Annotated in this window: 52 protein-coding genes and 1 pseudogene (1 of these 53 only partly in view); 41 read left to right on the top strand and 12 right to left on the bottom strand. The window is 75.0% G+C overall.

The features are described 5' to 3' along the window. From ACFW6A_RS33355 to ACFW6A_RS33330, 6 genes are all read left to right on the top strand, one after another. Positions 1 to 413, top strand: partial view of a sulfite oxidase-like oxidoreductase gene (locus ACFW6A_RS33355; RefSeq protein WP_351842355.1) — the 3' portion only. 193 nt of this gene lie to the left of the window's left edge; the window shows 413 of its 606 coding nt (coding positions 194-606); its start codon lies beyond the left edge, outside the window; its stop codon occupies positions 411 to 413. After that, positions 410 to 1,144, top strand: coding sequence for an FAD-binding oxidoreductase (locus ACFW6A_RS33350; RefSeq protein WP_351842357.1), 735 nt, complete (start codon positions 410 to 412; stop codon positions 1,142 to 1,144). Before ACFW6A_RS33355 ends, ACFW6A_RS33350 begins: the two co-directional genes overlap by 4 nt. Before the next feature lie 58 nt (positions 1,145 to 1,202). Beyond that, a complete protein-coding gene (locus ACFW6A_RS33345; protein ID WP_351842359.1) occupies positions 1,203 to 1,490 on the top strand; it encodes a DUF6510 family protein in 288 nt (95 codons plus the stop codon). A 135-nt stretch (positions 1,491 to 1,625) separates the two neighbouring features. Beyond that, positions 1,626 to 2,921, top strand: coding sequence for an amidohydrolase family protein (locus ACFW6A_RS33340; RefSeq protein ID WP_351842361.1), 1,296 nt, complete (start codon positions 1,626 to 1,628; stop codon positions 2,919 to 2,921). Between the two features lie 116 nt (positions 2,922 to 3,037). Then, positions 3,038 to 3,490: a DUF5709 domain-containing protein gene (locus ACFW6A_RS33335; RefSeq protein WP_386486906.1), complete on the top strand. Its 453-nt coding sequence runs from the start codon at positions 3,038 to 3,040 to the stop codon at positions 3,488 to 3,490. 45 nt (positions 3,491 to 3,535) lie between these two features. Then, positions 3,536 to 3,943 (top strand): four-helix bundle copper-binding protein, encoded by a 408-nt coding sequence (locus ACFW6A_RS33330; protein WP_386645266.1) that lies wholly within the window; start codon positions 3,536 to 3,538, stop codon positions 3,941 to 3,943. A gap of 220 nt (positions 3,944 to 4,163) precedes the next feature. Here the strand turns inward: ACFW6A_RS33330 and ACFW6A_RS33325 are convergent. Next, positions 4,164 to 4,829, bottom strand: a pseudogene (locus tag ACFW6A_RS33325) (hypothetical protein); the annotation flags it as partial. 160 nt (positions 4,830 to 4,989) lie between these two features. After that, positions 4,990 to 5,724, bottom strand: coding sequence for a translation initiation factor IF-2 (locus ACFW6A_RS33320; RefSeq protein WP_386485897.1), 735 nt, complete (start codon positions 5,722 to 5,724; stop codon positions 4,990 to 4,992). Positions 5,725 to 5,832: 108 nt separating this feature from the next. Here ACFW6A_RS33320 and ACFW6A_RS33315 point away from each other — a divergent pair, with 108 nt between their 5' ends. Continuing rightward, complete coding sequence (locus tag ACFW6A_RS33315) at positions 5,833 to 6,669, top strand: NAD-dependent epimerase/dehydratase family protein (RefSeq protein WP_386485894.1); 837 nt, start codon at positions 5,833 to 5,835, stop codon at positions 6,667 to 6,669. A gap of 26 nt (positions 6,670 to 6,695) precedes the next feature. Here the strand turns inward: ACFW6A_RS33315 and ACFW6A_RS33310 are convergent, their stop codons facing one another. After that, positions 6,696 to 7,112 (bottom strand): hypothetical protein, encoded by a 417-nt coding sequence (locus ACFW6A_RS33310; RefSeq protein WP_386645263.1) that lies wholly within the window; start codon positions 7,110 to 7,112, stop codon positions 6,696 to 6,698. A gap of 206 nt (positions 7,113 to 7,318) precedes the next feature. Between ACFW6A_RS33310 and ACFW6A_RS33305 the strand changes: the two genes are divergently transcribed. The 26 genes from ACFW6A_RS33305 to ACFW6A_RS33180 all read left to right on the top strand — a co-directional run bounded on the left by ACFW6A_RS33305 (position 7,319) and on the right by ACFW6A_RS33180 (position 37,890). After that, a complete protein-coding gene (locus tag ACFW6A_RS33305; RefSeq protein ID WP_386645260.1) occupies positions 7,319 to 8,113 on the top strand; it encodes a class I SAM-dependent methyltransferase in 795 nt (264 codons plus the stop codon). 119 nt (positions 8,114 to 8,232) lie between these two features. Continuing rightward, complete coding sequence (locus ACFW6A_RS33300) at positions 8,233 to 8,823, top strand: GNAT family N-acetyltransferase (RefSeq protein WP_386645257.1); 591 nt, start codon at positions 8,233 to 8,235, stop codon at positions 8,821 to 8,823. Then, entirely contained in the window at positions 8,820 to 9,107 is a 288-nt protein-coding gene (locus tag ACFW6A_RS33295; RefSeq protein WP_386645254.1) for a hypothetical protein, read from the top strand. The genes ACFW6A_RS33300 and ACFW6A_RS33295 overlap by 4 nt, the downstream gene beginning before the upstream one ends. A gap of 76 nt (positions 9,108 to 9,183) precedes the next feature. Continuing rightward, positions 9,184 to 9,828 carry a hypothetical protein gene (locus tag ACFW6A_RS33290; RefSeq protein WP_386645252.1) on the top strand — a complete coding sequence of 215 codons (645 nt, stop codon included), beginning with the start codon at positions 9,184 to 9,186 and terminating at the stop codon, positions 9,826 to 9,828. A 14-nt stretch (positions 9,829 to 9,842) separates the two neighbouring features. After that, positions 9,843 to 9,932, top strand: a complete 90-nt coding sequence (locus ACFW6A_RS33285; protein ID WP_351842381.1) for a hypothetical protein — start codon at positions 9,843 to 9,845, stop codon at positions 9,930 to 9,932. 478 nt (positions 9,933 to 10,410) lie between these two features. Continuing rightward, positions 10,411 to 11,889 (top strand): sugar transferase, encoded by a 1,479-nt coding sequence (locus ACFW6A_RS33280; RefSeq protein WP_351842383.1) that lies wholly within the window; start codon positions 10,411 to 10,413, stop codon positions 11,887 to 11,889. Positions 11,890 to 11,962: 73 nt separating this feature from the next. Further along, the gene (locus tag ACFW6A_RS33275) at positions 11,963 to 13,279 is read left to right on the top strand and encodes a nucleotide sugar dehydrogenase (RefSeq protein WP_351842385.1); all 1,317 of its coding nucleotides are present in this window, start codon (positions 11,963 to 11,965) and stop codon (positions 13,277 to 13,279) included. After that, on the top strand, positions 13,269 to 14,516 hold the full coding sequence (locus ACFW6A_RS33270; protein WP_351842387.1) for a glycosyltransferase family 4 protein: 1,248 nt from the start codon (positions 13,269 to 13,271) through the stop codon (positions 14,514 to 14,516). Before ACFW6A_RS33275 ends, ACFW6A_RS33270 begins: the two co-directional genes overlap by 11 nt. Beyond that, positions 14,513 to 15,919, top strand: coding sequence for a Wzz/FepE/Etk N-terminal domain-containing protein (locus ACFW6A_RS33265; protein WP_386645248.1), 1,407 nt, complete (start codon positions 14,513 to 14,515; stop codon positions 15,917 to 15,919). The genes ACFW6A_RS33270 and ACFW6A_RS33265 overlap by 4 nt, the downstream gene beginning before the upstream one ends. Next, complete coding sequence (locus ACFW6A_RS33260) at positions 15,916 to 17,421, top strand: Wzz/FepE/Etk N-terminal domain-containing protein (RefSeq protein ID WP_351842391.1); 1,506 nt, start codon at positions 15,916 to 15,918, stop codon at positions 17,419 to 17,421. Before ACFW6A_RS33265 ends, ACFW6A_RS33260 begins: the two co-directional genes overlap by 4 nt. 2 nt (positions 17,422 to 17,423) lie before the next feature. Continuing rightward, positions 17,424 to 19,358 (top strand): asparagine synthase (glutamine-hydrolyzing), encoded by a 1,935-nt coding sequence (gene asnB / locus ACFW6A_RS33255; protein ID WP_386645246.1) that lies wholly within the window; start codon positions 17,424 to 17,426, stop codon positions 19,356 to 19,358. Positions 19,359 to 19,374: 16 nt separating this feature from the next. After that, positions 19,375 to 21,567: a bi-domain-containing oxidoreductase gene (locus ACFW6A_RS33250; RefSeq protein ID WP_386645243.1), complete on the top strand. Its 2,193-nt coding sequence runs from the start codon at positions 19,375 to 19,377 to the stop codon at positions 21,565 to 21,567. Next, positions 21,564 to 23,534 (top strand): alginate lyase family protein, encoded by a 1,971-nt coding sequence (locus ACFW6A_RS33245; protein ID WP_351842397.1) that lies wholly within the window; start codon positions 21,564 to 21,566, stop codon positions 23,532 to 23,534. Before ACFW6A_RS33250 ends, ACFW6A_RS33245 begins: the two co-directional genes overlap by 4 nt. Next, positions 23,528 to 25,111, top strand: coding sequence for a right-handed parallel beta-helix repeat-containing protein (locus tag ACFW6A_RS33240; protein WP_386645241.1), 1,584 nt, complete (start codon positions 23,528 to 23,530; stop codon positions 25,109 to 25,111). The genes ACFW6A_RS33245 and ACFW6A_RS33240 overlap by 7 nt, the downstream gene beginning before the upstream one ends. Then, a complete protein-coding gene (locus ACFW6A_RS33235; RefSeq protein ID WP_351842401.1) occupies positions 25,108 to 26,370 on the top strand; it encodes an O-antigen ligase domain-containing protein in 1,263 nt (420 codons plus the stop codon). The genes ACFW6A_RS33240 and ACFW6A_RS33235 overlap by 4 nt, the downstream gene beginning before the upstream one ends. 7 nt (positions 26,371 to 26,377) lie before the next feature. Beyond that, positions 26,378 to 27,589 (top strand): glycosyltransferase, encoded by a 1,212-nt coding sequence (locus ACFW6A_RS33230; RefSeq protein WP_351842403.1) that lies wholly within the window; start codon positions 26,378 to 26,380, stop codon positions 27,587 to 27,589. Continuing rightward, entirely contained in the window at positions 27,586 to 28,821 is a 1,236-nt protein-coding gene (locus ACFW6A_RS33225) for a class I SAM-dependent methyltransferase (RefSeq protein WP_386645237.1), read from the top strand. The genes ACFW6A_RS33230 and ACFW6A_RS33225 overlap by 4 nt, the downstream gene beginning before the upstream one ends. Next, a complete protein-coding gene (locus ACFW6A_RS33220) occupies positions 28,818 to 29,612 on the top strand; it encodes a glucose-1-phosphate cytidylyltransferase (RefSeq protein WP_351842406.1) in 795 nt (264 codons plus the stop codon). Before ACFW6A_RS33225 ends, ACFW6A_RS33220 begins: the two co-directional genes overlap by 4 nt. Continuing rightward, the gene (locus tag ACFW6A_RS33215; protein WP_386645235.1) at positions 29,609 to 30,256 is read left to right on the top strand and encodes a PIG-L deacetylase family protein; all 648 of its coding nucleotides are present in this window, start codon (positions 29,609 to 29,611) and stop codon (positions 30,254 to 30,256) included. The genes ACFW6A_RS33220 and ACFW6A_RS33215 overlap by 4 nt, the downstream gene beginning before the upstream one ends. 3 nt (positions 30,257 to 30,259) lie before the next feature. After that, positions 30,260 to 31,285, top strand: coding sequence for an SDR family oxidoreductase (locus tag ACFW6A_RS33210; protein ID WP_351842409.1), 1,026 nt, complete (start codon positions 30,260 to 30,262; stop codon positions 31,283 to 31,285). Beyond that, positions 31,273 to 32,553, top strand: coding sequence for a DUF4910 domain-containing protein (locus tag ACFW6A_RS33205; RefSeq protein WP_351842411.1), 1,281 nt, complete (start codon positions 31,273 to 31,275; stop codon positions 32,551 to 32,553). The genes ACFW6A_RS33210 and ACFW6A_RS33205 overlap by 13 nt, the downstream gene beginning before the upstream one ends. Next, positions 32,550 to 33,851: a hypothetical protein gene (locus tag ACFW6A_RS33200; protein ID WP_386482940.1), complete on the top strand. Its 1,302-nt coding sequence runs from the start codon at positions 32,550 to 32,552 to the stop codon at positions 33,849 to 33,851. Before ACFW6A_RS33205 ends, ACFW6A_RS33200 begins: the two co-directional genes overlap by 4 nt. Next, entirely contained in the window at positions 33,848 to 34,795 is a 948-nt protein-coding gene (locus ACFW6A_RS33195; RefSeq protein WP_386482937.1) for a glycosyltransferase family 2 protein, read from the top strand. The genes ACFW6A_RS33200 and ACFW6A_RS33195 overlap by 4 nt, the downstream gene beginning before the upstream one ends. After that, the gene (locus ACFW6A_RS33190; protein WP_351842417.1) at positions 34,792 to 36,009 is read left to right on the top strand and encodes a polysaccharide pyruvyl transferase family protein; all 1,218 of its coding nucleotides are present in this window, start codon (positions 34,792 to 34,794) and stop codon (positions 36,007 to 36,009) included. The genes ACFW6A_RS33195 and ACFW6A_RS33190 overlap by 4 nt, the downstream gene beginning before the upstream one ends. After that, positions 36,006 to 36,557 carry a dTDP-4-dehydrorhamnose 3,5-epimerase gene (rfbC, locus tag ACFW6A_RS33185; protein ID WP_043225248.1) on the top strand — a complete coding sequence of 184 codons (552 nt, stop codon included), beginning with the start codon at positions 36,006 to 36,008 and terminating at the stop codon, positions 36,555 to 36,557. The genes ACFW6A_RS33190 and rfbC overlap by 4 nt, the downstream gene beginning before the upstream one ends. 7 nt (positions 36,558 to 36,564) lie before the next feature. Then, positions 36,565 to 37,890, top strand: coding sequence for a glutamate-1-semialdehyde 2,1-aminomutase (locus tag ACFW6A_RS33180; RefSeq protein ID WP_386645230.1), 1,326 nt, complete (start codon positions 36,565 to 36,567; stop codon positions 37,888 to 37,890). Positions 37,891 to 37,902: 12 nt separating this feature from the next. On the opposite strand, the gene ACFW6A_RS33175 is transcribed toward ACFW6A_RS33180, so the two are convergent. The 3 genes from ACFW6A_RS33175 to ACFW6A_RS33165 form a co-directional block, all read right to left on the bottom strand. Further along, the gene (locus tag ACFW6A_RS33175; protein ID WP_386645227.1) at positions 37,903 to 38,571 is read right to left on the bottom strand and encodes a phosphatase PAP2 family protein; all 669 of its coding nucleotides are present in this window, start codon (positions 38,569 to 38,571) and stop codon (positions 37,903 to 37,905) included. Positions 38,572 to 38,641: 70 nt separating this feature from the next. After that, positions 38,642 to 39,328 (bottom strand): response regulator transcription factor, encoded by a 687-nt coding sequence (locus ACFW6A_RS33170; protein WP_351842424.1) that lies wholly within the window; start codon positions 39,326 to 39,328, stop codon positions 38,642 to 38,644. Next, entirely contained in the window at positions 39,325 to 40,593 is a 1,269-nt protein-coding gene (locus ACFW6A_RS33165) for a sensor histidine kinase (protein WP_386645279.1), read from the bottom strand. Before ACFW6A_RS33165 ends, ACFW6A_RS33170 begins: the two co-directional genes overlap by 4 nt. Before the next feature lie 240 nt (positions 40,594 to 40,833). Here ACFW6A_RS33165 and ACFW6A_RS33160 point away from each other — a divergent pair, with 240 nt between their 5' ends. The 4 genes from ACFW6A_RS33160 to ACFW6A_RS33145 all read left to right on the top strand — a co-directional run bounded on the left by ACFW6A_RS33160 (position 40,834) and on the right by ACFW6A_RS33145 (position 45,320). Beyond that, positions 40,834 to 41,565: an ABC transporter ATP-binding protein gene (locus ACFW6A_RS33160; protein WP_386645224.1), complete on the top strand. Its 732-nt coding sequence runs from the start codon at positions 40,834 to 40,836 to the stop codon at positions 41,563 to 41,565. Beyond that, on the top strand, positions 41,562 to 43,910 hold the full coding sequence (locus tag ACFW6A_RS33155; RefSeq protein ID WP_351842428.1) for an FtsX-like permease family protein: 2,349 nt from the start codon (positions 41,562 to 41,564) through the stop codon (positions 43,908 to 43,910). Before ACFW6A_RS33160 ends, ACFW6A_RS33155 begins: the two co-directional genes overlap by 4 nt. A 204-nt stretch (positions 43,911 to 44,114) precedes the next feature. Beyond that, positions 44,115 to 44,786 carry an HdeD family acid-resistance protein gene (locus ACFW6A_RS33150; protein WP_386645221.1) on the top strand — a complete coding sequence of 224 codons (672 nt, stop codon included), beginning with the start codon at positions 44,115 to 44,117 and terminating at the stop codon, positions 44,784 to 44,786. Between the two features lie 75 nt (positions 44,787 to 44,861). Then, a complete protein-coding gene (locus ACFW6A_RS33145; RefSeq protein WP_351842432.1) occupies positions 44,862 to 45,320 on the top strand; it encodes an SHOCT domain-containing protein in 459 nt (152 codons plus the stop codon). A gap of 58 nt (positions 45,321 to 45,378) precedes the next feature. Here ACFW6A_RS33145 and ACFW6A_RS33140 read toward each other — a convergent pair whose 3' ends face one another. The 5 genes from ACFW6A_RS33140 to ACFW6A_RS33120 all read right to left on the bottom strand — a co-directional run bounded on the left by ACFW6A_RS33140 (position 45,379) and on the right by ACFW6A_RS33120 (position 51,739). Next, the gene (locus tag ACFW6A_RS33140; protein WP_351842434.1) at positions 45,379 to 46,821 is read right to left on the bottom strand and encodes a cellulose binding domain-containing protein; all 1,443 of its coding nucleotides are present in this window, start codon (positions 46,819 to 46,821) and stop codon (positions 45,379 to 45,381) included. A gap of 92 nt (positions 46,822 to 46,913) precedes the next feature. Continuing rightward, complete coding sequence (locus tag ACFW6A_RS33135; RefSeq protein WP_386645219.1) at positions 46,914 to 48,554, bottom strand: beta-N-acetylhexosaminidase; 1,641 nt, start codon at positions 48,552 to 48,554, stop codon at positions 46,914 to 46,916. Positions 48,555 to 48,674: 120 nt separating this feature from the next. Next, complete coding sequence (locus ACFW6A_RS33130; RefSeq protein WP_386645217.1) at positions 48,675 to 49,529, bottom strand: carbohydrate ABC transporter permease; 855 nt, start codon at positions 49,527 to 49,529, stop codon at positions 48,675 to 48,677. After that, positions 49,526 to 50,470, bottom strand: a complete 945-nt coding sequence (locus ACFW6A_RS33125) for a carbohydrate ABC transporter permease (RefSeq protein ID WP_386483192.1) — start codon at positions 50,468 to 50,470, stop codon at positions 49,526 to 49,528. The genes ACFW6A_RS33130 and ACFW6A_RS33125 overlap by 4 nt, the downstream gene beginning before the upstream one ends. Before the next feature lie 3 nt (positions 50,471 to 50,473). Then, the gene (locus tag ACFW6A_RS33120) at positions 50,474 to 51,739 is read right to left on the bottom strand and encodes an extracellular solute-binding protein (RefSeq protein ID WP_386483189.1); all 1,266 of its coding nucleotides are present in this window, start codon (positions 51,737 to 51,739) and stop codon (positions 50,474 to 50,476) included. Positions 51,740 to 51,996: 257 nt separating this feature from the next. Between ACFW6A_RS33120 and ACFW6A_RS33115 the strand changes: the two genes are divergently transcribed. From ACFW6A_RS33115 to ACFW6A_RS33100, 4 genes are all read left to right on the top strand, one after another. Continuing rightward, a complete protein-coding gene (locus ACFW6A_RS33115; protein ID WP_351842605.1) occupies positions 51,997 to 52,863 on the top strand; it encodes a GntR family transcriptional regulator in 867 nt (288 codons plus the stop codon). A gap of 140 nt (positions 52,864 to 53,003) precedes the next feature. After that, the gene (locus ACFW6A_RS33110) at positions 53,004 to 53,405 is read left to right on the top strand and encodes a nuclear transport factor 2 family protein (RefSeq protein WP_386483186.1); all 402 of its coding nucleotides are present in this window, start codon (positions 53,004 to 53,006) and stop codon (positions 53,403 to 53,405) included. A gap of 177 nt (positions 53,406 to 53,582) precedes the next feature. Beyond that, positions 53,583 to 53,885, top strand: a complete 303-nt coding sequence (locus ACFW6A_RS33105; protein ID WP_386645215.1) for a hypothetical protein — start codon at positions 53,583 to 53,585, stop codon at positions 53,883 to 53,885. Between the two features lie 362 nt (positions 53,886 to 54,247). Next, positions 54,248 to 55,090, top strand: coding sequence for a DUF4157 domain-containing protein (locus ACFW6A_RS33100; protein WP_351842446.1), 843 nt, complete (start codon positions 54,248 to 54,250; stop codon positions 55,088 to 55,090). Positions 55,091 to 55,205: 115 nt separating this feature from the next. Here the strand turns inward: ACFW6A_RS33100 and ACFW6A_RS33095 are convergent, their stop codons facing one another. Then, positions 55,206 to 56,561 (bottom strand): hypothetical protein, encoded by a 1,356-nt coding sequence (locus ACFW6A_RS33095; protein WP_351842448.1) that lies wholly within the window; start codon positions 56,559 to 56,561, stop codon positions 55,206 to 55,208. Positions 56,562 to 56,955: the final 394 nt, after the last annotated feature.

The raw sequence follows: 56,955 nt of genomic DNA, 5'->3' as shown, positions 1-56,955 counted from the left end.
TGAGGGCGCTGCCGCAGGAGCAGCCGGTCGTCGACATCCACTGCGTGACGCGGTGGTCCAAGTTCGACACCCGGTGGGAGGGCGTCTCCCTCGACGTCCTGGCCGCCGGGGTGGAGACCTCCGCCGGATTCGTCGTCGCGGAGTCCTTCGACGGCTACACCACCAACGTGCCCCGTGCGGACGTCACGGGAGGCAGGGCCTGGCTCGTCCACTCCTTCGACGGCTATCCGCTGTCGCCGGACCACGGCGGTCCCGCCCGGCTGCTGATCCCCCACCTGTACTTCTGGAAGTCGGCCAAATGGGTGAAGGGCCTGCGCTTCACGACCGAGGACGAGCCGGGGTTCTGGGAGCGGGCCGGCTATCACGACTACGGCGACCCCTGGCGCGAGCAGCGCTACTGGAACGACGCATGAGCGCCCCGATGACCGGCCGGGGCGCCTCGGGCGGCTGGTGGAGGGCGCGGCTGACCTCCCGCGAGGGGCAGACGACGACCGGCCGCACCCTCCGCTTCGACGTGCCCGGCTGGCCCGGGCACCGGCCCGGCCAGCACCTCGACGTCCGCCTGACCGCGGACGACGGCTACCAGGCCGTCCGCAGCTACTCGCTGGCGGCGCCCGCCGCCGGGGAGGCCGTCGAGCTCGGCGTGCAGACCGCGCCCGACGGCGAGGTCTCCCCGTATCTGAACGAGGTCCTGCCCATCGGCGCCGAGGTCGAGGTCAAGGGGCCGCTGGGCGGCTGGTTCGTGTGGACGCCGGAGGACCGGGGCCCGCTGCTCCTCGTCGCGGGCGGCTGCGGCGTCGTCCCCCTCATGGCGATGCTCCGGGCCCGGCGCGCGGCCGGCGCCCCCGGCGATCCCTGCGCGCTGCTCTGCTCGGTGCGCGCCCCGGACGAACTCTGGTACGCGAAGGAGCTCGCCGACCCGGCAGGCACCGAGGACGTCCGCGTCCTCTACACACGCCAGGCGCCCCCGGGCGGGGAACGCCCCGCCCACCGCCTCGCCCCCGGCGACCTGGAGGGCCTGCCCGCCTCCCCGGAGACCCGCTGCTACGTCTGCGGGCCGACCGGATTCGTCGAACACGCCACCGCCCTCCTCCAGTCCCGCGGACACCCGCCGGGCTCCATCCGCACCGAACGCTTCGGCTGAGCCCCACGCGCGCGCACGTGCGGCCTCCTCCTCCCCCGCGACCACGAGGGACACCATCGTGAACCAGCGCCCTGCCCACCACCTCGACGGCAACTGCCTCGCCGGCCCGCTCTCCCGGGTCTTCGCGCTCGATCCCACCACGGCCTGGTGGACGTGTCCCGACTGCCGCACCGCCTCCCCGGTCGGCGGGCTGCACGTCTACGGCCCCGAGCCCGGCCTCACCGGCCGCTGTCCGGGATGCGCGCAGCTCGCCCTGCGCGTGGTCACCCACCCCGGCCACCTCTGGCTCCAGCTCGGCACCGGCCGGGGCGCCTTCCGGTTCTCGCTGCCGCCGTCCCCGTCGTAGGGCCCGCCCGGCCGGGCGGAGGAGGGCCATGACCTGCCCGCCGACGGGTCCGGACACCCGGAACGACACCGGGGAAGCCCACGAATCCGCCCCGGAACCGGGGCGGACCCCGTTCCGACCGACCGGAGGAGCCCCGTGACCCCGCGCCCCGTCGTACTCGACCACGCCCGGCTGATCGACGGCACGGGTGCCGCGCCGGTCCCGGACGCGGTCCTCGTCGTGGAGGGCACCCGGATCCGCTGGTGCGGGCCCGCGGCACTGCTGCCGGACGATCCGGACCTGCGGTCCGCGGCACGGGTCGACCTGGGCGGCCGGACGGTGTGCCCCGGCTTCATCGACACCCACGTGCACTTCGCCCTGCCCGGTCCGGCGGGCGACCCCGCCCTCGGCGTCGCCGAGCACGTCACATACCGCACCCTCAAGGTGCTCGAACGGCTCCGGACGACCCTGCACAACGGCGTCACCACGGCACGCGACCTCATGGGGCTCGACGCCGGCTTCCGCCGCGCGGTGGCCGAGCGGCGGATCGCCGGCCCCCGGCTCCTGGTCGCCGTCACCATGCTGAGCCAGACCGCCGGCCACGCCGACTTCCGCCTCCCGGGCGGCGTCGACGGACTCGCGGCCGCCGTCGCCTTCCCCGGCAGCCCTTCCGGCATCGTCGACACCGTCGACGACATCCGCACCCGCGTCCGGGCCCTGGTGGCCGCCGGCGCCGACTGCGTCAAACTCGCCACCAGCGGCGGGGTCACCTCCCCGCACGACCGCCCCGAGTGGCTGGGGCTGCGCCCCGAACTCGTCCGCGCCGCCGTCGAGGAGGCCGAGGCGTACGGAGGCCTGCGGGTCGCCGTGCACGCCATCGGGGAGCCGGGCATCGCCGCGGCGGTCCGGGCCGGCGTCCACAGCGTCGAGCACGGCTACGCCCTGACCGACGAACTGCGGGCGGAGATGGCCGAGCGCGGCCAGTTCCTCGTCCCCACCCTGCTGGAGACCATGGCGGAGCCCGATCCCGCCCGGGTCGGCCCGCACATCCACGCCAAGGCCGTGCACTGGCACCGCGTCGCCCAGGAGGCGTTCGCCCGCTCGGTGGAGGCCGGCGTCCCCGTCGCGATGGGCACCGACGCCGGACTGACCGCACCGCACGGCCAGAACCTGAAGGAACTCGGCCTCATGGTCCGCTTCGGCGGCATGACGCCGCTCCAGGCCATCCGCGCGGCGACCGCGGACGCCGCCCGTCTGTGCGGGGTGGACGACCTCACCGGCACGCTGGCCGCGGGGAAGGCCGCGGACCTCGTCGTCTGCGGGGTCGATCCCCTCACCGACCTCGACGGTCTCGCCGATCCCTCCCACGTCCACGCCGTCGTCAAGGAGGGGCGCCTCGCCGTCGACCGCGTCGGGGTGCTGGCTCCCGCGGGCCTTCCGGACCTCACCTGAACGGCGGAGGGGAGCCGCGCCCCGAGAAGGACCGGGCCCCGGTGCCGCCGGTGGCGGGGGCCCGGGGCGTCGGCCACGATGAGCGGACGGAGGGGGTCTCGGCAGAAAGGACCACCATGACGGAGAACGACGCCCGGGGCGACGACGTCTACCAGCCCGACGGCAGCGAGACCCAGGACGACGAGGGCCTGCTGGACACGGGGGACACCCTCGACGGCCCTCTCGACGACCCCTACGACGAGGGCTACTCGCCCCCCGACCGGCCCTGGGGCGCCGGCCGCACCGGCGAGACCGCCGAGGAACAGGAGCACGGCGAGACCCTCGACGAACGCCTGGCCGAGGAGGTGCCCGACCTGACGGTGCCCGACGGCGACGGCATCGGCGACACCACGGGCACCGACGGAGAGGCCCTGGACGGCGAGGTCGGCGGCCGGCGCGCCGGCCGCCTCGTCTCCCCGGACCAGGACACCGGGAGCGAGGACTGGTCGGCGATGGACGCCCGGGACGCCGGCCTGGACGGCGGCGCGGCCTCCGCCGAGGAGGCCGCCGTCCACGTCGTCGACGAATGACCCGTCCCTCCCCTCCCCCGCACCCACGACAGGAGCGAAACGCCCATGTCCGACGTCGACGAACTGCTCGAGGCGCACCCGGCATCGCCTCCCGAGGAGCGGCGCAAGACCCTCGCCCGCGCGGTGGAGGCGGCGCTGGACTGCGTGGCCGCCTGTACGGGCTGCGCCGACGGCTGCCTCTCCGAGGGCGACCCCGCCGCCCTGTCCCACGCCGCGGCGGCCGCCGAGCACTGCGCGTCGATGTGCGCGCTCACGGCCACGACCCTGCTGCGCCAGAGCGGTCACGACGACCGCACCGCCCTCATCGCCCTGGTCCAGAGCTGCACGAGCGCCTGCCTGCGCTGCGAGCGGGAATGCCGGGAGCACGAAGTGGCGCACGCCCACTGCCGCCTCTGCGTCCGGGCCGCCTCGGCCTGCGCCGACGCCTGCGAACGCCTCCTCGAACTGCTGTAGCGGCCACGCCGGCCCGCCACGGACGAAGGGAACGGCGCTCTCCTGACGTACCGGGCCGGTGCGCGAAGCGGGTGCGGCCGGGGTCGTCGGCGAGGAGTGGTGACGGCCTCGGCGTCGCGTGGTCGCCGAGGCCGTCGTACGGGTGGATCGCATGCGGCCCTTGGGGGGGGTGTGGCCGTGGGCGTCGTCCTGTCGCCGGGGGCTAGTGGTTCATGCCCGTGGAGGCGCCGGAGCGGCCTTCGATGGTGCCGCAGGTGGCGGGGGCGGTGGCTTCCTGGGGCAGCTTGGGGTCGAGTTCGCTCTTGCCCTTGCCGAAGTCGTACGCGCCGTTGCCGTTGGGGTCGATGCCGTGCTGGACGACGTGGAGGTGGGTGATGTGGTCGGCGACTGCCTGGGAGACGGTGATCGTGCGCGCGTAGGACAGGTTGCCGTTCTCGTCCGCGACCGGCATGCGGTCGACGGCCAGGCCGCTGGCCTTGGTGGTGTCGCCCTCGGTGGTCAGGGAGATGTTGATGTCCCCGTAGGCGGGCAGTCCCTCGGCGGTGGAGACGATGCCGTCGCCGTTCTTGTCGGCGCCGGCGTCGGGGCAGGTGAAGTCGTGCCCGGTGGTGGAGCCGTGGATGTGCTGGGCGTGCGGCTGGCCGGGGACGAGTCCCTGGGCGTCGATCCTCACCGTGAGCTGGCGGCCCTGCAGGGTGAGCCGGGCGGTGCCGCGGGCGCCCGAGTCGTTCAGCTGCCGCAGGTCGGCCTGGTAGCTCCGGCCGTGCTGCCCCTGCCGGCCCGCGTCGCCGGTGTCATGGGCCAGTGCCGGGGCCGCCACGGTGAGCACGAGGGCCGCGGGCACGGCCATGAGGGCGGTCAGACGGGTGGAGCGGTTGACGGTCATCGCGACGCATCCCCTTCCGGGGAGGTTCCACCGGCACGGAGCCGGATCGCGTTCGGACGTGCAGTCCCTTTCACCCTCCATTCGGTGCGACCGCGGAGGAGGATTGCCCGCCGGTCGCACCGCTCCTCACGTGGGGGACGACGCCGGGTCCGCGGAGCGGTCAGTGCGGTGGCGGCGCCGGGTGGAGGGCGTTGCCCACGCCGCAGCCGCCCTCGCCGGGCATCCGCTGGATCCGGATCGGCGTCCACACCTCGGTGGTGCCGGGGCCCACCACGGCGAGCACGCAGTCCTGCGGGTCGAAGCCGTTGCCCTTCAGCGAGAGGCTGACGCCGACCCGGCCGTCCTCCGCCTCCACCTCGGTGCGGATCTCGGGGTGCAGGTCGAGGGCGGCGAGGGCCCGGCGCACCTCCGCCTCGTCCGCCCGGCCGCCCTTCGGCACCCGGGGGAGCTTCGCGCGCAGTTCCGCGTACGGCAGTTCGGGCGGCGGGGGTGGCGGGGGGAAGACCAGCGGCGGGCCGTCCGGGCAGTCCACGTCACGGGGTTCCTCCCGCCACTCGGACCGGGGCGACACCCGCACCGAGAAGCAGCGCCGCACGACGACCTCCTGGGCGTCGAACCGGTCGTCGTACGCCGAGCCGGACGTGCGGACGACCACGTCGACGCCGTCCCCGTCGTGCGTCGACGTGCCGGTCACCCGCAGCACCTCCACCCCGTCGATCCCGGCCGCCGCCCGACCGACCTCCTCCGCCGTGCGCGGGCGCTGGCCGTGGAGCCGCTCGCCCACCTTGCCGGCCGCGTCCCGCGCGGCGTCCGTCGCGTGGTCCTCGGAGTTCTCCACCACCCCGCAGCCGACGGTGAACGTCAGCAGCGCGGCCCCCAGCAGCAGTCGACGCACGGTGCGCCCGCCCCCTCCCCCGAACTCCCGTCCGGTACCCGGTGGTCCGGACGGCTTCACCGATCGTACTCAGCCGGTCGGACAGGAAGATCTTCTAGGGTGGGGACCATGCGGATACTCGTCGCGGGCGCCACGGGCGCCGTGGGCCGTCAGCTCGTTCCCCGTCTGGAGGCGGCGGGGCACGAGGTCGTGGGCATCTCCCGGCGCGGACCGCGCCCGGTGGACGTGCTGGACGCCGCGGCCGTGCGGCGGGCGGTGGCCGAGGCCGCGCCCGACGCGGTCGTGCACCAGCTCACGGACCTGGGCGGGGCGGACGGCGCCGCGAACAACCGGCTGCGCGTCGAGGGGACGCGGAACCTCGTGGACGCGGCGCGCGCGGCGGGCGTCCGCCGGATCGTGGCGCAGTCGATCAGCTGGGCGTACGCCCCCGGGGACGCGCCCGCCGACGAGTCCGTGCCGCTCGACCGGACGGAGGAGGAGCCCCGCGCCCGGATCGTCGCGGGGGTGCGGGCCCTGGAGGACACGGTGGCCGAACTGCCGGAGGCCGTCGTCCTGCGGTACGGGATCCTCTACGGCCCGGGCACGTGGTACGCGCCCGGCGGCGCGGTGGCCGCCGCGCTGGCCGGGGACGCGGAGGCCCGCTTCCTGGGCAGCACGGCGGCCGACGCCTCGGTGAGCTCCTTCGTGCACGTCGCCGACGCGGCGGACGCCGCCGTCCGCGCCCTCGCCTGGCCCTCGGGGGCGTACAACGTGGTGGACGACGAACCCGCCCCCGCGCACGACTGGCTGCCGCTGCTCGCGAAGGCGCTGGAGGTCCCCGTCCCGGAGCGGACCGGGGGCCGGGTGCCGTGGGCGCGGGGCGCGCTCAACGGCCGGGCCCGCGCCCTCGGCTGGGCCCCCGCCCGCCCGTCCTGGCGGACGGGCTTCGGCGACCAGGGCGCGTAGGTCCGCCGCCCCGCCCGTTCCGGGCGTCAGTCCCGGGGCGCCCAGGGGGCCTCGGGAGCTTCGGGGCCCTCCAGGGCCGTGCGGAACTTCTCCTTCAAGGACTTCGGGGGTGCCTGCCGCTCCTCCTGCTCGTGGACGAGACGGGCCGTGCTCACGCGTATGTGGCACTCGCGGTGGCCCTGCTTCAGCCGGACCAGCCAGTCCCCGCCCGAGGTGCGGAAGGCGCGGCGGGCCGGGACGTCGCCGCGCCGCGCGTGCCTGGCCAGCACGTCCGGCAGGTGGTGCAGCGCGGCGTCCTCGGCGGCGGCGAGCGCCCGCTCCTCCGTGCCGCTGACGGGATGGCAGGCCACCAGGGCCCAGCGGTGCAGTTTCAGGTCGACGCCGTCGGCGCGGCGCGTCATCCGGGTGTCCTCTTCGATGAGGACGTACCAGTCTTCCGTCATGCCGGGAGGATAGCCGCGGGTCCGTCGGCCACCGGCCGACGAGTCCGGTGCGCGGGCCGCCGGGGGCCGGGTGCGGGGCGGGCTGCGCGAGGGGGTGCGCGCGTACGCGGGGGCGGGGGCCCGGGGAGGGTGGCGGAGGAGTGGTTCCGGTGGTGTCGGGCCGCGTCTCCGTGGGGTGCGCGGGGCCGGCCGGGGATCGTGAGGGGGTGGAGGAGCGACGTGACGTGTGGACGGCGGGCGAGGCGTACGAGCGGTACATGGGCCGGTGGAGCCGCCTGGTCGCCGGGGAGTTCGTGGAGTGGCTCGGCGCGGAGGAGGGCGGGCGGTGGCTGGACGCGGGGTGCGGGACCGGGGCCTTGACGGCCGTGGTGGCGGTCCGGGGCCGGGCTCGCCGGGTGGTGGGGGTGGACCGGTCCGCCGGGTTCGTCGCGGCGGCCCGTGAGGCCGCGCCCGCGGCGGCGGGGTTCGTGGTGGGCGACGCCGGGGCGCTGCCCGTGCGCGAGGGAGCGTTCGACGCGGTCGTCGGCGGGCTGGCGCTCAACTTCCTTCCCCGGCCGGGCGCGGCGGTGGCCGCGTGGGCCGGCGCGGTGCGGCCGGGCGGCCTGGTCGCGGCGTACGTGTGGGACTACGCGGGGGGCATGGCGTTCCTGCGGTGCTTCTGGGACGCGGCGGTCGCCGTGGACCCGTCGGCCGCCGCGCTGGACGAGGGCCGCCGGTTCCCGCTCTGCCGCCCGGAGCCGCTGCGCGTCCTGTGGTCGGGGGCGGGGCTGGCGGACGTGGTGGTGGCGCCGATCGAGGTGCCCACGGTGTTCGGCGGTTTCCCGGACTTCTGGGAGCCGTTCCTCGACGGGCAGGGTCCCGCTCCCGGCTACGTCGCCGCCCTGGACGCGGGCGCCCGGGACCGGCTGCGGGAGGCGCTGCGGGCGGCCCTTCCCGTAGGACCGGACGGCGCGATCGCGTTGACGGCACGGGCCTGGGCGGTCCGGGGCCGGCGGCCGTGAGTCCGGCGTTTCCGCGTCTCCGCGCCGAGGTGGGCGGTCGTCCTGTGGATCGAGGGGGCCGGGCCGCGCGGCGCGCGGCGCCCCGCGGCGGCGCCGTACGACGGTCCTATGATCGCGGGATGACCGACACCGTGCTGCTGACCGTCGACGCCTCGGCCACCGAACCCGCCCTGCTCCTCCGTCCCTGGGCGAGCGGGGACGCTCCCGCCCTCGTCGGGGTCTGGCGCGATCCGGCGCTGCGGCGCTGGACGAGCACCACCGTGGAGGACGAGGCCGATGCCGCGCGGTGGGTGCGGGAGCAGGAGCGCGGCTGGGCCTCGGGCGAGCGGTTCGGATTCGCCGTGGTGGAGGGGCCGGCCGGGCCGGAGGGCACGGAGGCCGTGGTCGGCAACGTGGTGCTCAAGGGGGCGGTGGCCGGGGCTCCTTCGGCCGAGGTCGGGTACTGGACCGCCGCGCACGCGCGCGGGCGGGGGGTCGCGTCGCGCTCCCTGGAGGCCGTGACCCGCTGGGCCTTCGACGCCTTCGGAGACAGCGGGCTCCGGCGGCTCGACCTCCTGCACCAGGTGGACAACGTGGGCTCGTGCCGCGTGGCGGGGAAGGCCGGATACGACCTCGACCGGATCCTGCCCGCCTCGCCGCCGGCCTTCCCGCTGGACGGGCATCTGCACACGCGCTTCCGCCCGGGCTCGCGCGCGGAGGTGACCGCGTGAGCGGCGACCTGGAGGTGAGCGCCCTGGCGATCAACGTCACGGTCCCCGAGGCGCTGCGATGGACGGACACGCGGCGGGGCGAGACGTTCACGCTCACCACGCTCAACGTACGGCTCCTGCCGGACGGCCGGCTCGCGGTGAAGGCGTACGGTCGTCCCGTCGGCGGCGGACGCGGAGGATACGTGTCCTTCCCGGTGCCGGAAGGGCCCGAGCTGGCGGCCCTGGTCTCCCGGGCGGCCGATCGCGCCGGGGAGTTGTGGGCCGCGCACCGCGGCCTCGGCTGACTCCGGCCGGCGCCTGGCCCTCGACCTCGGCGCCCACGGCTACCTGCTCGACCGCCTCGTCGACGGGAGGCCCACCGTGCCGGGCGTCCTGCTCGCCGGCCTCGCCGTCCAGGCCGCCGGCACCCTCGTGCCCGACCTGCCGGTCCGCAGCGTAGACGACCTCGCGTTCAGCGCCTGGGTCCGGGTCCGCGCGGACGGCCGGCCCAGCCGGTTCCGCGTCGACGCCCGGCGCACAGACTCCCGGCACGCCCGCGCCGTCACCGTCACCGTCCACTCCGAAACCGTCGCCCTGGACGGCCGGGCGCTGGCGCGGAACCGCGAGCACTTCCGCGCCACCGACCAGTGCCGCACCACGCCGCTGGGCACCACGGCCCGCCGGCTCCCCGACGCCCGGGACCTCGCCGGGCTGCCGCGCCTCGGCACGCCGTGCACCCTGCTCGACGGCCTGGCCCGTACACCGGCCCTCCGGGCGGCCCCGGACGGCCGCCGTCCGGTCCCCGTCCCCCACCGCATCGAGCGCATCGCCCTCTACGAGCCCGGCGACGACCGCGCGTTCCTCGCCAGCCATCCGGACGGCCTCCGGCTGCACCACTCCCCCGCCACCGCCGTCAGCACCGCCACCGCGCGCGACGGCCGCGTCGTCGCCCAGATCACCGGGATGCGCGCCACCGTGCTCGCCCACCTCCCCGCGGGCCCCGTGACACCGCCACCGGCCGGCTGACCCGCCCGGAGGAGGTGGCCGCGGCGGTCCTCCTCCTCGCCTCCCCGGAGGGGGCCGGGATCACCGGGGCCTGCCTCGCCGTCGACGGCGGCGCCACCGCCTGAGAGATCATCAGAACCGCACAACCCGGCTTCGGGGAAAGGCTGTTGGCGATCGCCCGAGGGGGTCGGGTGGCTGGTGGGAAGCGTGAGGGCGCGCAGTCGCGTGTGGCCGGTGTGCGCCTGGTGGATCACGCCTCAAACCTTACGCACAAATTACACACATCCTCTCTCCAAGCCGCTTCCCATGCTCTAGATTGACCATGCTTCGGCTGATCGAGCACGAGGCGACCAGTAACGATCTTTACGTCCGGCACGTGCTTGAGCTGCACGTATGTCCTTTGGTGCCGGGTGTGGGCGATGAGTTCTTCGGGGGACGGGACGGTTCCCGGGCGCGGTGTGCGCCCGGGCGGCCGACGGTTCCCCGCGCACAGCGAAGCTGCGAAGTGACAGCCGGGACGCCACGCGGGGAAGGGGCGTGCCTCCCGGGCTGAGGAACAGTGCGAGGCGACCACGTCGAACCACTGGGAACCTGGGGGGTTCTGTGCGGCAAGGGGGATTACTCAGCCCGTTTCCGTCTGCGCGCGAGCGTCCGGCGAACGGGGGGATCAGCCGGCCGGCGATGGACTGGGAGCAGCGGTACCGCCGTACCGTGATCACCAGCGACACCGTGGCCACCGCCTTCGTGGTCGCCACGATCGGCGACTTCTTCGGCGCCCGGGACGCGGCCGACTGGCACGAGAAGTGGGGCATCCTCGCGTTCGGCACCGAACTCCTGGTGCTGGGGGCCCTCGCGGTGAGCCGGTCGTGGGCCCCGGCGGTGCTCGGACAGGGCGCCGAGGAGTTCCGGCGGCTCGGGCGCTCGCTGTTCATGGCGACCGTCGTCCTGGCACTCGGCGGGATCGCCCTCACCTCGCGCAACATCAAGCTCTGGATCTTCGTCGCGATCCCCGCGATCGCGCTCGTCACCATGACGGCGCGGTACCTGCTGCGCCTCTGGCTGCACAAGCAGCGCAAGGAGGGCAGGTGTCTGCGCCCGGTGCTCGCCGCCGGGAGCAGGGCCACGGTGCGGGACCTGATCACCAGGACCCGTAAGTTCCCGCACCTCGGATGGCGGGTGGACGCGGTCTGCACGACGGACGAACTCGGGCCCGAAGGCGACCAGTTGGACGGCGTGCCGGTCGTGGGGCGGCTGGCGGACGTGGCCGACCACGTGCACCGCGACGGGTTCCGGGTCGTCGCGGTCACCCCGGATCCGCACTGGTCGCCGAACCGGCTGCGGAGGCTGGCGTGGAACCTGGAGGGCAGCGACGCCGAGATGGTCGTGGCCCCCGTGCTGATGGAGGTGGCCGGGCCCCGGCTGCACGTCGACGCGGTGCTCGGGATACCGCTGCTGCGGGTCAGCATGCCGGCCTTCACCGGGGGGCGGCGGGCGGTCAAGGAGGTCGTCGACCGGCTGGGCGCGGCGGTGCTGCTGCTGCTGTTCGCGCCGCTGATGCTGCTCGTCGGGCTGCTCGTCCTGGCGGACAGCCGGGGCGGGGTGTTCTACCGGCAGCGCAGGGTCGGCAAGGAGGGCCGCGAGTTCACGATCCTCAAGTTCCGCACCATGGTCGCCGGGGCGGACCGGGCGCGCGACGAGCTGGCCGGGCTCAACGAGGGCGCCGGGCTGCTGTTCAAGATGCGGCGCGACCCCCGGGTGACCCGGGTGGGGGCGGTGCTGCGCCGGTACTCGCTCGACGAGCTGCCGCAGCTCGTCAACGTCCTCACCGGGTCGATGTCGCTGGTCGGCCCCCGGCCGCCGCTGCCGGAGGAGTCCGCCGCGTACAGCCCGGACATCCGGCGGCGGCTGCTGGTCAAGCCGGGGCTCACCGGGCTGTGGCAGATCAGCGGGCGCAGCGACCTGTCGTGGGAGGAGGCGGTCCGGCTGGACCTGCGGTACGTGGAGGACTGGTCGCTGGCCCTGGACACGGTGATCTTGTGGAAGACGCTGCGCGCGGTGATACACGGTCAAGGGGCCTACTGATGCCGGGAGTTCGTCGTCCGGCCGGCACGTGGACGGCAGGCCGTGGGGGCCTGCCCGGGGGGAGGAGCGGGTCATGAGGGTGAGCGTTTTCGGGCTCGGCTACGTGGGCTGCGTGTCGGCCGCGTGCCTGGCGAGCCTGGGGCACGAGGTCGTCGGGGTCGACGTCAACCCCGTCAAGGTCGACCTGGTCAACGACGGCCGGGCACCGGTGGTCGAGGAGGGGATCGGCGAACTCGTCGCCGAGGTCGTGCGGAGCGGGGCGCTGCGCGCCACCGCCGACGTGCGCGAGGCGATCGCGGACAGCGAGGTGTCGCTGGTCTGCGTCGGCACCCCGTCGGAGCCCAACGGCAGCCTGTGCACCACCTACCTGGAGCGGGTCACCGAGGAGATCGGCGCGGCGCTGGCCGAGCGGGGCGGGCGGCACACGGTCGTGTTCCGCAGCACCATGCTCCCGGGCACCTGCCTGAACCTGCTGGTGCCGATCCTGGAGAAGTACGTCGGCGGCACCGCCGGGGTGGACGTCGGGGTCGCGGTCAATCCGGAGTTCCTGCGCGAGGGCACCAGCGTGCGGGACTTCTTCGACCCGCCGAAGACCGTCGTCGGCGAGCTCGACCCGGCGAGCGGCGACGTGGTGGCGGCGCTGTACGAGGGGCTGCCCGGCGAGGTGTTCCGGGTGCCGGTGGCGACCGCCGAGGCGATCAAGTACGCGGACAACGCCTTCCACGGCCTCAAGATCGGCTTCGCGAACGAGCTGGGCGCCGTCTGCCGGGCGCTCGGGGTGGACTCGCACCAGGTGATGGACGTCTTCCTGGCCGACCGGAAGCTGAACATCAGCCCCGCCTACCTGCGGCCCGGCTTCGCCTTCGGCGGCTCCTGCCTGCCCAAGGACCTGCGCAGCCTGGTCCACGCGGCCCGGCGGGCCGACGTGTCGGTACCGATCCTCTCCCACGTGCTGCCGTCCAACGCCGACCACCTGCAGCGGGCGGTGGAACTGGTCGAGCGCACCGGGAAGCGGCGGGTCGGCCTGTTCGGGCTGTCCTTCAAGCCCGGCACCGACGACCTGCGCGAGAGTCCGCTCGTCGAGCTGGCCGAGCGGCTCTTCGGCAAGGGCTACGACCTGCGGATCCACGACGCCAACGTGAACCTCTCCCGGCTGCTCGGCGCGAACCGCGAGTACATCGAGACCCGGCTGCCGCACCTCGCGCAGCTGCTCGCGGACTCCGTCGACGAGGTGCTCGCGCACGCCGAGGTGTGCCTCGTCGGCACCAGGGACCCGGCCGTCCTCGCGGCGCTGCCTCACGGGGACTCGCCGGTGATCGTCGATCTCGTCCATCTCCCCGACGCCGACGCGCGGCGGGCCGAACCCGGGTACGTGGGCCTTGCTTGGTGAAGCGACCGGCGGTGACCGGCACGGCCGGCGCGCGCTGATCCTGGTGGAGAACCTGTCGGTGCCGTTCGACCGGCGGGTGTGGCAGGAGTGCACGACGCTCCGGGACGCGGGCTGGGAGGTGCACGTCATCTGTCCCGCGGGGACCAAGCGGGACACGGAGCGGGAGGTGGAGCTCGACGGAGTGCGGATCCACCGCTACCCGCTGCGCGCGGCCACCGGCGGGCCGGCCGGCTACCTGCGGGAGTACGGGGCGGCGCTGTGGCACACGGCCCGGCTGGCGCGGAAGGTCGGCCCGGTCGACGTCGTGCACGCCTGCAACCCGCCCGACCTGCTGTTCCTGCCGGCGCGGTGGCTCAAGCGGCGCGGCGCGCGGTTCGTCTTCGACCAGCACGACCTGGTGCCCGAGCTGTACCTCTCGCGGTTCGACCGCGGCGAGGACCTGCTCTACCGGGGCGTGTGCGCGCTGGAGCGGATGACCTACCGGGCGGCGGACGTCGTGCTCGCCACCAACGAGAGCTACCGGGACGTCGCGGTGCGCCGGGGCGGCCGGCGGCCCGAGGACGTGTTCGTGGTGCGCAGCGCGCCCGACACCGACCGCTTCCACCCCGTGCCGGCCGAGCCGGAGCTGAAGCGCGGCAAGCCCCATCTGCTGTGCTACCTCGGCGTCATGGGCCCCCAGGACGGCGTCGACTACGCCCTGCGGGCCCTCGCGAAGCTGCGCGACGAGCTGGGGCGCACCGACTGGCACGCGGTGTTCGTCGGCGGCGGCGACACCTTCGACGCAATGGTGGAGCTGTCCCGGCGGCTCGGCCTGTCGGAGCAGGTGCAGTTCACCGGGCGCGTGCCGGACGCCGACCTGGCCCGCTACCTGTCCACCGCGGACGTGTGCCTCTCCCCCGACCCGCGCAATCCGCTCAACGACGTGTCGACCATGAACAAGGTCCTGGAGTACATGGTGATGGGCCGGCCGATCGTGTCGTTCGACCTGAAGGAGGCGCGCGTCTCCGCCGGTGACGCGGCCGTCTACGCGCCCGCGAACGACGAGGCGGAGTTCGCGCGGCTCATCGCGCTCCTGCTCGACGACCCGGAGAAGCGGGCCCTGATGGGCAAGACCGGCCGGGAGCGGATCGGCGGGCCGCTCGCCTGGCGGAACTCCCAGCGCGCGCTGCTCGCCGCCTACGCCGCCGCGCTGTCCGCGGGCGCCCCGGGCCGGGCGGGAACGGGGCCGCGCAGTTGAGCGACGACACGATACGCCTGGTCACCCTCGGGCGGATTCTCCGTCGGCGCGGGCGGCTCCTCACCCTCCTCGCCCTGGTGGGCGCGCTCGTCGGCCACGGCGTCTCGCTGCTGGTCCCGCCGCGCTACACGACCTCGGTGTCGGTGCTGCTGCCGGGGTCGTGGGAGGAGCGCGAGCTGCTGACCCAGGCGGAGGTCGCGACGAGTTCGGTGGTGGTCGACCGGGTGGCGGAGGGACTCGGCCTGCGCGGGACCGACGGCGTCGAGCTGCGGGAGCGGTTGAGCGCGGAGGCGGCCGAGGGGAACATCATCAGGATCTCGGGCACGGCCGACACCCCGGAGCGCGCCCAGCGGCTCTCCGACCTGACGGCCCGGGAGTTCGTCGCGTTCGCGGCGCGGGTCGTGGGCGGCGCCACCGATCCGGAGGCGGAGGCCCGGCTCGAAGCGCTGCGGAAGGCGGTGGAGCAGGCCGGGCGGCGCATCACCGAGCTGGCCGACGCGGCCGATCCGGGACGGACGGTGGAGAGCGTCCAGGCGCGCACCGAGCTGGAGAAGCTGCGGACGGCGCTGCGGGACGCGATCACCAAGCTGGACCAGACCGATCCGGCCGCCGGGAAGTCCGGCAGGGCCACCATGGTCGTCATGGGCCCGGCGCCCCGGCCGGCCGGTGAGGCGCCGCCGACGAGGGCGCAGCTCGTCGCCGCCGGGGCGGTGCTGTTCTTCCTGCTGGCGGTCGTCGGCCATCTCGCCGCCGCGCGGATGAGCCGGCGGCTGCGGACCGAGCCGGAGATCGCCGCGGCCCTGGGGACCGTGCTCGTCGGGAGCGTCGACGTGGCCGGCCGGCGGCCCGTGCACCGGCCGGAGGGGCGGGGCCCGCGGACCTGGTTCCGCCGGCTGCTCGGCGTCGACGTCCGCTGGGACGTCCCGGCGCCGCGGGCCTCCGGCGACGAGTCGGGCCGGTGGATCCGCTACCGGCGGGTGTGCGCCCGGCTGCGGGAGCGGGCGCCGGCCGCCCGCCGGCTGCTGGTCGTCGTCCCGGACGGGGACGAGATCGCCCGCCGGGCCGCCGGGCGGCTGGTCGCGGAGGCGGGGAGCGGCCCCGGCCCGGGCCCCTCCGGCCGGGGGGAGCCGCTGCTGCGCCTGGTGGGGGTGACGGTGGCCCATCCGCTGCTGCCGGACCGTGCCGGCGAGTCCGGTGCGGTGGTCGTGGTGAGCCCCGGCAGCTGGACCGCGGTGGAGCTGGCGGGCATCGCCGAGGCGTGCGCGGACGCCGGGCAGGAGGTCGTCGGCCTCGTCCTGGCCGGCGCGGTCCGGGCCCGTCCGGCGCGGTCGGGCGGCGGGCCGCGTCCTGCCGGGGTGCCGGTGCCCGCCGTCGGCGACGACGTGCTGGGGGGTGTGCGATGACGGGGCGCACGGACGGGGAGGCGGTGGCAGCAGCTCCGCTGATCGACCTCCACACGCTGGTGGTCGCGGTGCGCAGGCGGCGGCGCCTGTGGTCGTCCCTGGCGCTGTTCGGCCTGCTGGCCGGCGCGGCGCTGGCCTTCGTGCTGGTGCCGCCGCCGACGGCGACGGTGAAGCTGCTGGTGGCGCACCAGGAGGACCAGCCGAACGACCCGGGGACGCTGATCCGCACCGACGTGGCGCTGCTGCACACCACGCGGATCGCCGGCGAGGCCCTGAAGGCCCTCGGCTCCCCGGTGGGCCCCGAGGAGTTCATGCGGGACTACGAGGGCCTCGGCCTGACCAACAACCTGCTGCAGATCACGGTGTCGGGCGAGAGCGACGCGGAGGCGGTGGCCCGTGCCGGGGCGCTGGCCGACGCGTTCGTGGCGGACCACGTGCGGCGGATCCGGGAGGCCGCGGACGCCGAGGCGAAGGCCCTGCTCGACCAGCGCGACCGGATGCGGGAGGAACTGGCCCGGGTCAACGAGACGATCGGCGAGAAGGGGACGAAGGCCTCGGCGGACATGGAGTCGCTCTTCGCCCGCCGGGCCGAACTCACCTCGCGCATCTCCGACTTCGACCAGCGGGCGGCCGAGGCGCGGATCGGCACGCCGCACCTCGTGGCGGGCACGCAGGTCGTGGACGCGCCGCGCGCGGTGCGGCACTCGCTGCCCCGGAGCGTGGCCGTCGACGCCGCGATCGGCGGCGTGCTCGGGCTCGCCCTCGGGCTGGCGGTGGCGGCGGTCGGCACGGTGGTGGCGGACCGTCCGGTGCTGCGCCGGGAGATCGCGGCGCAGCTCGGCGCCTCGGTCGTCGGCGAGCTGCCGCGTCCGGCCGGGCCGTGGCGGCGCCGGTACGCCCGGGACGCGCGCGAACGGCTCACCAGGTCCCTGGCGCGGACCGTGCGCGGTTCCGCGGAGCCGGTGTCGCTGCTGGAGCTGGGCTGTGCGCGCGACGCGGCCGCGCTCGCCCTGGACCTCGGCCGGGCGCTGGGCGCGGACGGGCCGGTGGTCGTCATCGACGGGCTGCCCGGGCTGCCGCTCGCCGGCCGCGTCCCGCGGCCGGGGGATCCGGTGGTGGTCGACGGCGAGCGGGCCGCGGACCTGCCGCACCGGGGGCGGCGGATCGGTGTCGGCTCGGTGGCGCCCGGAGCGGCGTGGGCGGACCTGCCGCACCTGGGCGCCCGGACGGTGCTCGTGGTGCGGGCCGGGCACGGCAGCGCCGCGTGGCTGCACACGGTGGCGCGGCAGCTCGCGGACCAGCGGATCCCGGTGGCCGGCGTGGTGCTGGTGGATCCCGATCCGCGGGACCGGACGGACGGCACGCTGTGGGACGGGCCGTCCGGCGCGGCGCGGGGGCGGAGCGGACGGCCGGCGCCGCAGGCGGGGATCGGCCGGTGGCGGACGGAGCGGCTGCCGATGTGGGCGGGACGGGTCCCGGACAGCGACCAGGAGGCACGGTAGACATGTGTGGCATCGCGGGCACGTACCGGTGGCCGGACGGGAAGGCCGTGACGGACCGGCTCACCGACACCCTCGCCCACCGGGGGCCGGACGGGGCGGGGCGGTACGGTCATCCGGTCGGCGACGGCGACGTGCAGCTGGGGCACCGGCGGCTGTCGATCGTGGACCTGTCGGAGACGGGCGCCCAGCCGATGGTCTCGGACGGTCTGGTCCTGACGTACAACGGGGAGCTGTACAACGCGCCCGAGCTGCGGGCCGAACTGGCGGCGGCCGGGGTCCGCTTCCGGGGCACGTCGGACACCGAGGTGCTGCTGGAGGCGTGGCGGCGGTGGGGCACGGACTGCCTGCCCCGGCTGCGCGGGATGTTCGCCTTCGGGGTCTTCGACGAGCGGACGGGCGAGCTGGTGCTGGTCCGGGACCAGCTGGGCGTGAAGCCGCTGTTCCTGCTGCGGCGGGACGGGGGGCTGGTCTTCGCCTCCGAGCTGAAGGCGCTGGCCGCGGCGACGGGCGGGGCGCTGGAGGTGGACCACGCGGCGCTGGTCGCCTCGCTGCTGTACTACTGGGTGCCGGACTCGCGGTGCGCGTACCGCGAGGCGGAGAAGCTGCCGCCGGGGAGCTGGCTGCGGTGCCGGCCCGACGGGCGGGTGGAGCGCGGCCGGTTCTGGAACCTGCGGGACGTCGCCGCCGAGGGCCGGGAGCGGGCGCTGAGCGGCGACCTGCCGGACCTGGCCGCCGTCGTCGAGGATTCGACCCGGCGCCACCTGCTCGCGGACGTTCCCGTGGCGACCTTCCTGTCCGGCGGGCTCGACTCCAGCTATCTGACGGCGCTGGCGGCCCGGGACCGGCCGGGGATCTCCGCGTACACGATCGGGTTCCGGGCCGAGGACGCCCGGTTCGAGGCGATGCCGGACGACCTGCGCTACGCCCGGCGGGTGGCGGAGCGGTTCGGCGTCGACCTGCACGAGATCGAGATCGCGCCGGACGTGCTCGACCTGCTGCCGCGGATGACGTACCACCTGGACGAGCCGATCGGCGACCCGGCCGCGATCAACACCTTCCTGATCTGCTCGGCGGCCCGGGAGGCCGGGGTGAAGGTGATGCTGTCGGGGATGGGGGCCGACGAGCTGTTCGCGGGGTACCGCAAGCACCTGGCGAACCTGGTCGCGCTGCGCTACCAGCGGGTGCCGCGGCCGGTGCGGCGGGGGCTGGCCCGGGCGGTGGACCGGCTGCCGGTCGCCTCGGCGCGGCGGGGGTACCGGTCGGTGCGCTTCGCGAAGCGGTTCCTGTCCTTCGCCGAGCTGCCGGAGGAGACGGCCTTCCGCCGCAGCTACACGATGTACGACCGGGACGAGCTGCTCGGGCTGGTCGATCCGGACCTGGCCGGGACGGTCGACGACGTGCTGGCCGAACACGCGGACGTGTACGGGGACAACGACCTGGACGACTTCGTCAACCGGATGTGCCTGGGTGACGCCCGGATGTTCCTGCCGGGCCTGAACCTCGCGTACACGGACCGGTCGAGCATGGCGGCGTCGACGGAGGTGCGGGTGCCGTTCGTGGACGTCGAGGTGGTCCGGGCGGCGTTCGCGGTGCCCGGCGACCGCAAGATCGTCGGGCGGCAGGGCAAGGCCGTCCTCAAGGAGGCGGCGTCCTCCGTCCTGCCGCGCGAGATCGTGTACCGGCCCAAGGGCCTGTTCAGCGCCCCGCTGCGGGCCTGGATGAGCCGGGACCTCGCGCCGCTGGTGCGCGAGGTGGTGAACGACGGCGAGCTGGTCCGCTCCGGTCTGCTGCGCCGCGACGCGCTGCGGCGGCTGGCCGCCGAGGACGCGGCCGGGCACCGGGACCACTCCAAGCACCTGTGGCACGTGCTGACCCTCGAGTACTGGTACCGCGGCGCGACCTCCCGGGCCGGCCAGGGCCCTTCCCTCACTGCGTAGAGACAAGAGGACTTCGGTGAAACAGGTAGTGCAGAACTACAAGAGCGGTGAACTGGCGCTGCTCGACGTGCCGGTGCCCGGGTGCAAGCCCGGCGGGGTGCTGGTCCGGACGGCCTACTCGCTGATATCCACCGGGACCGAGCTGATGAAGGTCTCCGAGGCGGGCATGTCGATGGTCGGGAAGGCCAGGTCCCGGCCGGACCAGGTGGCGAAGGTCGTGCAGAGCGTGGCGACCAACGGGGTGCCCGCCACCTACCGCAAGGTGATGGGGAAGCTGGACTCCTACACGCCGCTCGGCTATTCGCTGTGCGGGGTGGTCGAGGAGGTCGGCGCGGGGATCGACGACGTGAAGGTCGGCGACCTGGTGGCCTGCGCGGGCAACGAGCACGCGCTGCACGCCGAGCTGAACTGGGTGCCGAAGAACCTCTACGCGCCGGTGCCGGACGGCCTCGCGGCGCGGCACGCGGCCTTCGGCACGGTCGGCTCGATCGCGCTCCAGGGCGTCCGGCAGGGCGCGCCGCAGCTCGGCGAGACGGCGCTGGTCATCGGTCTCGGGCTGATCGGGCAGCTGGTGGCGCAGCTCCTCACCGCCTCGGGCGTCCGGGTCGTGGGCGTGGACCCCGACCCGGCGCGCGGCGCGCTCGCCGAGCGCCTCGGTGCGGTGGCCTGTGGCGATCCGGACTCCGCCGTCGTGGCGAACGCGGTCGCCGAGCTGACCGGCGGGCACGGGGTGGACCAGGTGTACCTGGCGGCCGGCGGGGGCAGCAACCAGCCCGTCGAGCTGGCGGCCCGGCTGTGCCGGGACCGGGGCCGGGTCGTCGACATCGGCAAGTGCCGTCTGGACCTGCCGTGGAACGCGTACTACGAGAAGGAGCTGGACGTCCGCTTCTCGCGGAGCTACGGCCCCGGACGCTACGACCCGGAGTACGAGCTGGAGGGCCGGGACTACCCGATCGGCTACGTGCGGTGGACCGAGCGCCGGAACCTCGCGTGCTTCCTCGACCTCCTCGCCCGGGGCGCCGTGGACGTGGAGCCGCTGGTCTCGCACGTCGCCGGTTTCGACGAGGCGGTGGAGACGTACCGGAGCCTGGAGGACGGCGATCTGAAGGCCGTGGCGGTGCTGTTCCGGTACGCCGAGGACGGCGCGCGGGACGAGCCCGCGGCACCGGAGGCCGTCGTGCCCGGGGTGCGGCGCGGCGGGGGCGGGCCCGCTCCGGCCCGGGTGGCGGGGCGTCCGGTGCGGCTGGCGTTCGTCGGCGCGGGGAACTACGCCTCGTCGATGCTGCTGCCGCACCTGGTGGGGCGCGAAGGGGTCGAGCTGTCGGCGGTCGTGACGACGACGGCGCTGTCCGCGGCGAACGCCCGGCGGAAGTTCGGCTTCGGGCGGGCCACCACCGACCTCGACGCGGTGCTCGACGACCCGTCCGTCGACGCGGTGTTCGTCGTCACCCGGCACAGCTCGCACGCCGAACTCACCCGGCGGGCGCTGCTCGCGGGCAAGGCGGTCTTCGTGGAGAAGCCGCTGGCGCTCACCGAGGACGAGCTGACCGGGGTGCTCGCTGCGGTCGAGGAGTCCGGCAACGACCGTCTCCAGGTGGGCTTCAACCGCCGGTTCTCACCGCTGCTGCGGGAGGCGAAGGAGCGGTTCGGCGCCCGGACCGGCCCGGCGAGCCTGCGCTACCTCGTCAACGCCGGCCGGCTCGACCAGGGCAGCTGGTACCTCCGGCAGGGGTCCGAGGGTTCGCGGTTCGCCGGCGAGGGCGGTCACTTCGTCGACACGGCGAGCTGGCTGCTGGGCGCCGACCCGGTCTCGGTGTACGCGGTCGCCCCGGCCGGCAACGAGGACCTCCAGGTCGTCCTGGGCTACCCGGACGGGTCCACGGCCACCGTCAGCTACGTCACCAGCGGTGCGCCCGGCTTCCCGAAGGAGACGCTGGACCTCCTCGCGGACGGCAGGGTGCTGCGGCTCGACGACTTCGTCCGCGCCGGCGTGTGGGACGGGCGCCGCAGGGCGTGGGTGAGCTCGCGGCTGCCCAAGGCGCGGGACAAGGGCCAGAACGCGGAACTCGCCGCGTTCGTGCGGGCGGTGCGGACCGGCGGGCCGATGCCGGTGCCGCTGGAGTCGCTGGTGGCGACGACCGCCGCCACCCTCGCCGTGCGGAAGGGCCTCGCGTCCGGGGTGCCCGTGTCGCTGGTGGCGGCCCGATGACGATGAGCGCGGGCTGGTACCTGCGGCGGCTGTCCCGGATGGGGCCGCGGGAGGTCGGCGGCCGGGTGGGCGACACGGTGCGCAGGCGGCGGTGGCGGTCGGCGCGGCCGGCGGTGCCGCGCGTGACCGGCGCCCGCTTCACCGCGGTGCTGCCGGCGGGGGCGCTCGACGCGGTGGCCCCGGACGCGGCGAAGCGCCTCGTCGCCGAGGCGGACCGGCTGATGGCCGGGCGCGCCGAGTTCTTCGGGGTGGTCCGGGACGACCTGGTCGCCCCGGACTGGTGGCACGACCCGAAGACGGGGCGCCGCGCTCCGTGGGGCTACGCCTTCGACGTGCCGTACCGGGACGAGGAGGCGGTCGGGGACGTCAAGCAGATCTGGGAGCTGTCCCGGCACCAGTACCTCACGGTGCTCGCCGCCGCCTACGCGCTGACCGGTGACGAGCGGTACGCCGAGCGCGTGGCCGCCCACCTGCGGTCGTGGTGGTCGGCGAACGCGCCGCTGCGCGGGGTGCACTGGACGAGCGGCATCGAGCTGGGGATCCGGCTGCTGTCCTGGGTGTGGATCCGGCGGCTGCTCGACGGCTGGCCGGGCGCGGCCGGGCTGTTCGAGGAGAACCCGGTGGCGCTCCGTCAGATCTGGCACCACCAGCGGTGGCTGGCCGCCTTCCCCAGCCGGGGGTCCTCGGCGAACAACCACGTGATCGCCGAGGCCGCCGGGCAGTTCGCCGCGGCCTGCGCGTTCGGCTGGTTCCCCGCCTCGGCGCGCTGGCGGGCCGAGGCGCTGCGCTCCCTGGAGCGGCAGCTGCGCGCCAACACCTTCGGTTCCGGGCTCAACCGGGAGCTGGCCACCGAGTACCACGGCCTGGTGCTGGAACTGGGCCTTGCGGCGGTGGCCGAGGCGGACCGGGCCGGCGTGCCGGTCCCCCGCACGGTCCGCCTGGTGCTGCTGCGGATGACGGACGCGCTCGCGGCCGTCGTCGACGGCCGGCTGCGGCCGCCGCGCCAGGGCGACGCGGACGACGGGCACGGCCTGGTGGTGGACGGGGCGGGCACCGACCGCTGGGGCTCGCTGCTGGCCACCGGGGACGCCGTCTTCGGCCGGCTCCCCTGGTGGCCGGAGGTGACCGGCACCGACGTGCGCACCCCGCTGCTCGCGGCGCTCGTCCGGCCGTACGCGAAGGGCGGCGCTCCCCCGGTGCGGCGCCCGTCGGCCCGGCCGGCCCACTTCGCCGACGCGGGCATGACCGTGCTGCGCGGTCCGGGCGGGATCTGGTGCCGCTGCGACGGCGGTCCGCACGGCTTCCTGTCCATCGCGGCGCACGCCCACGCGGACGCGCTGTCCGTGGAGGTCCGGCACGACGGCGTCGACGTGCTCGCCGACCCGGGGACGTACTGCTACCACGGGCAGCCGGAGTGGCGGAGCTACTTCCGCTCCACCCTCGCCCACAACACGCTCCAGTGGGACGGCGCCGACCAGTCGGTCTCCGGGGGCCCGTTCCTGTGGACCCGGCACGCCCGCACCCGCGTCCTGGCCGTGGACGCCTCCGACGGCGGCGTGGCCCGCTGGTGCGCCGAGCACGACGGCTACCCGGGCGTGACGCACCGCCGCCGGGTGGAGCTGACCGCCGCGCGCGGGGAGCTGCGGGTGGTCGACGAGGTGCACGGCGGTCCCGGAGCCGTCCGCCTGGCGTTCCACCTCGGGCCGGCGGTCACCGCGGAGCTGGTGGAGAACCGGGCGCTGCTCCGCTGGAGCCGGGACGGCGAGGAGCGGTCGGCGGAGCTCGACCTGCCCGGGGAGCTGTCGTGGCGGGCGCACCGGGGCGAGAGCGACCCGCCGCTGGGCTGGTACTCGGCGGGCTTCGGACGCAAGGAACCCGCCACCGCGCTGGTCGGCAGCGGCTCCGCCGACGGCGCGGCGGGGTTCACCACCGTGCTCAGGTTCCACGGCCGGGGGGGCGCGTGGTGAGAGAGCGGCGGCACCGGGCGGTGCCGGCGGCGCCCCTGGTGCTGCTCCTGCTGGCCGCGACCGGCTGCACGGGCGCGGGGGACGCCCCGGCGGGGGCGGCCGGGGCGTCCGGGCCGGGGGCGCCCGCCGGGTCCGTGGGGGCGAAGGGGGCCGTGGCCCGGGTGTGCGACGCGCCGGCGGGCGGTCCCGCGACGGCGCCGGCGGGCGGTCCCGCGACGGCGCCGGCGGGCGCGGTGACGGTCGACCCGTCGGTCGTCGGCGACCTGGTGGCGAAGACCGCGGCCAGCCCGCCGCGCACCACCTTCTGGCTCCGGCCGGGCACGCACACGCTCGGTCCCGGCGCCTACGACCAGGTCGAGGCCAAGGAGGGGAACCGGTACCTGGGGGCGCCGGGGGCGGTGCTCGACGGCCGGGGGGTCAACCGGTACGCGTTCGGCGGGACCGCCGACGGCGTCACCCTGCGGCACCTGACCGTGCGGGGCTTCGCCGCGCCGAAGGACGAGGGCGTGGTCAACCACGACATGGCCGACGGGTGGGTGATCGAGCACCTGCGGATCGAGGACAACTCCGGCGCCGGGCTGATGGCCGGCGCCCGGCAGGAGCTGCGCGCCAGCTGTCTGCGCGGCAACGGCCAGTACGGCATGAACGCCTACAAGACCGGTGACTCCGTCCGGGGCCTGGTGGTCGAGGGGAACGAGATCACCGGCAACAACACCGACGACTGGGAGCGGCGGGAGCCCGGCTGCGGCTGCACCGCCGGCGTCAAGTTCTGGGCCGTCGACGGCGCCGACGTCCGCGGCAACTGGGTGCACGGCAACCGCGGGGCCGGGCTGTGGGCGGACACGAACAACAACGACTTCCTCTTCGAGGACAACCTGGTCGAGGAGAACGACGGCGCCGCGCTGATCTACGAGACCAGCTACAACGCGGTCGTCCGGAACAACACGATCCGGCGGAACAACCGGGTCGAGGGCCGCGCGGCCGCCGAGGAGGGCGACGACTTCCCGTACGCGGCCGTCTACGTCTCCGAGTCCGGCGGCGAGCCCCGGGTCCCGGCCCGCACGGACCGGATCGAGATCCACCGGAACCTGCTGGAGGACAACTGGTCGGGCATCACCCTGTGGGAGGACGCCGACCGGTTCTGCAACAGCCCGTCCAACACCTCCGCCGGCTACTGCACGCTGCTGGTGGAGTCCACCGCGCGCTGCGCGCCGCCCGCGATCGCCGCCCCGCCGCTGCGCTCCGACTGCCGGTGGAAGACCCGGCGGGTCGACGTCCACGACAACCGCTTCGTACTGGACCCGGCCGCCGTGCCGTGTCCGCCGGCGTCGTGCGGCCGGATGGCGGTGCTGGCCGGCCGGGGCACCTCACCGGACTGGTCGCCGTACCTGGGCGGAGGCGTGGCCGAGGCGGTCACCCACGGGCAGGACAACCGCTGGCACGACAACGCGTACGTCGGGCCGTGGACGTTCGTCGCCCGTGGGCCGGGCCGCGGCCTCGACTTCGGGCGGTGGCGGGGCGCGCCGTACCGGCAGGACGCGGGCAGCGTCCTCGACGCCCGGGGCGGTGGCCGATGACCACGGAAGGACGACCGGCGACCACGGAAGGGCGACCGGCGACCGCGCGGCGGACCCCGGGGCTCGTAGGGGTGGCCTGGGCGCTGCTGGCCCTCAACACGCTGGGCTCCGCCGGGGCGAAGACCGTCGTCCCGATCCCCCGCTCCCTCATCCAGATGCTCACCATGGGCGCGCTGGTCGCGGCGTTCGGGCTGGCGCTCGCCGTCAACCGCCCGGTGCGCGTCCGGGCCAGCGCCTTCCTGTTCCTGCTGACCCTGCTCCTCGTGCCGAGCGTGATCGCCAGCGTGCACCTGGAGGTGGGGTTCGGGGCGCTGTTCCGCTGTGCCCGGCTGGCGCTCTTCGTCGCCACCCTGTGGCTGCTGACCCGCTGGTGGGACGGCGGCCTGACCTTCGTCCGCCACCACGTCCGGACGTACTGCGCGGTGCTCGGGCTGGTGGCCGCCGGGCTGGTCGTCGCCCCCGGCACGGCGATGCCGGAGTACTACGGCGGGCGGCTGGTCGGGGCGCTGTGGCCGCTGACCCCACCGCAGATCGGGCAGTACGCGGCGGTGGTCACCGGGCTGACGGTGCTGCTCCTGCTGGGCCGCCGGACGACGGCGTCCGGGGCGGCGGTGGTCATCGTGCCGTCGCTGGTCCTGCTCGCCATGACCCACACCCGCACGGCCACCCTCGGGCTGCTGATCGGCCTGGTGCTGGCGATCGGCTCGCTGTTCCTGACGAGCGCCGCCGCCCGCAGGCTCTTCGCCTGGGCGGTGCTGTGCGCCGTGGTGGCGGCGGTGGTCTTCGGGTCCGCGCTGCGGGCGTGGTTCCTGCGCGGGCAGAGCCGGGAGAACTTCTCGAACCTGACCGGCCGGGCGAAGGTCTGGGACTCCCTCCTCGCGTCGCCCCGGACGGCCGGGGAGACGGTGTTCGGCACGGGCCTGGGCGACAAGTCCTTCGACGGACTGCCGATCGACAACAGCTGGCTGGCCGTCTTCCAGGAGCAGGGGCTGCTCGGTGTGGCGCTGGTGGCGGCGCTGCTCGTCGTGCTCGGCGGGGTGGCGCTGCTGCGGCCGCCGTCGCTGCCGAGGGCCTGCGCGATCTTCCTGATCAGCTACTGCGCGCTCTCGTCGTACACCGAGGTCGGGCTCGGGGACGCCTCGGCGTACCTGCTGCACCTGGCCCTGGCCGCCTCGCTGCTGGTGGCCCCCGCCGCGCCCGTCCGCCCGGCGGCGGCCGGCGTTCCCGCACGACCCGTTCCGCGCTGGGCCAGGAGGTGACCCGAAGGTGCATGTACTCGTGGTGCACAACCGCTACTCCTCGGCGCAGCCGAGCGGGGAGAACAGGGTGGTCGACGAGGAGGTGGGGCTGCTGCGGGCGGCCGGGCACCGGGTCGAGGTGTTCGAGCGGCGCAGCGACTCCATCGCCGGCCGGTCGCTCCTCGGCAAGGCGGCGGTGCCGTTCCTGGTGCCGTGGAACCCGGCGGTCCGCACGGAGCTGGCCGCCCGGCTGCGGGCCGACCGGCCGGACGTGGTGCACGTCCACAACGTCTTCCCGCTCCTGTCGCCCGCGGTGCTGGCCGGCTGCGCGGACGCCGGCGTGCCGGTCGTCGCCACGCTGCACAACTACACGCAGGTCTGCCCGCCCGGGACGCTGCACCGCGACGGCCGGGAGTGCGGCGAGTGCGTCGGGCCGCGGGCGCCGCTGCCCGCCGTCCGGCACGGCTGCTACCGGAACTCCCGGCTGGCGACGGTCCCGCTCGCGGTCGGTCTGGCGGTCAACCGGCGGCGCTGGTGGACGGGCGTGGAGCGGTTCCTCTGCATCTCCGCGGCGCAGCGCGACGTGCTGGTGCGCTCCGGCATGCCGGCCGAACGGCTCGTGGTGAAGCACAACTTCGTGCCGGACCCGGGGCCGGTGCGGTCGGGCGGCGGTGACCACGTGCTCTACCTCGGCCGGCTCGCGGAGCCGAAGGGCGTGCGGCTGCTGATGGCCGCGTGGGACGTGCTGGCGGCGCGGGGCGGTGCCGGGGTGCCGCTGGTGATCGCCGGGGCGGGGCCGCTGGACCGGGAGGTGGCCGCCTGGGCGGCGGACCGGGACGACGTGCGGTACGTCGGCCTGTACGACCCGGAGCAGTGCCGGGAGGCCGTCGCCCGCGCGGTCGCCGTGGTGGCGCCCTCGCTGTCCCTGGAGACCTTCGGGCTGGTGGTCGCGGAGGCGATGGCGGCCGGGGTGCCGGCCGTCGCCGCCGGTCACGGCGCCTTCGTGGAACTCGTCGAGGACGGGGTGACCGGGCTGCTGCACCGCCCGGGCGACCCGGCCTCGCTGGCGTCCCGGATCCGGGAGGTCGCGACCGACCCGGCCCGGAGCCGGGAGATGGGCCGGGCGGCCCGGCTCCGGTACGAGCAGGCGTTCAGCCCGGCCGTCGGGCTCGAACGACTGGTGGAGGAGTACCGCGCCGCGATCGCGGGGCGGACGGAATCGATGGGGGGCAGTACATGACACGGTGCCGACTCTGCGGTTCGACGGCGCTGGGGAGCGTCGTCGACCTGGGGGCGACCCCGCCGTGCGAGAGCTTTCTCGCCGCGGACCAGCTGGACCTGCCCGAACCGGCGTACCCGCTGCACCTGCGGGTGTGCACCGACTGCTGGCTGGCGCAGATCCCGCCGCTGATCACGCCGGAGGAGACGTTCACGCAGTACGCGTACTTCTCCTCGTACTCGACGTCCTGGGTGGAGCACGCGCGGAGGTTCGTCGACGGCGCCGTGGAGCGGGCGGGGCTGGGGCCCGACGCCTTCGTGGTGGAGGTGGCGAGCAACGACGGCTACCTGCTCCGGCACGTGGTGGACCGGGGGATCCGCTGCCTCGGCATCGAGCCGTCGGTGAACGTCGGGGCGGCGGCGCGCGAGGCGGGCGTCCCGACGGTGACGGAGTTCCTGTCGCCGCGGACCGGTGCGGACGTCCGGGCCGCGCACGGCCCGGCGGACCTGGTCGTGGCCAACAACGTGTACGCGCACATCCCCGACGTGGTCGGCTTCACCCGGGGGCTGCGCGCGCTGGTCGCGGACGACGGCTGGGTCTCGATCGAGGTGCAGCACCTGCTGACGCTGATCGAGGAGAACCAGTACGACACGATCTACCACGAGCACTTCCAGTACTACACGGTCGCGTCCGCGATCCGGGCCCTGGCGAGCGGCGGGCTCGCGCTGGTGGACGTCGAGCTGCTGCCGACGCACGGCGGGTCCATCCGGCTGTGGGCCCGGCCGGCCGAGGCGGCGGGCGGGCCGAGCGCGCGGGTGGCCGAGGTCCTGGACCGGGAGAAGGCCGCCGGGCTCCAGGAGCTGTCCGGGTACGCCGAGTTCTCCGCGCGGGTGGCCAAGGTGCGCCGGGACCTGCTGCGGTTCCTGATCGAGGCGGCCGAGCGCGGCGAGACGGTCGTCGGCTACGGCGCGCCGGGCAAGGGCAACACCCTGCTCAACCACTGCGGCGTCCGGCCCGACCTGCTCGCGTACACGGTCGACCGGAACCCGTACAAGCACGGCAGGTTCACCCCGGGCACCCGCATCCCGGTGCTGCCGCCCGAGCGGATCGCCGCCGACCGGCCGGACTACGTGCTGGTGCTGCCGTGGAACCTGCGGGACGAGCTGGTCGAGCAGCTGTCGTACGTGCACGAGTGGGGCGGCCGGCTGGTCTTCCCCATCCCGGAACTGAGCATCGTCGAGGTGACGCGATGAAGGTCGTCCTGTTCTGCGGCGGTTACGGGCTGCGCATGCGCGCCGGCGCCTCCGACGACGTGCCCAAGCCGATGGCGATGGTCGGACCCCGGCCGCTGATCTGGCACGTGATGCGCTACTACGCCTACTTCGGGCACAAGGAGTTCATCCTGTGCCTGGGCTACGGCGCCCACCACATCAAGGACTTCTTCCTCAACTACGAGGAGACGACGTCCAACGACTTCGTACTGCGGGGCGGGCGGACCGAGCTGCTGTCCACGGACATCGCCGACTGGACGATCACCTTCGCGCAGACCGGCATCGAGTCGCCGATCGGGGAGCGGCTGCGCCGGGTGCGCCACCACCTGGACGGCGACGAGATGTTCCTCGCCAACTACGCCGACGTGCTGACCGACGCCCCGCTGCCGGAGATGATCGACCGCTTCGAGCGGCGCGACGCGGGCGCGTCGATGATGGTGGTGCCGCCGCAGTCGTCCTTCCACTGCGTGGACCTGGGCGAGGACGGCCTGGTCGGGGGCATCACCCCGGTGAGCGACCTGCCGCTGTGGGAGAACGGCGGCTACTTCGTGCTCCGCCAGGAGGTCTTCGACCACATACCCGAGGGCGGGGACCTGGTCGCCGACGGCTGCGCCGGGCTGGCGAAGGAGGGCCGGCTGGTGGCGCACCGGCACCGCGGCTTCTGGAAGCCGACCGACACCGTAAAGGAGAAGGCCGCGCTCGACGAGGCGTACGCCCGGGGCGACCGGCCGTGGGCCGTGTGGGAGCGCGGCGGCGCGGGGGTGGGCGCGTGATCGGGCTCGGGACCCGTCCCCTGGAGCGGGTCGCCGCGGTCGGCGCGCACTGCGACGACATCGCCATCGGGGCCGGGGGCACGCTGCTGACGGTCTGCCGGGCGCGGGCGGGCGTCCGCGTCGACGCGCTGGTGCTCTCCGGCGGGGGCGGCGAGCGGGAGCGGGAGGAGCGGGCCGCGCTCGCGGCCTTCTGCCCGGGGGCCGACCTGCGGCTGACCGTGCTCAAGCTGCCGGACGGCCGGCTGCCCGCGTACTGGGACGAGGCGAAGGCGGCGGTCGAGGAGCTGCGCGCGGCGACGGATCCCGACGTGGTGCTGGCGCCGCGCACGGCCGACGCGCACCAGGACCACCGGGGTCTCGCGCGGCTGGTCCCCACCGCCTTCCGCGACCACCTGGTGCTCGGCTACGAGATCGTCAAGTGGGACGGCGACCTCGGCCGCCCGAACGCGTACCAGCCGCTGACGCCGGAGACCGCCGAGGACAAGGTCCGGCTGCTCCAGGAGCACTACCCCTCGCAGCGGCACCGGCCCTGGTACGACCGGGAGGCCTTCCTGGGGCTTGCCCGGATCCGCGGCATCGAGTGCCAGGCGCGGTACGCCGAGGCGTTCGACGTCACCAAACTCACTCTCGACCTGGGGGAATGAATCGTGCGCGTACTGCTGACCGGACACCAGGGGTACCTGGGCACCGTGATGGCCCCAGTCCTCGAAGCCGCCGGGCACGAGGTCGTCGGCCTCGACTCCGGGCTCTTCGCCGACAGCGTCCTCGGCCCGGCGCCCGCGGACCCGGCCGGGCACCGGGTGGACCTGCGCGACGTCACGGCCGAGCACGTGGCCGGGGTGGACGCCGTGATCCACCTGGCCGCGCTCTCCAACGACCCGCTGGGGTCGCTGGCTCCGGAGCTGACCTACGACATCAACCACCACGCGTCGGTGCGCCTCGCGCGGCTGGCCCGCGACGCCGGGGTGCGGCGCTTCCTGTACGCGTCGACGTGCTCGGTGTACGGCGCCGCCGGCGGCGACGAGCTGGTGGCGGAGGACGCGCCGCTGCGCCCGGTGACGCCGTACGCGGAGTCGAAGGTGCGGGTCGAGGACGACCTGCGCGCGCTGGCCGACGCCGACTTCACCCCGGTGTACCTGCGCAACGCCACCGCCTTCGGCTTCTCGCCCCGGCTGCGCGCGGACATCGTGCTGAACAACCTGGTGGGGCACGCGCTGCTGTCCGGCGAGGTCCTGGTCCTCTCCGACGGCACGCCCTGGCGTCCGCTGGTGCACGCGGCCGACATCGCCCGCGCCTTCACGGCGGCGCTGACGGCGCCCCGGGAGGCGGTGCACGACCGGGCGTTCAACATCGGCAGCGAGGTCAACAACGTGACGGTGGCCGAGATCGCCGGGCAGGTCGCCGAGGCGGTGGCGGGCTCGAAGGTGGTGATCACCGGCGAGACCGGCGCCGACCCGCGGTCGTACCGCGTGGACTTCTCCCGCTTCCGGGCCGCGGTCCCCGGCTTCGACTGCGAGTGGACGGTGAAGCGGGGCGCGCTCGAACTCGCCGACGCCTACCGCGAGCACGGCCTGACCCGCGAGGACTTCGAGCGGCGCTTCACCCGGCTGGCCGTGCTGCGCGCGGCCGCGGACGCCGGTGCCGTCGACGGCACCCTGCGGTGGCGCCGATGACGCCCGGCGAGGAGATGCACGCGCTGGTGGAGCGGCTGTACCCGCTGTGCCGGAGCATCACGGGCGACGGGGTGCGCGCCACCCTGGACATCGTCGGCGAGCACATCCCGCTCCGGGTGCACGAGGTGCCGACCGGGACCCGGGTGCTCGACTGGACGGTGCCGCAGGAGTGGAACATCCGGGACGCCTACGTCGCCGACGGCTCCGGCCGGCGGGTCGTCGACTTCGCCGCGTCCAGCCTGCACGTGCTGGGCTACAGCGTGCCGGTGTCGGCCACCATGCCGCTGTCGGAGCTGCGCGCGCACCTCCACACCCTGCCGGAGCACCCGTCCTGGGTGCCGTACCGCACGAGCTACTACGCGCCGGAGTGGGGCTTCTGCCTGGCGCAGGAGACCCTGGACGGGCTGCCGGACGGCGAGTACGAGGTGCGGATCGACTCCACGCTCGCCGACGGGCACCTCACCTACGCCGAGCACGTGGTGCCCGGGGAGGTCTCCGACGAGGTGCTCGTCTCCTGTCACGTCTGCCACCCGTCGCTGGCCAACGACAACCTGGCGGGCGTCGCGGTGGCGGTGCACCTCGCCCGGGAGCTGGCGGAGCGGAAGCCGTACCACACCTACCGGTTCGTCTTCGCCCCCGGCACCATCGGGGCGATCACCTGGCTGGCCCGCAACGCGGAGCGGATCGACCGGGTCAAGCACGGGCTCGTGCTGGCCTGCGCGGGCGACCGCGGCCGGCTGACGTACAAGCGGAGCAGACGCGGCGACGCGGAGATCGACCGGGTGATGCGGCACGTCCTGGAGGCGTCCGGACGCCCGCACCGCGTCACGGAGTTCACGCCGTACGGCTACGACGAGCGGCAGTACTGCTCGCCCGGGTTCGACCTCGGCGTGGGGTCGCTCAGCCGCACGCCGTACGCCGGCTATCCCGAGTACCACACCTCGGCGGACAACCCGGACTTCGTCTCTCCGGAGGCGATGGAGGACACCCTCGCCGTGTGCCGCGAGGCGTTCGCGGTGCTCGACCGCAACCGGCGGTACCTCAACCTGAGTCCGTACGGCGAACCGCAGCTCGGACGGCGGGGGTTGTACGAGTCCCTCGGCGGCCGCAGCGACGCGCGGCAGGCGCAGATGGCGATGCTGTGGGTGCTCAGCCTCTCCGACGGCGAGCACGGTCTGCTGGACGTCGCCGAGCGGGCCGGGCTGCCGTTCGACACCGTCGCCGACGCCGCCGACGCGCTGCGCGCCGCCGGGCTGATCAAGGCGTGAGGCCGGTGACCACCGAGAAGGAGGAGAAGACGGCGGCGCCGGCCGGATCCGGCCGGCGGGCCCTCGCCGGCCGGCTGTCCTGGGGGCTCGCCGACCAGGCGGCCTCCAGCGTGTCCAACTTCGCGGTGGGCGTCTACGTGGCGCGCTCGCTGGGCGTGACCGCGTTCGGCGTGTTCGGTCTCGCCTGGGTGACCTACGGCGTGGTGCTCAACGTCTCCCGCGGACTGGCCACCGACCCGCTGGTGGTGCGGTTCAGCGGCGTGCCGGAGGCCTCCTGGCGCGCGGCGGCGGCCCGGTCCTCGGGCGCCGCGCTGGGAGTCGGTGCCGTCATCGGGGCGGTGTGCCTGCCGGCCGGCCTCGCCCTCGGCGGCGACGTGGGGCCGGCGTTCGCCTGCCTCGGCGCGGTCCTGCCGGCGCTGCTGCTCCAGGACGCCTGGCGCTTCGCGTTCTTCGCCGCGGGCGACGGACGGAAGGCGTTCGTCAACGACGTGGTGTGGGGCGTCGCGCTCGTCCCGGCCATGGTCGTGGCGGCCCGCGTGGGCAGCGTGGCCGCGTTCGTGCTCGCCTGGGGCGGGTCCGCGGCGGTGGCCGCGGCGTACGGCTGCCTCCAGTCCGGCATCCGGCCCCGGGTGGCCGGGGCGCGCGGGTGGCTGCGCGAGCAGCGCGACCTCGGCTACCGGTACCTCGCCGAGAACGTCAGCCTCAGCGGGGCGAGCCAGCTGCGGGCCTACGGTCTGGGGGCGCTCGCCGGGGTGGGCGCGGTGGGCGCGGTGCGGGGCGCCGAGCTGCTGCTGGGCCCGTTCCTCGCCGTCCTGATGGGGCTGTCCCTGGTCACCGTCGCGGAGGCGGCCCGGGTGCTCAGGCGGGCGCCGGACCGGCTGGGCCGGTTCTGTCTCCTCCTCGGCGGCGGGCAGGCCGTCGCCGCGCTCCTGTGGGGCGCGGCGCTGCTCCTCGTGCCGGACCGGGCCGGCGTCCTCGTGCTCGACGAGGTCTGGCCCTCGGCCTCCGCGCTCGTCGTGCCGGCCGCCCTCGGGGTCGCGGGCGCCGGCCTCGGCACCGGCGCGGCGGCCGGGCTGCGCGCGCTCGGCGCGGCCCGGCGCAGTCTGCGCGCCCAGCTCTTCGCCTCCGCCGGCTACGCCGCCGGCGGGCTCGGCGGGGCCGCCGCGGCCGGTGCGGCCGGCTCCGCCTGGGGCGTCGCCGCGGCGACGCTGGCCAGTTCGACCGTGTGGTGGGTCCAGCTGCGGTCCGCCCTGCGCGAGCACCACCAGAAACCGAACCGTGAAGCGAGGACACCATGACCGCCGGACCCCGGCTCAGCATCGGCCTGCCCGTGTACAACGGCGAGGAGTACCTCGCCGAATCGCTGGACGCCCTGCTCGGCCAGACCTACGAGGACTTCGAGCTGGTCGTCTCCGACAACGCCTCGACCGACGGGACGCAGGAGATCTGCCGCGCGTACGCCGCGCGGGACGAGAGGATCCGCTACCTCAGGCTGCCCCGGAACATCGGCGCGGCGCCGAACCACAACTACGTGTTCACCCAGTGCCGCGGCGAGCTGTTCAAGTGGGCCTCGCACGACGACCTGTACGCCCGGGACCTGCTGCGGCGCTGCGTGGAGGCGCTCGACGAGCGGCCGGAGGTGATCCTGGCCCACGCCGACCAGGCGGTCATCGACGGCGACGGCCGGGTGAAGGTGCCGTACGCGTACGGCCTCGCCACGGCCTCCCCGCACGCGCCGACGCGCTTTCGCAGCATGCTGTTCGAGCCGGGCGGCGACGACTTCTACGGCGTGATGCGGGCGGACGTGCTGCGCCGGGTGAAGCCGCACGACAGCTACCACCACGCGGACCGCACCTTCGTCGGCGAGATCGGCCTGCACGGTCCCTTCCACCAGGTGCCGGAGCTGCTGTACTTCCGCCGCGACCACCCCACCCGCGCCGAGCGGGCGAACCCGTCCAAGCGCTCCCGGTGCGTGAACCTGGACCCGCGCAGGGCCGGGCCGCTGCACCCGACGCCCCGGCTGCTCGCCGAGTACGTCTGGGGGTTCGTCGCGGCGATCCGGCGGGCGCCGCTGTCGTCGGCCGACCGGCGCGCCTGCTACCGCCACCTCGTGGAGTGGGCGGCCAGCCGGGCCCGGCCGGGGGCCGGCGAGCGGGTCGAGGACCGCGCCCCGGTCGACCCGGCCGCGCTCACCGTCTCCGTCGACGCCCTCGTCGCCGGGCGCGAGGGACGGGGGCGGTGAGCCCGGTCCGTGTGGGGGTGTTCGGCCTGCTCGGCTCCGGCAACCTCGGCAACGACGGTTCCCTGGAGGCGGTGCTCGGGTACCTGCGCGCCGCGCACCCGGAGGCGGTCGTCGACGCGCTGTGCGGCGGCCCCGAGGCGGTCACGGCCCGGTACGGGATCCCCGCGACCCGGCTGCACTGGTACCGGGGGGAGTACCGGACCGCGTCCCGTGCGGGCGCGGTCGCCGGGAAGGCCGCGGGCAAGCTCGTGGACGCCGTCCGCACGGCGGCCTGGACGCGCCGGCACGACGTGGTGGTCGTGCCGGGCATGGGCGTCCTGGAGGCCACGCTGCCGCTGCGGCCGTGGGGCTTCCCGTACGCCCTCTTCCTGCTCTGCGCGAGCGGCAGGCTGACCCGCACCCGGGTCGCGCTGGTCGGGGTCGGCGCCGCGCCGATCCGCAACCGGGCGACGCGGGCCCTGGTGCGGTGGTCGGCGCGGCTCGCCGCGTACCGGTCCTACCGGGACGAGCCGTCCCGTGCCGCGATGCGGGCGATGGGCGTGGACACCGCGCGCGACGGGGTCCACCCGGACCTCGCCTTCGCGCTGCCGGCGCCGCCCTCCCCCGCCCCCGCCGGGCCGCCGGGGACGGTCTGCGTCGGCGTCATGGCCTTCCGCGGCGGCGACGACGACCGGGCCGGGGCCGAGGAGATCCACCGGCGCTACCTCGACGGGACGACCCGCTTCGTGCGCGCCCTGGTCGCGGACGGCCGGCCGGTGCGGCTGGTCACCGGCGACGCCTGCGACGCGCCGGTGGTCGCCGCGATCCTCGACGCGGTGGACTCGCCGCTGGTCAGCGCGGCCGGGGCGGCGTCGCTGGCCGGCCTGATGGAGGAGATGGCCGCCGCCGACGCGGTGGTGGCGACCCGCTACCACAACCTGGTGTGCGCGCTGAAGGCCGGCGTGCCGACGCTCGCGCTCAGCTACGCGGCCAAGAGCGACGCGCTCATGGCCCGGATGGGGCTCGGCGCGTACTGCCACCCGGCCCGCGCGGTCGACCCGGACCGGCTGCTCGGCCAGTTCCTGGAGCTGGAGAAGCACGCGCCGGAGCTGCGGCGAACCCTGACCGAGCGGAACGCGGTCGCCGCCCGGCAGCTCGACCGGCAGTTCACCGCCCTGACCGCGGCCCTGTTCCCGGCCGCCGACCACGTCCCAACCCCGCGGGAGACCCCATGAAAGCGACCGAAGTCCCCGAGATCGACGGCGCCGTCCTCTTCGAGCCGACGCCGCACGCCGACGAACGCGGCTTCTTCTGCCGCACCTTCGACGCCGACGTCGTCCGCTCGGTGGGCCTCGACCCGGACGCCTTCGTGCAGGACAGCCTGTCCCGCTCGGCGCGGGGCGTGGTGCGCGGACTGCACCTGCGCTCCGGCGCCGGCGAGGCCAAGCTGGTGCGGTGCTCGTACGGCAGGGTCTTCGACGTCGTCGTGGACCTGCGGCCGGACTCCCCGACCTTCCGGAACCGGGCCTTCTTCGAACTGTCCGGCGAGACGCAGGCGACCCTGTACATCCCGGCGGGGTGCGCGCACGGCTTCCAGGCGCTGACCGACACCGCCGACACCTCGTACCGGATCGACCGCCCGCACGATCCGGCCGAGGACGTGACGATCGCCTTCGACGACCCCGAACTGGCCGTCCCCTGGCCGCTGCCGGTCACCTCGGTGTCCCGCCGGGACCGGGAGGCGCCCGGCCTGGCCGAGGCCCTGAAGCGGATGGAGGGCTGAGGCCGGCATGAGCACCGAAGAGTTCGCGCTCCCCCGGTCGCGCGCGGCCAACGAACGTCTGCACGCCCTGGTCCCCGGGGGCGCGCACACCTACGCCAAGGGCGACGACCAGTACCCCGAGGGCCTCGCGCCGGTCATCAGCCACGGCCGCGGCGCCCACGTGTGGGACGTCGACGGCAACCGCTACGTCGAGTACGGCTCCGGGCTGCGGTCGGTCAGCCTCGGCCACGCCCACCCGCGGGTGACCGAGGCGGTGCGGCGGGAGCTCGACCGCGGCAGCAACTTCGTCCGCCCGTCCGTCGTGGAGATCGAGGCGGCGGAGCGCTTCCTGGCCACGGTGCCGACGGCGGAGATGGTGAAGTTCGCGAAGAACGGCTCCGACGCCACGACCGCCGCGGTGCGGCTGGCCCGCGCGGCCACCGGGCGCCCGCTGGTGGCCCTCTGCGCCGACCATCCGTTCTTCTCCGTCGACGACTGGTTCATCGCCACCACGCCGATGAACGCGGGGATCCCGGCCTCCACCGCCGGCCTCACGGTGACCTTCCCGTACGGCGACCTGGCCGCCGCGGAGGAGCTGCTCGCCCGCCACCCGGACGAGATCGCCTGCCTGATCCTCGAACCCGCCACCCACACCGAGCCCCCGCCCGGTTACCTCGCCGGGTTGCGCGAACTGGCCGACCGGCACGGGTGCGTCCTCGTCTTCGACGAGATGATCACCGGCTTCCGCTGGTCCGAGGCGGGTGCGCAGGGCCTGTACGGCGTCGTCCCCGACCTCTCCACCTTCGGCAAGGCGCTGGGCAACGGCTTCGCGGTCTCCGCGCTGGCCGGGCGCCGCGCGCTGATGGAGCGGGGCGGGCTGCGCCACTCCGGCGACCGGGTCTTCCTGCTGTCCACCACGCACGGCGCGGAGACGCACGCGCTGGCCGCGGCGATGGCCGTGCAGGAGACCTACGTCGAGGAGGGCGTCACGGCGCGGCTGCACGCCCTCGGCGAGCGGCTGGCGGCCGGGGTCCGCGAGGCGGCGGCGGCCATGGGGGTCGGCGACCACGTCGTCGTACGGGGCCGCCCCAGCAACCTGGTCTTCGCCACGCTCGACGGGGACGGGCGGCCGTCGCAGGAGTACCGGACCCTCTTCCTGCACCGGCTCCTCGCGGGCGGGGTGCTGGCCCCGTCCTTCGTGGTGAGCGGCGCCCTCACCGACGCCGACGTCGACCGGACCGTCGACGTGGTGGCCGAGGCCTGCGCGGTCTACCGGAAGGCGCTGGACGCCGGCGGCGCCGGCGCCTGGCCGGCCGGCCGGCCGGTGAAGCCGGTGTTCCGCCGCCGCGCCTGAGGTGACGGGGGCTCAGCGCCCCGTCCGCGGACCGGTGCCGGCGACCCGGTCGACCGCCCAGGCGGTCGCCGGCACCACCGCGAGCGCGGTGGCCCAGCCGCCGAGGACGTCGGTCGGGTAGTGCGCGTCCAGCACGATCTGGGCCCAGCCCATGACGGCGCCGGCCGCCGTCCCGGCGGCGAGGACGAGCGAGAGGCCGGCCGGCCGTCCGAGGCCGAGCCGGCCGGCCACGAGCAGCGCCACCACGAGGGCGTACGCGGTGAGGAAGCCGGTGTGCCCGCTCGGGAAGGCGAGGTGCCCGCCGTGGATGGTCCGCCCGACGGCGGGCTTGAGCAGCGTCGTCGCGGCCACGGCCGCGCCGGTCCCGGCGACGACGAGGACGGCCGCGCGGGGCCGCCGTAGCAGCAGGCACCCCGTGGCCGTGCCGAGGACGAGCGCCGCCGCCCCCACCGGCTCTCCCAGGAAGTCCACGGCCTCGGCGAAGGCCCGCCAGGAGGGCCCCGGTCCGCCCGTCAGCGCCCACACCCGGGCGTCCACCCGCCCGGGCGCGCCGTCCCCTCCGTACCGCACCCCGAGGGCCACGACCACGAGCGCGGCGAGGACCGCCGTCACCGCGAGTCCCCCGCGCACCGCCCCGGGCAGCACTCCGTCCCGCCCCGGCCCCGCGTCCGTCCCGCCCATCGCGACGCACCTCCCCCTCCGCGCCCACCCTAGCCACCGCGGGCCGCCGCGCGGGCGGGTGCGGGCGGGCTCACTCCCCGGGGCGCTCCCCGGAGGTTCCGGGGCCGACCAGGCCCGTCTCGTAGGCGACGATGACGGCCTGGACCCGGTCGCGGAGCTTGAGTTTGGCGAGGATGCGGGCGACGTGGGTCTTGACGGTCGCCTCGGCGAGGTGGAGGCGGGCCGCGAGTTCGGCGTTGCTCAGGCCGCGGGCGAGGAGGGTGAGGACCTCCAGCTCGCGCGGGGTGAGGGCGGCGAGGTCGCGGTGGAGGACATCGGTGTCGCCACCCCGGCGGGTGAAGCGCTGGACGAGGCGGCGGGTGATGGCGGGGGCCAGGAGGGCGTCGCCGGTGCGGACGGTGCGGACGGCCGCGGTCAGCTGCTCGGGGGTGACGTCCTTGAGGAGGAAGCCGCTGGCTCCGGCGGACAGCGCCGCGTAGACGTACCGGTCGAGGTCGAAGGTGGTGAGGATGACGACGCGGGGGGCGTCGGCGGTGCCGGTGAGGATGCGGCGGGTGGCCTCCAGACCGTCCATCTCGGGCATCCGCACGTCCATGAGGACGACGTCGGGGCGGGTCCTGCGGACGGCGTCGACGGCCTCCGCCCCGTTGGTCGCCTCGGCGACGACGTCGATGCCGTCCGCGCCGAGGATCAGGCGGAATCCGGTGCGGACCAGGGTCTGGTCGTCGGCGAGGAGCACACGCGGCGGCTGGGTCAAGGCGTCTCCAGGGGGATCAGGGCCTCCACACGGTAGCCGCCGGTCAGGCGCCGGCCCGCGTGCAGGGTGCCGTCGTGGACGGCGAGGCGTTCGCGCAGGCCGATCAGGCCCCGGCCGCTGCCGGTTCCCGTGCCCGGGCGGCCGCCGGTGTCGGTGACCTCGACCCGGAGCCGCTCCGGGCGGTACTCGACGGTGACGGCGGCGGTGGCGCCGGCCGCGTGCTTGACGGTGTTGGTCAGGGCTTCCTGGACCACGCGGTACGCGGCGAGTTCGAGGCCCGGCGGGAGGGGGCGGGGCGGGCCGGTCACCGTCAGGGCGACCGGCAGGCCGGCGTCCCGGACCCGGCCGACGAGCGTCTCCAGCCGGTCCAGGCCCGGCTGCGGCGCCAGTTCCGCGTCCGCCTCCCCGTCCGGGCCGTCGGAGTCGTCGTCCGCCATGGTGAGCAGCCCCATGACGTGGCGCAGTTCGGTCATGGCCGCCCGGCCGCCCGCCTCGACGGCGAGCAGCGCCTCGCCGGCCTGTTCCGGGGAGGTCTTCATGATCGTGCGGGCGGCTCCCGCCTGGATGATCATCACGCTGACGTTGTGCGTGACGACGTCGTGGAGTTCGCGGGCGATCCTGGCCCGTTCGTGCTCGACGGCCCGGCGCAGCGCCTCGGCCTGTTCGCGTTCCAGGGCGGAGAGCCGGGTGCGGCCCTCATCCGTCCGGAGCTTCCAGGTGCGCAGGCCGACGGCGGCCACCGCCATGGGCGCCAGGATCAGCAGGGCGATGTACTCGTTGGGGACGATGGGCGTCACCGAGTTCCCCGAGGTGCCGACGAGGGCGACCGCCACGGGCAGCGCGGTCAGCGTCGCCACGCGGTAGGGGCTGTACACGGCCGCGCTGTAGACGGCGATGACGAAGGCGTAGAAGGTCAGCCGCAGCACGCTCTGCGGCGTGGCCAGGGTGGCGGCGGTGACCACGCACAGCACCGCGAGGGGGTGGCGGCGGCGCAGCGCGAGCGCGCCGGAGGCGATGACCGCGAGCGTCACCATGAGGGCGAGGCCGCCCGTTCCCGACGGGCGCCGCAGGACGACGCGCTCCATGCCCGGGGCGATCTCGCGCACCAGGACGACGCCGACGTTGTCGATGCCGTAGTAGACGGTGACGGCGCCGAGGAGCAGGGCCAGCAGCACGTCGAACAGCCGGGCGCGCGGGGTGGGCCGGGGCGGGGGGCCGCTCGGGCGCCCGAGTGCGCGCAAGGCCCCGCGGGCGGCCTCCCGCAGTCGTTCCGGCGCTGTCCGTGGATCCGTCACCGGTTCATTGTCGCCGTCGCCGCACGGCCGGGAATCCGCCCGCGCGGCTGCTTTCGCGGTGCGGCGTACACCGCTCGCCTACGTCTCGGGGATGACGTCCGGGCCGGTGCTCCCGGCGCGGTACCCCGGAGGGTCCGGGCGGCCGACGCGGGCGGGCCGGGTCCGCTCCTAGCGTGCCCTCAGACCGTCGTGCCCACCGAGGAGTTGCCGATGAACCGACCCGTGATCGAGCTGTGCGGGGTGAGCCGCCGGTACGGCGGCGGGCCGCCCGCCCTGGACGGGGTGTCGCTGACCGTGCGGCGGGGCGAGGCCGTCGCGATCGTCGGCCCCTCGGGCAGCGGCAAGTCGACGCTGCTCCACCTGATCGCGGGTCTGGACCGGCCCGACGAGGGGACCGTCACCGTGGACGGGGTGCGGGTGGACCGGCTGGGCGAGGCCGGGGCGGCGCTCCACCGGCGGGCGAAGGTCGGCATGGTCTTCCAGTTCTTCCACCTGCTCGACGACCTGACGGTCCTGGACAACGTGGTCCTGCCCGCGCGCCTGGCCGGTGCCGCCCGCGGCGGGGCCCGGCGGCGGGCGGCGGAGCTCCTGGAGGTGCTGGGCGTCGCCCGGCACGCCCGGGCCCTGCCGGGGCGGCTGTCCGGCGGCGAGCGGCAGCGGGTCGCGGTGGCCCGGGCGCTGATGAACCGGCCGGCGCTGCTCCTGGCCGACGAGCCGACGGGGGCCCTGGACACCGCCGCCGGGCAGGAGGTGGGCCGGCTGCTCTCCGCGCTGCACGCGGAGGGGCAGACCCTGGTGGTGGTCACCCACGATCCGGCGCTGGCCCGCTCCTGCACGCACCGCACGGTCCGGATCGCGGACGGCCGGGTCGTCGAGGACGTCCCCTCCCCGGGCCTCGGCACGGGACCGGGGACCGCGGACGCTCCGGGGGCCGTCCGATGAGCGCGCTCGGCGCGGTGGTGCGCTCGGGGGTGCGCGGGCGCCGGGTGCAGACGCTGGTGATCGCCCTGGCCGCGCTGATCGCGGTGGCCGCGTCCGTCCTCGGCGGGTCGCTGCTGGTGGTGTCGGGCGCGCCCTTCGACGACGCCTTCGCCCGGCAGCGCGGCGCGCACCTGTCGGTGCGGTTCGACGCGGGAAGGGTGGCGGCCGGGCGGCTGGCGGCGTCCGGGAGCGCCGAGGGGGTGAGCGGCGCGGCAGGCCCGTTCCGTACGGCGACGGTCGTCCCGCGGTCGGACGGCCCCGGCTCCGGGTGGCCGATGACCGTGGTCGGGCGGGGCGGCCCCGGCCGGGACGTGGACGAGGTGGAGCTGGTCGACGGGCGGTGGGCGGCCCGCCCGGGCGAGATCGTCCTGGCCGCCGGCTCCGCGCTGCCACCGGTCGTGGGTGCGGCGGTCTCCTTCCCTGACCTGCCGGGCGGTCCGGCCCTGACGGTGGTCGGGGTGGCGCGGTCGGTCACGGACACCGCCGACGCGTGGGTGGTGCCGTCGCAGATGCCGGCGCTCACCGCTCCCGGCGGCGGGGGCTTCCAGATGCTCTACCGCTTCGCCGAGGCGGACACGGCCGCCCAGGTCGCCGCGGGCGGCGGGGCCGTGACGGGCGGTCTGCCGCCGGGCGCGGTCCTCGGGCAGCGGTCGTGGCTCACCGTGCGGGAGGACGCCGCCCGCGACACCGCCGTCTACGTGCCGTTCCTGGTCGCGTTCGGCGCGCTGGGTCTGGTCATGTCGGTGCTCGTCGTCGGGAACGTCGTGGCGTCCGCCGTCGGCACGGCCACGCGCCGCATCGGCGTCCTGAAGGCCGTCGGCTTCACCCCGGGGCAGGTCGTGCGGGCGTACACGGGTCAGGCGCTGGTGCCGGCGGCGGTGGGTTCGGCGCTGGGCGTGCTCACCGGCCACGTGCTGGCCGTGCCGGTCCTGGCCGAGACCGGGGAGGTGTACGGCGCCTCGTCCGCCGGCGTCGTCCCCTGGGTCGACGGCGCGGTGGTCGCCGGGGTGCTGGGCCTGGTGGCCGTGACCGCGTGGGCGAGTGCCTGGCGGGCCGGGCGGCTGCGGACGGTCGACGCGCTCGCCGTCGGGCGCGCCGCCCCTGCGGGGCGGGGGCGGTGGGCCGCCCGGGCGGCCGGACGGCTGCCGTTGCCGCAGCCGGTCGCCCTGGGCCTGGTCCGGCCGTTCGCGCGGCCCGCCCGGGCCCTGGCCATGGGTGTGGCGGTCCTGTTCGGCACCGTCGCCGTCACGTTCACGGTGGGGATGGCCGGGTCGCTCGGCCGGGTGATGGAGGCCAGGGCCCATGACGCGGCCGACGTCGTCGTGTCCGGCCCCCGGCCGGAGCCCGGGCCGGGCGGACCCCGCTCCGGCGGGCCGCCGGTGGCTGACCCGGCGCGCGTCGCCGAGGCCGTCGGGTCCGCCGCCGGGACGGCGAAGCACTACGGCGCGGCGCGGCTCCGGGCGACGGTGGCCGGTGTGGGCGGTGTCGTCGACGTCGTCGCCTTCACCGGCGACGCCTCCTGGGGCGGCTACGCGATGGTCTCGGGCCGCTGGTTCGAGGGGCCGGGCGAAGCCGTGGTCCCGACGGCCTTCCTGTCCGCCACGGGCACGGGGATCGGAGACTCCGTCACCGTGGACGGCTTCGCCGCGCCGGTCACGGTCCGGATCGTGGGCGAGGTGCTCGACCCCCGCAACGACGGCAGGCAGGTCTTCACCGACGCCTCGTCGCTCGCGGCCGCGCGCCCCGACCTCACGGGGACGAGCCACCACATCGCGGTGCGGCCCGGCACCGACGTGTCCGCGTACGTCCGGGAACTGAACGGGAGGCTGGCGGGGGCGGGGGTCACCGCGCGGGCCGGCGGGCCCGGCGGGGGCAGTGACATGGTCGTCACGCTCAACGCCCTCTCGGTGGGCCTCACGCTGGTGCTCGTGGCCGTGGCCGCGCTCGGCGTGCTGAACGGCGTGCTGCTCGACACCCGCGAGCGCGTCCGGGAGATCGGGATCCACAAGGCTCTCGGCATGACCCCGCGGCAGACCGTCGCGATGGTCCTCACCTCCGTGGTCGTGACGGGGCTGGTCGCGGGCGCCGTGGGGGTGCCGCTCGGGATGCTGCTGCACGGGTGGGTCGTGCCCACGATGGGCGACGGCGCGGGCCTCCGCTTCCCCGGTTCCGTCCTCGCCGTCTACGACGCGGCCGAGGTGGTGCCGCTCGCCCTCGGCGGCCTGGTCATCGCCGTCCTGGGCGCCCTGCCGCCCGCCGGCTGGGCGGCCGGGGCCCGTACCGCCACGGCCCTGCGGACCGAGTGACCGGGGAGGGGCGGAGGAGGAAGAAGGGGCGGGGGCGGGGGCCTCCGTCCTGCTCCGTAGCTCGGCGCTGACGCTGCGCGAGACAGCCGACGCGCCACACGGTACGGTCAATACGCCACACATCGGATATTCCTTCCGGTTTTCGCCGGCTGGGATCCCGTGCCCTCCGGCCGCCCGCGCGGCACGGAGAGGAGAGGAGGAGACATGGCCTCTCCGTACGGTGCTCCGCCTCGCGGCGGACCCGCCGACGGGACGCGCGCGACCGCCGGCGCGTCCGACCCCGAGGAACAGCTGGAGCGGCTGGCACGGTCCTGGCTGTGGTTCCTGGGCGGGGCGATCGCCACCCTCGTGCCGGGCGTCCTGGCCCTGGTCTGGCCGGAGGCGACCCTCCACGTCCTGGGGGTGCTCGTCGGGCTGTACCTGCTGGTGTCCGGCGGGTTCCGCTTCGTCATGGTCTTCGGCCGCCGCGAGGCCGGCGAACGGCTGGCCGGCCTGCTGGTGGCCGTGCTGTTCGTCCTGGGCGGCGTGCTGTGCCTGCGCCACCCCCTCCAGACGATCGGCGCGCTGTCCCTCGTGGTGGGCGCGGTCTGGCTGGTCTCCGGCGTCGTCACGCTGTACGGCGCCCTCGCGGCCAAGGACCTGCCGCACCGCGGCCTGGTCATCTCGCTCGCCGTCCTCGGCATCACGGCGGGAATCGTGGTGCTGGCGATGCCGGCCGAGTCGGCCCGGGTCCTGACCCGGCTGCTCGGCCTCTGGCTCGTCCTGCTGGGCGTCGCCGAGACCGCGCTCGCCCTGGCCTGGCGGTCCGCCCTGCGCAAGGCGGGCATCACCGACGCGGACGGGCCGGACGGCCCGGACGCCCGCACCCCGGCCTGAGCGCCGGGGACGGCAACACACGGCGACGCCGCACCGCGGCTTCCCGGCCTCGCGGTTCCCAGAACGGAGAAGAGCATGTACCTGGCCTACGACTACCCCCTGCTCAGCGTGTTCTGGAGCATGCTCTGGTTCTTCCTGTGGATCCTGTGGTTCATCCTGCTGTTCCGGATCATCATGGACATCTTCCGGGACCACGAGATGAACGGATGGGCCAAGGCGGGCTGGCTGGCCTTCGTCATCCTGCTGCCGTTCCTCGGCGTGCTCGTGTACGTGATCGCCCGCGGCAAGGACATGGGGCGGCGCGAGATCGCCCAGGCGCGGGCCCAGCAACGGGACTTCGACGCGTACATCCGCGAGACCGCCTCGGGCGCGGCCCGGCCCAACAGCGTCGACGAACTGGCCAGGCTCTCCGAGCTGCGCTCGCGCGGCGACATCACGGAGGAGGAGTTCCTCAGGGCGAAGGCCCTCGTCCTGAACGACGCCCCGCCCGCGGCCTCCTCGCAGTCCACGGGGGCGACGACGCCCGGACGGTGACGCCCCGGAAGGACGTGAGGGGAGGGGCCCGCCGCGGCGGGCCCCTCCCCTCGGCGCGTCAGGACGCCGGGACCTGGTCGACGAAGGTCGTGCCGGCGGCGCGCAGGGCGGCGAGCTTCGCGGCGACCTGGGCCGGGGTGAGGACCTGGTCCTTGACGTGCAGGACGTAGTCGACCTGCTGGTCGTAGGCGCGCGGAGCGGTCGACGGCTGGCCGTTCAGGTCGATCAGCCACTGGTTGAAGTTGATGGACATGGGCCGTTCGGGCAGGTAGGCCGCGTCGTGGGTGCCGAAGACCGCGCCGTCGACGTAGTAGGTGATCCGGCTGTCGTCGATGGTGACGACCAGGTCGTGCCAGCCGGCGAAGCTGGTGCGGCTCTCGCTGTGCTGGTTGACCGCCTGCCAGGGGTCGGGGTTGTAGGTCTCCCAGGAGGTCGTGTAGAGGATGTTGCCCGGCTCGCCCCAGCCGCCGTTGGGCAGGTACTCGAAGTCGTACTCGGCGTAGTCGTCGGCCATCGGGGCCCTGAGGTCGTTGATGGTGAAGAAGGTCTGGACGACGCGGTCGCCGTCCGGGCCGTACTTGGGCGCGTCGGAGAACTTCACCCGGGCCGCGTAGGTGCCGTTCCTGAACTTCGTGGCCTTGGTCAGGACCTCGGTGTGCACGGTGCCCGCTCCGGTGCCGGCACTGGAGGTCTCCAGGTTCATCACCGTGTTCCCGCCCTGGTCGACGAAGGTGACCTTCGACGGGTCCCAGGTGGCTCCGGGGACACCGGGGCCGCCCGGGTTCGAGCGGACGCTCCATCCGTGCGAGGCGAGGGCCGGATCGGTGTACGAGGAGTACGAGAAGTCGTCGAAGAGGGTCTCGCCGTTGCCCGGGGGCGTGGTGGGCGGCGTCGTCGGCGGGGTGGTGGGCGGGTCGGTGGGCTCGTTGCCGGCGGGGGCGGTCCCCCACACGTTCACGCCGGCGAGCTGCGCGGTGACCTTGGTCCAGTCGGCGTACGCGCTCTGCGTGCCGCCGAAGGAGTAGTCGTCGCTCTGGTTCAGGGGCTGCCAGTTCGCCTGGTGGAAGCGCAGCTGCATGTCACCGGTGTCGGCACCGGGGGCGAGGGATCCGGCGGCGGAGGTGAAGCCGATCTCCAGGTAGCGGTCGGCGGTGGCGGTGGGGTGGGCGAGCGTGCCGAAGGTGCCGGTGACGGCCGAGCAGCCCCTGACCGCCCAGGAGCAGGCGAAGCGGTACGTGGCGGTCGGCGAGTCGGCCTTGAAGTAGTAGCGGATCTTGACCTGGTTCAGCGCCACGCCGGTGGTGCCGGTGTTGCGCACCTTCAGCCACGGCTCGCTCTGGTCGGCGGTGGCCCCGCCGGCGCCGGTGCGGTACTGGACGGCGACCCCGCCCTCGGAGGCGGAGGCGGTCGTGAGCGGGAAGGTAGCCAGGACGGCGCTGCCGACGATCGCGGTCAGCGCGAGGGCCGCCCGGGTGGCGCGGCTGGTGGCACGGGTGCTCATCAGACGGTTTCCTTTCGTTCGCTCCCGCCGGCCGGCGGGAGGGATCGGGGAGGGGAGGGGGAGGAAGCGGGAGGGGTGGGAGGACGGCCGGTTCACGCGGGGGCGGGGGCCGGCCGGGCCGGGAGGGCGTCGTGCGGTACGCCGAGCGCGGTCAGGCGGGAGCGGTGGCCGTCCAGCCGGGCGCGGAAGTCCCGCCAGTCGCCGGTCGCGGTCCACGCCCGCTCGGCGAGGGCGCACAGGCGGGGGTAGGTGAGGTACTCGATGTGCGCGGGCGTCGGGACGAACTCGGTCCACAGCTGTCCCTGGACGCCCAGGACCCTTCCGGCGAGTTCGGGCGCGTCGGGGGGCGGCAGCAGGTCGACGCCGTACACGCTCCGCAGGTCGGTGGTGTGGCCCGGCTGGGCGGCCGGCTCGTCGGGGCCGGGCGCGCGGGCGTAGTCGAAATAGGTGCGGCGGTGGTCGGCGTGGATGACCTCGTGGCCCCGGCGGGCGGCGGCCCAGGCGTGCTCGGGGGTGCGCCAGCTCATCACCGCGCAGGACAGGGGCAGGGTGGCGCCGTCCTCGGCCCAGGCGACCGGGCGGCGGCCCGCCCGGTCGACGTGGTCGGCCATCCGGGCCATGAACCAGCCGTGCAGTTCGCGCGGGCCCGCCAGTCCCTCGCGGGCCGCGCGGGCGATCGCCTCCGGGCTGGACTCCCACTCGCCGGTGGGGACTTCGTCGCCGCCGAGGTGGACGTACGGGGCGGGGAAGAGGTCCATCACCTCGTCCAGGACGGTGCGGAAGAAGTCCAGGACGTGGTCGCCGACGCCGAGCACGGTGGGGCAGACGCCCCACTCGGTCCACACGTCGAGCCGCCGGTCCGGGAAGTTGCCCAGCTCGGGGTAGGCGGCGAGGGCGGACCGCGTGTGTCCCGGCACGCTGATCTCGGGCACGACGGCGACCCCTCGCGCGGCGGCGTAGGAGACGAGGCCGGCGAGTTCCGCGCGGGTGTACGCGCCGCCGTGCGCGCGTCCGTCGAAACGGCCGCTGCCCGCGGGGCCCACCATCGACTGCGCCCGCCGGCTTCCGGTCCCGGTGAGTCCCGGGTAGGCCTCGACCGGCATCCGCCAGCCCTGGTCGTCGGTGAGGTGGAGCTGGAGCACGTTCAGCTTGTGGAGGGCGAGGAGGTCGACGAAGCGGCGGAGGTAGGACACGGGCTGGAAGTGCCGGGCGACGTCGAGGAGCATGCCGCGCCAGGGGTGCGCGGGGACGTCCGTGATCTCGACGCCGGGCAGTTCGACCCGGGGCGGCGGGGCTCCGGGCGGGGCGCTCCCCGGGGGCTCGGAGCCGTACGTACCGGAGCCGTACGGGCCGGAGTTCCGGCCGGTCGGGGCGGTGAGGACTTCGGGGGGCAGGAGCTGGCGCACCGTCTGGACGCCGCGGAGGAGGCCGGTGGGGCGGGCGGCGCGCAGGAGCACTCCGTGGGCGGCGACGGTGAGTCCGTACCCCTCCTCCCCGAGGCCGGTGAGGGCGGGGTCGAGCGCGAGGACGAAGGTGCCGTCCTCGGCGTGCTCCAGGCGCAGGCCGGTCGCGGGGGTCAGGTAGCCGCGCAGGAGGTCGGCGGCCCGTTCGGCGCCGGGGGCGACGCGCAGGCGGGTGGCGGTGTCGAGGGGGAAGCGCCCGGGGCGGGGCGAGAGCCGGCCGGGGCGGGGCACGAGGGTGAGCTCGGGGCGGGTGGGGCGGGGCAGGTCCACGGGGCGGGTCTCCAGTGTTCTGCGGGGCGCGCGGTCCGTGCGCCGGCCGTCCGCGGGGCGGGGCGGCGGGCGCCGGGTGCCGCGCGGCACGGGAGCGGCGGGGTGGCGGTGGCGTGTCGGTCAGCCCTTGACGCCTCCGGCGGTGGGGCCCGAGGTCACGTGGCGTTGCAGGGCGAGGAAGACGACGAGCGCGGGGAGCGCGAAGAGGGTGGAGGCGGCCATGGTGGCCCCCCAGTCCGTGCCGAAGGTGGTCTGGAAGGAGGAGAGCCAGACCGGCAGGGTGCGGCTGTCCTGCTGCTTGATGATGAGGAAGTTGGCGTAGGTGAACTCGTTCCAGGCGGTGATGAAGCCGAAGAGCGAGGTGGCCATCAGGCCGGGGGCGAGCAGGGGGAAGGCGATCCGGCGGAAGGCGCCCACGCGGGTGCAGCCGTCGACCTGGGCCGCCTCCTCCAGTTCGGGCGGGATGCCGGCGATGAAGCCGCGGAGCACGACCACCGTGAACGGCAGGGTGATCATGAAGTACACGAGGGTGAGGGTCGGCAGCCGGTCGAGCATGTGCGTGTCGCGGGAGATGATGTAGATCGGGATGACCAGCGATTCCCACGGCGCCATCTGGGCGATGAAGACCGCCAGCATGAACGGGCGGCGGCCGCGCCAGCGCAGCCGGGCGACGGCGTACGCCGCGCCGAGGGCGACGATCAGGGCGAGGAGGACGGCGCCGAGGGTGACGAGGACGCTGTTGCGCCAGAACAGGGCGAAACCGTCGGCCTGGACCGCGGTGCGGAAGTGGTCGAGGGTCCACTCCCGCGGGATGAGGCGGGGTTCGTAGGACTGGATGTCGCGGGAGGGCCTGAAGGCGGTCGCGAGCATCCAGTAGACGGGGAAGAGGCAGATCGCCACGGTCAGCGTGGCGGCCGCGAGGAGCGGGAGCCGGCGGAGCGCGCGCCGGGGGGCGTGCCTGCGGGTCGGGGTCACGGGTGGTCCCCCTCCTGGCGGAAGAGCCGGCGGAAGTAGAGGACGAGGACGCCGCTCATCAGCAGGACGGTGACCATGGAGGCGGCCGAGCCCAGGTCGTAGCGCTGGTTGGCGAGGGCGGTCTGGACGGCGTACACGGGCAGGATGGTGGTCGCGTCGCCGGGGCCGCCCCGGGTCATCACCCAGATCTGCACGAAGGCCTTGAAGGTCCAGATGACCTCCAGGGAGAGCACGAGCATGAAGATCGGGCGGACGAGGGGGAAGGTCACGGAGCGGAAGAGGGTCCACGCCCCGGCGCCGTCGAGGCGGGCGGATTCGTGGAGTTCCCCGGGGACCGTGGTGAGGGCCGAGTAGAGGGTGATGGCGGCGAAGGGCACCGACTGCCAGACGATGAGGGCGACGAGGATCGTGAAGGCGGCGGGACCGTCGGCGAGCCAGGTGTAGCCCTCGAAGGAGCTGAGGCCGAGATCGGTGAGGGTTTCGTTGACGATGCCGAACTCGGAGTGGAAGAGCCACTGGAAGACGGTGGTGGCGGCCACCACGGGCACCGCCCACACCAGGACCAGCGAGCCGAGGACCACGGCCCGGCCGACCCTGCCGAGGCGTTCGATCATCAGGGCGACCAGCGTCGCGAGGAGCATGATGGCCGCGGCGTTGACGGCCATGAAGAGGAAGGTGCGGCGGACGACGTCCCAGAACCTCGGGTCGCTCAGCAGGGTCTGGTAGTTGCGCAGTCCCACGAACTCGGCGTCGCCCCTGATCAGTTCGCGCAGCCGGAAGTCCTGGAAGGAGATGAGCAGGGCGCGGCCGAAGGGGTAGAGCAGGAGGTAGAGCATGCCCAGGACCGCCGGGGCGATCAGCAGGTACGGGCCGGGGGCGGGGCGACGGCCGGAGGCGGGGCGGCGGCCGGGGGACGGTCGCCGGGAGGGTCTGGCGGACACGGGTCAGGATCCGCTGTTCAGGGTCGTGGTGATGGCGGAGGAGGCCGCGGCCGCCGCGGCCGCCGGGTCGCGTCCGGTGAGCACGGCCGTCATGTAGTCCTTGATGGGGTTCTTGGCCTCGACCGCGGCCCACTGGGGGGTGTTGGGGGTGGCGTGGCCGTTGGCGGCGCCGACCGCCATGGCCGCGGCGCCGGGGTCGGAGGCGACGGCGGTGGCGAGGTCGGTCCTGTTCGGGACGTAGCTCATCGCGAGGGCGAGCTTCGTCTGCCAGGCCTCGCCGGTGAGTTCCTCGATGAAGGTGTAGGCCTCGTCCTGGTGTTTCGCGACGGCGGGGACGACGAGGTCGGAGCCGCCGGTGAAGACGGCGCCGGGGGTGTCGGCGGTCTTGCCGGGGATGGGGAAGAAGCCCAGCTTGCCCTTGAGGGCGGGGTTCTTCTGCGCGATGACGCCGGCGCCGCCGGGAGTGGCGATGACCTGGGCGACCCGGCCCTGGGCGACGACGTCCGCCTGGAGGGGGCGGGACTCGTCGGAGTCCTTGGGGCCCTTGCCGAGCGCCTGGAGCCGCCGGTAGAAGTCCATGGCTCTCAGGGCTTCGGGGCTGTCCAGTCCTCCCTTCCACTTCCCGCCCTCCTGGAGGGCGAGGTCGCCGCCCTCGTCCCAGACGAAGCCGGCGAGGGCGAACCAGTTCTGGCCGGGGAGGTAGATGCCCTGGACGCCGTCCTTGTTCAGCTTCTCCGTGGCGGCGATCCACTGGTCGCGCGTCTTGATGGCGGTGGCGTCGACGCCCGCCTTCCGGAAGAGGTCGGTGCGGTAGACGACGACCCGGTTGGCGGCGTAGTAGGGGATGCCGTACTGCTTCCCGTCCCAGGCTCCGGGCTCGGCGAGGCCGTCCAGCCAGAGGTCGCCGCCGAGCTCGTCGACCTTGTCGGTGAAGTCGGTCAGTCCGCCGCTCTGGGCGTACTGGGCGACCTGGGTGTTGCCGACCTCGATGACGTCCGGGGCGTCGTTGCTGGCCAGGGCGGCGGTGACCTTCTCGCCGATGCCCTCCCACTCCTGTGTCTGGATCTTGAGGTCGATCTCCGGGTGGGCCTTCTCGAATCCCGCCTCGAACTCCTTCTGGAAGGCCTCCGAGACGCTGTCGCGCATCAGCCAGACGTCGAGGACGGTGGGCCCGCCGGCGTTCCGTCCGTCGTCGGACGAGGAACAGGAGACGAGGCCGGCGCCGCTCAGCAGCAGGGCGCCGAGCAGGGCGAGGGGGCGGTGCTTCACGATTCACCTCTGGGGGGAGCCTGGGAACGGAGGGAAACCCGAGCTGACCACTTGCCCACTCGGGGTTTACCAGTTGGCGCGAGACGAAGGTGGCATGGACCAATGTCGCCGTCAACCCCCGCAACCCAGAGGGGTTTTGGCCACCATCCGGCCGGAAGCGGGTGCGTGAACCCTGCATCCACCGCATCGTTGCCGCTTGACCAGTGGACCAGTTATGGTTGACCAGCGAACTTCCCGACGACGAACGAGAGCCCCGTATGGAGATCGACGCGGCAGCCTCCGGCGCGATGCTCAAGCGCGAGCGGGTCCGTGACGCGATCCTCGAACTCATCGAGGCAAGGCGCCCCGGCGACGCCATCCCCTCCGAGCGCGCCCTCTGCGCCGACCTCGGCGTCTCGCGCCCCACCCTGCGCGCGGCCGTCGACGAACTGGTCGTCGCGGGGCTCCTGGTGCGCGAGCACGGCCGGGGCATGTTCGTCGCCGCGGAGAAGATCACCCAGGAGCTGATCTCCGACCGGAACGCCTTCAGCCTCCCGCAGGCAGGTGGCGTCTGGACCAGCAGACTGCTGGAGTTCAGCACCCTCCCGGCCGGCCCGCGCGTCAGCCGCAAGCTCCGGATCTCCCCAGCCGCCGAGATCCTCTACGTCGCCCGGCTGCGCCTGGTGGACGGCTCCCCGATGGCCATCGAGCACCTCCACGTCCGCGCCGACCTCGCCCCCGGCCTGACCGCCGGGGAACTCGAACAGGGCGACCTCTACGAGCACCTCAGGGACCACCACGGCGTCCAGGTGAGCGAGGCCGTGCAGTCCATCGAGCCCACCGTCGTCACCCGCGCCGAGGCCGACCTGCTCGACGTGCCGGAACTGTCCCCCGCCCTCCTGTTCGAGCGGCTCACCACGGATTCCCGCGGCCGCGCGGTGGAGTACGTGCACTCGCTCTACCGCGGCGACCGCTACCGCATCGTCTCCCGCCTCACCCTCGGCTCCGGCGAGGAGCGGCCCGGCGCCCGCGACGAGCGGCCCCCGGCGAAGCGGGGCCACCACCCGGGCATCCCCCCGGGGGACTTCACCGGCGGCGATCCGGTCCCCTTCTCCACCCGGGGCGTCGTGCAGCAGAACCCCTGAGGAACGGCCGGCGGGCTTGCCGCGCGGTGCGTGCCGCCGCACGGCAAGCCCGTCGAGTCGAGAGGAAGGGTGGACAGGCCCCCTCCTCCGCCATACCCTCCAAGTCACTTATTCACTTAATTGACTATGGAGACGCGCCCGTGCACCCCTTCCGCCAGGCCGTGGAGCAGCGCGACGAGGCCGCCATCGAGGCCCTGCTGGCAGAGGACGTCGTCTTCACCAGCCCCATCGCCTTCAAGCCGTACCCGGGCAAGGCCCTCACCGCCGCGGTCCTGCGCGGGGTGATGCGCGTCCTCGACGACTTCACCTACGTCCGCGAGATCGCGGACCCGAACGGCCGCGACCACGCCCTCGTCTTCACCGCCACCGTCGACGGCCGGCAGATCCAGGGCTGCGACTTCCTCCACTGCGACGAGGACGGCAGGATCGACGACTTCACCGTCATGGTCCGCCCCCTCTCCGCCGCGCAGGCCCTCGCCGCCGCGATGGGCGCGCAGTTCGACCGCATCGCGCGCGAAGCCTCCGAAGCGGCCGGTGCGTGACCGGCGTCGGGCCGGGCGCCGGGCCCAGCGCTCGGACGGACGGCCCCGCCCCACGGCAGGGTCCTCCTGCGCCTGGAGAGTGAATCCGGGCGGCTCAAGTGGATCTTGGACATCGCGCACCGGTAGCTGTGGAGCGAGCCCGCGTCCGATGCGGGATCTTCTGCGATGAGGATGACCATGCGTACACGAGCAGTTCTGATCTCCCTGGTCGCGGTGGGCGCCGTGCTCGGCCTGGGCGGATCCGCCCAGGCCGCCGCCTCCGGCGACGTCGTCGTCTTCTCGACCGAGGTCCAGCCGCTGGACGTCTACCGCGACCCGGCCGGCTGTCAGCAGCTGCCCACCGCGGCCCACGTGCTGACGAACCGGACGGACGGGCCGGTGAGGATCTACGGCAACCCGTTCTGCCTCGGGCCGTCGGTCGTCGTCCAGCCCGGCTACGGAACCCACGTGCCCGGCGGCGCCGGTTCGTTCTCCGCCTGAGCCGGCACCGGCCTCCCGGGACCGCTCGACGCCCGCCGTCACTCGTTCGGGTCATGCCTTCCGGAGCGGTTCGCCGCGGGGGGCGCGCGGCCGTTACGGTGGGAAGCGCGGAGGGAGAGCCGACTGGTCGTTGGACCCTTGCTCCGCTCGTGCCCCACACCTCCGGGTGTGGGGCACAGTCATGTGCGGAGGACGGAGGTCCTCGCCGCCCCGGCACGGTCGTGCGCGAAGGGGCAGGGCTTCCTGCCCCCGGCGGCACGGGCGCGGCCTGGACGGGGGCACGGACGGATGGGGACGCTGGGATGCGGGGGCCTCGCCGCCCCCGTGGAGGACGCCTTCGGGGACCGTTCGGGGAGCTGACGATGAGTGCGTACGAGCACGAGCACGGCCATGAGTACGACCGCGACCACCACCAGGAGCACGGCCCCGGGCCCTCGGGGGACGACCGGCTCCGTGACGACCGGGCCCAGGACGGCGGCCCCGGCGCGGCGCGGCTCTTCGAGGCCGCCGCGACCGGGCGCACCGACGTGGTCGGCGCGTCCGGACTCGGGGCGCTCCAGCGGGCCGTGGGCAACGGGGCCGTCGGGGCGATGGTCCAGCGCAGCCGGAGCGCGGCGCCCGAGGCGGCCGAGGAGGGCGCCCGGTCGCCGGTGCACGACGTGCTGGCCTCGGGCGGCGGACAGCCGCTCGACGCCGCGACCCGCGGCGACATGGAGGCCCGGATGGGCGCCGACTTCTCCGACGTGCGGATCCACACCGACGCCGCCGCGGACGCCTCCGCCAAGGGCATCGGCGCGCACGCCTACACGGTGGGCAACAACGTCGTGTTCCAGCGGGAGGCCTACGATCCGGCCTCGCCGCAGGGGCGTACGACGCTGGCGCACGAGCTGACCCATGTGATCCAGCAGCGCAGCGGGCCGGTCGAGGGCTCGGAGGCGCCCGGCGGAATCCGGGTGAGCGACCCCTCGGACCGCTTCGAGCGGGAGGCCGTCGCCAACGCGGAGCGGGTGCTGGCGGAGCCCGCCGCCCCCTCCCCCACGTCTGCGCCGGTTCCGGCGCCGGCGCCCGCTTCCCCGTCCTCCGCGCCCGCCGTGCAGCGGGCCGCCGCGGAGGACGAGGACGAGCAACCCGCCGACGTCCAGGGGTCGTTCGTACAGCGGGCGGAGGAGGCGGGCGCCGAGGAGGAAGAGGCCCCCTCCGCGTAGACCGGCCCGTGGGGTCGGGTCGGCTCGCGTGGTCCGGCCGGCTCGCGTGGTCGGGTCGGTTCGCGTGGTCGGGCCGGCCCGCGCAGTCCGGCCGGCTCGCCCGGGTGGCGGGGCCTCAGGGCTTGACGGACTCCATGGTTCCGCCGACGAAGAGGAACGCGGCGCACCGGCCGGGGGCCGGGGCGTTGACCGGGCGGCCGACCTTGCGGCAGTCGACGGTCATCGTCACCTCGCCACCGGCGGGCACGATGACCGGGGTGACGAAGTGCTGGTCGGCGTCGCGGAAGTTCTCCAGGGCCATGGTCAGGAGGCGGTCGCCCCCGTCGCCGGTGATGACGACGGTGCCCGCGTCGCCCTGCGGGTTCTGGACCACGATGTCGGTGAGCCGGAAGGACTTCCCGGCCGGCACGGTCAGCGCCGTACCGCTCCGCGATCCGCCCCCGACGGCGTCCCTGACCTGCACCTGCGCGCTGGTCGGCACGGGGGGCGGCAGCGGCTTCGCGGTCGCCTTCGCGCTGGGCTTCGGACTCGGCCTGACGCTCGGCTTCGCGCTCGGCGTGGGGGCGGTCGTCGGCGGGGGCGTGGGCGTGGCCGAGGCACCGCCGGAGCCGCCGGAGCCGCCGGAGCCGTCCGTCAGGCCGCCGCCCTGGCCGGGGCCGGAGGTCGCGGAGGCGATGACCTCGGGGGTGATCGCCTCGCGGGCCGCCGACTTCACCGCCGGCCGGAGCATGCCGTACCAGAAACCGGCCAGGATCAGGGCGAGGAGGCAGGCGAGGACCAGGGCGCGCGGCAGCCAGCGCGGGAGGATCGCCTCCTGCTGGTAGGAGCCGTCGAGCACGACGGGCGCGGCCGGTTCCCCGTCCTCGGGGGCGGGCGGCGCGACGACGGCCTGGAAGGTGTGGACGACCGGGGTGCCGCGCCACAGGCGCTTGGCGGGCTTGACGCGCAGTTCGGCGAAGGCGGCGCGGCCCGGTCCGACGGTCAGTTCCGGCCGGGTGAAGGTGATCGCGGCCCGCTCGGTGCCGGAGCGGGCGGTGAGCGCGACGGTGAGCGGGGCGTTGCCGCGGTTGTCGACCGCGATCTTGTGGGCGCCGCGCCACACGCCGTGCGAGCCCCTGGGGACCAGTTCGCCGGTGACCTCGGTGAACGGGGCGACCGTCACCCGGCCCTCGGGGACGACGGGTTCGGCGTGGTCGCTGGTGGGGACCACCCGGATGCCGAAGGGCGTCTCGCCCGCGGGCACGGACGGGTCGCGGGGCGGCCGGAAGGAGACGGAGACGGTCTCCGCGCTGCCGGGGTACAGGGAGAGGGTCGCCGGTTCCACCGTCGTCCAGGCGGCACAGGCTCCGGCCACCTCGAAGCGGTACTCCTCCACGGTGGTTCCGGAGTTGCGCACCCGAAGAGGGAGGCTCGTCTCTTCGCCGGGTACGGCGGTGACGGACGATGCGTCGAGGCTTGCCGTAAGACTCATGGGCGCACCGTAGGGTTCGGGCCTCTCCACGGCATCGTCAGGGAAGGAACACTTTCGGGCAGATTCAGTGCCCGAAGCAACGATTCAGTTTTCGTGACGAGCAGTCAGGGAATTTCCCGTCCGCCGAACCACCAGAGAGACTGGCGTTGTCGACGTTGCCGGTGGTCGCCACGGGGGCCCACGCGTCGCCCGCGTCGGCCTCCGCTTGCCCGGGGGGAGCCGGACCATGGAACGCACGGCGGTAGCACTGCGCGCGCAGGACCCGATCTCGCAGGCGGGGGTGACGAGCCAGTTACGCACCCGGCCCGAGATCAACGTGACGGAATGGAGCGAGACGGCGGACCCCGCGCCCGAGGTCGTCGTGCTCGTGGTGGACACGGTCGACGAGGACGTG

Origin of the sequence: Streptomyces sp. NPDC058758 (genome assembly GCF_042746075.1) — a bacterium.
Classification (GTDB): Bacteria; Actinomycetota; Actinomycetes; order Streptomycetales; family Streptomycetaceae; genus Streptomyces.
Note: the sequence above shows the minus strand (reverse complement) of the source record. Positions and strands in the feature narration are given on the sequence as shown.

Coding starts and splice junctions, on each gene's coding strand:
- ACFW6A_RS33095 (WP_351842448.1), bottom strand. CDS start 56,561: ATGAGTCTTACGGCAAGCCTCGACGCATCGTCCGTCACCGCCGTACCC.
- ACFW6A_RS33180 (WP_386645230.1), top strand. CDS start 36,565: ATGAGCACCGAAGAGTTCGCGCTCCCCCGGTCGCGCGCGGCCAACGAA.
- ACFW6A_RS33155 (WP_351842428.1), top strand. CDS start 41,562: ATGAGCGCGCTCGGCGCGGTGGTGCGCTCGGGGGTGCGCGGGCGCCGG.
- ACFW6A_RS33150 (WP_386645221.1), top strand. CDS start 44,115: ATGGCCTCTCCGTACGGTGCTCCGCCTCGCGGCGGACCCGCCGACGGG.
- rfbC (WP_043225248.1), top strand. CDS start 36,006: ATGAAAGCGACCGAAGTCCCCGAGATCGACGGCGCCGTCCTCTTCGAG.
- ACFW6A_RS33220 (WP_351842406.1), top strand. CDS start 28,818: ATGAAGGTCGTCCTGTTCTGCGGCGGTTACGGGCTGCGCATGCGCGCC.
- ACFW6A_RS33105 (WP_386645215.1), top strand. CDS start 53,583: ATGCGTACACGAGCAGTTCTGATCTCCCTGGTCGCGGTGGGCGCCGTG.
- ACFW6A_RS33195 (WP_386482937.1), top strand. CDS start 33,848: ATGACCGCCGGACCCCGGCTCAGCATCGGCCTGCCCGTGTACAACGGC.
- ACFW6A_RS33100 (WP_351842446.1), top strand. CDS start 54,248: ATGAGTGCGTACGAGCACGAGCACGGCCATGAGTACGACCGCGACCAC.
- ACFW6A_RS33140 (WP_351842434.1), bottom strand. CDS start 46,821: ATGAGCACCCGTGCCACCAGCCGCGCCACCCGGGCGGCCCTCGCGCTG.
- asnB (WP_386645246.1), top strand. CDS start 17,424: ATGTGTGGCATCGCGGGCACGTACCGGTGGCCGGACGGGAAGGCCGTG.
- ACFW6A_RS33160 (WP_386645224.1), top strand. CDS start 40,834: ATGAACCGACCCGTGATCGAGCTGTGCGGGGTGAGCCGCCGGTACGGC.
- ACFW6A_RS33245 (WP_351842397.1), top strand. CDS start 21,564: ATGACGATGAGCGCGGGCTGGTACCTGCGGCGGCTGTCCCGGATGGGG.
- ACFW6A_RS33260 (WP_351842391.1), top strand. CDS start 15,916: ATGACGGGGCGCACGGACGGGGAGGCGGTGGCAGCAGCTCCGCTGATC.
- ACFW6A_RS33115 (WP_351842605.1), top strand. CDS start 51,997: ATGGAGATCGACGCGGCAGCCTCCGGCGCGATGCTCAAGCGCGAGCGG.
- ACFW6A_RS33335 (WP_386486906.1), top strand. CDS start 3,038: ATGACGGAGAACGACGCCCGGGGCGACGACGTCTACCAGCCCGACGGC.
- ACFW6A_RS33235 (WP_351842401.1), top strand. CDS start 25,108: ATGACCACGGAAGGACGACCGGCGACCACGGAAGGGCGACCGGCGACC.
- ACFW6A_RS33300 (WP_386645257.1), top strand. CDS start 8,233: ATGACCGACACCGTGCTGCTGACCGTCGACGCCTCGGCCACCGAACCC.
- ACFW6A_RS33315 (WP_386485894.1), top strand. CDS start 5,833: ATGCGGATACTCGTCGCGGGCGCCACGGGCGCCGTGGGCCGTCAGCTC.
- ACFW6A_RS33225 (WP_386645237.1), top strand. CDS start 27,586: ATGACACGGTGCCGACTCTGCGGTTCGACGGCGCTGGGGAGCGTCGTC.
- ACFW6A_RS33145 (WP_351842432.1), top strand. CDS start 44,862: ATGTACCTGGCCTACGACTACCCCCTGCTCAGCGTGTTCTGGAGCATG.
- ACFW6A_RS33350 (WP_351842357.1), top strand. CDS start 410: ATGAGCGCCCCGATGACCGGCCGGGGCGCCTCGGGCGGCTGGTGGAGG.
- ACFW6A_RS33310 (WP_386645263.1), bottom strand. CDS start 7,112: ATGACGGAAGACTGGTACGTCCTCATCGAAGAGGACACCCGGATGACG.
- ACFW6A_RS33275 (WP_351842385.1), top strand. CDS start 11,963: ATGAGGGTGAGCGTTTTCGGGCTCGGCTACGTGGGCTGCGTGTCGGCC.
- ACFW6A_RS33330 (WP_386645266.1), top strand. CDS start 3,536: ATGTCCGACGTCGACGAACTGCTCGAGGCGCACCCGGCATCGCCTCCC.
- ACFW6A_RS33175 (WP_386645227.1), bottom strand. CDS start 38,571: ATGGGCGGGACGGACGCGGGGCCGGGGCGGGACGGAGTGCTGCCCGGG.